The 57,671-nt window shown below is 40.5% G+C and carries 62 protein-coding genes, 1 tRNA gene and 1 riboswitch (1 of these 64 cut by a window edge); of the genes, 33 read left to right on the top strand and 30 right to left on the bottom strand.

Going from position 1 to position 57,671, the window contains the following annotated elements; genetic code table 11:
- Positions 1-97: 97 nt before the first annotated feature.
- From ispG to ASG93_RS25100, 5 genes are all read right to left on the bottom strand, one after another.
- On the bottom strand, positions 98-1,195 hold the full coding sequence (gene ispG / locus ASG93_RS25080; RefSeq protein ID WP_056836385.1) for a flavodoxin-dependent (E)-4-hydroxy-3-methylbut-2-enyl-diphosphate synthase: 1,098 nt from the start codon (positions 1,193-1,195) through the stop codon (positions 98-100).
- 98 nt (positions 1,196-1,293) lie between these two features.
- On the bottom strand, positions 1,294-2,562 hold the full coding sequence (clpX, locus tag ASG93_RS25085; RefSeq protein ID WP_056836387.1) for an ATP-dependent protease ATP-binding subunit ClpX: 1,269 nt from the start codon (positions 2,560-2,562) through the stop codon (positions 1,294-1,296).
- A gap of 12 nt (positions 2,563-2,574) precedes the next feature.
- Entirely contained in the window at positions 2,575-3,165 is a 591-nt protein-coding gene (gene clpP / locus ASG93_RS25090) for an ATP-dependent Clp endopeptidase proteolytic subunit ClpP (RefSeq protein ID WP_056836389.1), read from the bottom strand.
- 199 nt (positions 3,166-3,364) lie between these two features.
- On the bottom strand, positions 3,365-4,666 hold the full coding sequence (gene tig, locus ASG93_RS25095) for a trigger factor (RefSeq protein ID WP_056836391.1): 1,302 nt from the start codon (positions 4,664-4,666) through the stop codon (positions 3,365-3,367).
- Positions 4,667-4,776: 110 nt separating this feature from the next.
- Positions 4,777-5,694 carry a hypothetical protein gene (locus tag ASG93_RS25100; RefSeq protein WP_056836393.1) on the bottom strand — a complete coding sequence of 306 codons (918 nt, stop codon included), beginning with the start codon at positions 5,692-5,694 and terminating at the stop codon, positions 4,777-4,779.
- Between the two features lie 157 nt (positions 5,695-5,851).
- On the opposite strand from ASG93_RS25100, the gene ASG93_RS25105 reads away from it, so the two are divergent.
- A tRNA-Arg gene (locus ASG93_RS25105) sits at positions 5,852-5,925 on the top strand.
- Between the two features lie 397 nt (positions 5,926-6,322).
- Here the strand turns inward: ASG93_RS25105 and ASG93_RS25110 are convergent.
- The 4 genes from ASG93_RS25110 to ASG93_RS25115 form a co-directional block, all read right to left on the bottom strand.
- Positions 6,323-6,691: a (2Fe-2S) ferredoxin domain-containing protein gene (locus ASG93_RS25110; protein WP_056836394.1), complete on the bottom strand. Its 369-nt coding sequence runs from the start codon at positions 6,689-6,691 to the stop codon at positions 6,323-6,325.
- Between the two features lie 31 nt (positions 6,692-6,722).
- Positions 6,723-6,927: riboswitch (cobalamin riboswitch) on the bottom strand.
- Positions 6,928-7,079: 152 nt separating this feature from the next.
- A complete protein-coding gene (locus ASG93_RS35415; RefSeq protein WP_156390195.1) occupies positions 7,080-7,217 on the bottom strand; it encodes a hypothetical protein in 138 nt (45 codons plus the stop codon).
- Positions 7,218-7,383: 166 nt separating this feature from the next.
- A complete protein-coding gene (locus tag ASG93_RS34460; RefSeq protein ID WP_082615079.1) occupies positions 7,384-7,497 on the bottom strand; it encodes a DUF4023 family protein in 114 nt (37 codons plus the stop codon).
- A 46-nt stretch (positions 7,498-7,543) separates the two neighbouring features.
- On the bottom strand, positions 7,544-7,900 hold the full coding sequence (locus tag ASG93_RS25115; RefSeq protein WP_056836396.1) for a hypothetical protein: 357 nt from the start codon (positions 7,898-7,900) through the stop codon (positions 7,544-7,546).
- 178 nt (positions 7,901-8,078) lie between these two features.
- On the opposite strand from ASG93_RS25115, the gene asnB reads away from it, so the two are divergent.
- Entirely contained in the window at positions 8,079-9,923 is a 1,845-nt protein-coding gene (asnB, locus tag ASG93_RS25120) for an asparagine synthase (glutamine-hydrolyzing) (protein ID WP_056836398.1), read from the top strand.
- Between the two features lie 110 nt (positions 9,924-10,033).
- Here the strand turns inward: asnB and ASG93_RS25125 are convergent, their stop codons facing one another.
- Entirely contained in the window at positions 10,034-10,681 is a 648-nt protein-coding gene (locus tag ASG93_RS25125) for an XTP/dITP diphosphatase (RefSeq protein WP_056836400.1), read from the bottom strand.
- Complete coding sequence (gene rph, locus ASG93_RS25130) at positions 10,665-11,423, bottom strand: ribonuclease PH (protein ID WP_056836401.1); 759 nt, start codon at positions 11,421-11,423, stop codon at positions 10,665-10,667. Before rph ends, ASG93_RS25125 begins: the two co-directional genes overlap by 17 nt.
- A gap of 466 nt (positions 11,424-11,889) precedes the next feature.
- Between rph and ASG93_RS25135 the strand changes: the two genes are divergently transcribed.
- The gene (locus ASG93_RS25135) at positions 11,890-13,641 is read left to right on the top strand and encodes an ABC transporter ATP-binding protein (protein WP_056836404.1); all 1,752 of its coding nucleotides are present in this window, start codon (positions 11,890-11,892) and stop codon (positions 13,639-13,641) included.
- A 101-nt stretch (positions 13,642-13,742) separates the two neighbouring features.
- Positions 13,743-14,675, top strand: coding sequence for a DUF1259 domain-containing protein (locus tag ASG93_RS25140; protein WP_056836406.1), 933 nt, complete (start codon positions 13,743-13,745; stop codon positions 14,673-14,675).
- Between the two features lie 111 nt (positions 14,676-14,786).
- On the opposite strand, the gene ASG93_RS36850 is transcribed toward ASG93_RS25140, so the two are convergent.
- From ASG93_RS36850 to ASG93_RS25150, 3 genes are all read right to left on the bottom strand, one after another.
- Positions 14,787-14,909, bottom strand: a complete 123-nt coding sequence (locus ASG93_RS36850; RefSeq protein ID WP_268796054.1) for a hypothetical protein — start codon at positions 14,907-14,909, stop codon at positions 14,787-14,789.
- A gap of 218 nt (positions 14,910-15,127) precedes the next feature.
- Positions 15,128-17,539 (bottom strand): ABC transporter permease, encoded by a 2,412-nt coding sequence (locus ASG93_RS25145; RefSeq protein ID WP_056836408.1) that lies wholly within the window; start codon positions 17,537-17,539, stop codon positions 15,128-15,130.
- Positions 17,536-18,294 (bottom strand): ABC transporter ATP-binding protein, encoded by a 759-nt coding sequence (locus tag ASG93_RS25150; RefSeq protein ID WP_082615080.1) that lies wholly within the window; start codon positions 18,292-18,294, stop codon positions 17,536-17,538. Before ASG93_RS25150 ends, ASG93_RS25145 begins: the two co-directional genes overlap by 4 nt.
- A gap of 157 nt (positions 18,295-18,451) precedes the next feature.
- Between ASG93_RS25150 and ASG93_RS25155 the strand changes: the two genes are divergently transcribed.
- Positions 18,452-19,033 carry a TetR/AcrR family transcriptional regulator gene (locus ASG93_RS25155; RefSeq protein WP_056836410.1) on the top strand — a complete coding sequence of 194 codons (582 nt, stop codon included), beginning with the start codon at positions 18,452-18,454 and terminating at the stop codon, positions 19,031-19,033.
- Between the two features lie 91 nt (positions 19,034-19,124).
- Complete coding sequence (locus ASG93_RS25160) at positions 19,125-19,448, top strand: metal-sensing transcriptional repressor (RefSeq protein WP_056836412.1); 324 nt, start codon at positions 19,125-19,127, stop codon at positions 19,446-19,448.
- Between the two features lie 142 nt (positions 19,449-19,590).
- Here ASG93_RS25160 and ASG93_RS25165 read toward each other — a convergent pair whose 3' ends face one another.
- A complete protein-coding gene (locus ASG93_RS25165) occupies positions 19,591-20,604 on the bottom strand; it encodes a GerMN domain-containing protein (protein WP_056836414.1) in 1,014 nt (337 codons plus the stop codon).
- A gap of 208 nt (positions 20,605-20,812) precedes the next feature.
- On the opposite strand from ASG93_RS25165, the gene ASG93_RS34465 reads away from it, so the two are divergent.
- Complete coding sequence (locus ASG93_RS34465) at positions 20,813-21,775, top strand: phosphatidylglycerophosphatase A (protein ID WP_056836416.1); 963 nt, start codon at positions 20,813-20,815, stop codon at positions 21,773-21,775.
- Positions 21,776-22,222: 447 nt separating this feature from the next.
- On the opposite strand, the gene ASG93_RS25175 is transcribed toward ASG93_RS34465, so the two are convergent.
- The 3 genes from ASG93_RS25175 to ASG93_RS25185 are packed head-to-tail and all read right to left on the bottom strand — an operon-like array spanning position 22,223 to position 24,663.
- Positions 22,223-23,200 (bottom strand): MBL fold metallo-hydrolase, encoded by a 978-nt coding sequence (locus ASG93_RS25175; RefSeq protein ID WP_056836419.1) that lies wholly within the window; start codon positions 23,198-23,200, stop codon positions 22,223-22,225.
- A 10-nt stretch (positions 23,201-23,210) separates the two neighbouring features.
- Entirely contained in the window at positions 23,211-23,942 is a 732-nt protein-coding gene (locus ASG93_RS25180) for a class I SAM-dependent methyltransferase (RefSeq protein WP_056836421.1), read from the bottom strand.
- A 19-nt stretch (positions 23,943-23,961) separates the two neighbouring features.
- Complete coding sequence (locus tag ASG93_RS25185) at positions 23,962-24,663, bottom strand: DUF6483 family protein (protein WP_056836423.1); 702 nt, start codon at positions 24,661-24,663, stop codon at positions 23,962-23,964.
- Positions 24,664-24,857: 194 nt separating this feature from the next.
- Between ASG93_RS25185 and ASG93_RS25190 the strand changes: the two genes are divergently transcribed.
- Positions 24,858-25,052, top strand: coding sequence for a helix-turn-helix domain-containing protein (locus ASG93_RS25190; protein WP_056836424.1), 195 nt, complete (start codon positions 24,858-24,860; stop codon positions 25,050-25,052).
- A gap of 20 nt (positions 25,053-25,072) precedes the next feature.
- Here ASG93_RS25190 and ASG93_RS25195 read toward each other — a convergent pair whose 3' ends face one another.
- Positions 25,073-26,644: a recombinase family protein gene (locus tag ASG93_RS25195; protein WP_056836427.1), complete on the bottom strand. Its 1,572-nt coding sequence runs from the start codon at positions 26,642-26,644 to the stop codon at positions 25,073-25,075.
- Entirely contained in the window at positions 26,641-26,817 is a 177-nt protein-coding gene (locus tag ASG93_RS35420) for a hypothetical protein (RefSeq protein ID WP_156411033.1), read from the bottom strand. Before ASG93_RS35420 ends, ASG93_RS25195 begins: the two co-directional genes overlap by 4 nt.
- Positions 26,818-27,018: 201 nt before the next feature.
- Between ASG93_RS35420 and ASG93_RS25200 the strand changes: the two genes are divergently transcribed.
- The 10 genes from ASG93_RS25200 to ASG93_RS25245 all read left to right on the top strand — a co-directional run bounded on the left by ASG93_RS25200 (position 27,019) and on the right by ASG93_RS25245 (position 34,776).
- A complete protein-coding gene (locus ASG93_RS25200; RefSeq protein ID WP_056836429.1) occupies positions 27,019-27,738 on the top strand; it encodes a hypothetical protein in 720 nt (239 codons plus the stop codon).
- Between the two features lie 184 nt (positions 27,739-27,922).
- On the top strand, positions 27,923-28,351 hold the full coding sequence (locus tag ASG93_RS25205) for an arsenate reductase ArsC (protein ID WP_082615081.1): 429 nt from the start codon (positions 27,923-27,925) through the stop codon (positions 28,349-28,351).
- 13 nt (positions 28,352-28,364) lie between these two features.
- Positions 28,365-28,688, top strand: a complete 324-nt coding sequence (locus tag ASG93_RS25210) for an ArsR/SmtB family transcription factor (protein ID WP_056836434.1) — start codon at positions 28,365-28,367, stop codon at positions 28,686-28,688.
- A gap of 12 nt (positions 28,689-28,700) precedes the next feature.
- Positions 28,701-29,342 (top strand): MIP/aquaporin family protein, encoded by a 642-nt coding sequence (locus ASG93_RS25215; protein WP_056836436.1) that lies wholly within the window; start codon positions 28,701-28,703, stop codon positions 29,340-29,342.
- 14 nt (positions 29,343-29,356) lie between these two features.
- Positions 29,357-29,779 carry an arsenate reductase (thioredoxin) gene (gene arsC / locus ASG93_RS25220; protein ID WP_056836438.1) on the top strand — a complete coding sequence of 141 codons (423 nt, stop codon included), beginning with the start codon at positions 29,357-29,359 and terminating at the stop codon, positions 29,777-29,779.
- 1 nt (position 29,780) lies between these two features.
- A complete protein-coding gene (locus tag ASG93_RS25225) occupies positions 29,781-30,254 on the top strand; it encodes an ArsI/CadI family heavy metal resistance metalloenzyme (protein WP_056836440.1) in 474 nt (157 codons plus the stop codon).
- A gap of 10 nt (positions 30,255-30,264) precedes the next feature.
- The gene (locus ASG93_RS25230; protein WP_056836442.1) at positions 30,265-30,693 is read left to right on the top strand and encodes a dual specificity protein phosphatase family protein; all 429 of its coding nucleotides are present in this window, start codon (positions 30,265-30,267) and stop codon (positions 30,691-30,693) included.
- Positions 30,694-30,902: 209 nt separating this feature from the next.
- On the top strand, positions 30,903-31,952 hold the full coding sequence (locus ASG93_RS25235; protein ID WP_056836444.1) for a DUF4362 domain-containing protein: 1,050 nt from the start codon (positions 30,903-30,905) through the stop codon (positions 31,950-31,952).
- A 190-nt stretch (positions 31,953-32,142) separates the two neighbouring features.
- Positions 32,143-32,463, top strand: a complete 321-nt coding sequence (locus tag ASG93_RS25240) for an ArsR/SmtB family transcription factor (RefSeq protein WP_056836446.1) — start codon at positions 32,143-32,145, stop codon at positions 32,461-32,463.
- Positions 32,464-32,523: 60 nt separating this feature from the next.
- Entirely contained in the window at positions 32,524-34,776 is a 2,253-nt protein-coding gene (locus ASG93_RS25245; protein ID WP_414858885.1) for a heavy metal translocating P-type ATPase, read from the top strand.
- 400 nt (positions 34,777-35,176) lie between these two features.
- Here the strand turns inward: ASG93_RS25245 and ASG93_RS37270 are convergent, their stop codons facing one another.
- Entirely contained in the window at positions 35,177-35,524 is a 348-nt protein-coding gene (locus tag ASG93_RS37270; RefSeq protein WP_082615083.1) for a four-helix bundle copper-binding protein, read from the bottom strand.
- Positions 35,525-35,672: 148 nt separating this feature from the next.
- Here ASG93_RS37270 and ASG93_RS36570 point away from each other — a divergent pair, with 148 nt between their 5' ends.
- From ASG93_RS36570 to ASG93_RS25310, 12 genes are all read left to right on the top strand, one after another.
- Positions 35,673-36,533, top strand: a complete 861-nt coding sequence (locus tag ASG93_RS36570) for a cupredoxin domain-containing protein (protein ID WP_235550962.1) — start codon at positions 35,673-35,675, stop codon at positions 36,531-36,533.
- A gap of 32 nt (positions 36,534-36,565) precedes the next feature.
- A complete protein-coding gene (locus ASG93_RS25260) occupies positions 36,566-38,980 on the top strand; it encodes a heavy metal translocating P-type ATPase (RefSeq protein ID WP_268796055.1) in 2,415 nt (804 codons plus the stop codon).
- Positions 38,981-38,992: 12 nt separating this feature from the next.
- A complete protein-coding gene (locus ASG93_RS25265; protein WP_056836450.1) occupies positions 38,993-39,199 on the top strand; it encodes a DUF2933 domain-containing protein in 207 nt (68 codons plus the stop codon).
- Between the two features lie 83 nt (positions 39,200-39,282).
- Positions 39,283-41,157: a copper resistance protein CopC gene (locus tag ASG93_RS25270; RefSeq protein ID WP_056836452.1), complete on the top strand. Its 1,875-nt coding sequence runs from the start codon at positions 39,283-39,285 to the stop codon at positions 41,155-41,157.
- A gap of 74 nt (positions 41,158-41,231) precedes the next feature.
- Positions 41,232-42,011, top strand: a complete 780-nt coding sequence (lgt, locus tag ASG93_RS25275; RefSeq protein WP_082615084.1) for a prolipoprotein diacylglyceryl transferase — start codon at positions 41,232-41,234, stop codon at positions 42,009-42,011.
- Between the two features lie 14 nt (positions 42,012-42,025).
- Positions 42,026-42,727 carry a response regulator transcription factor gene (locus tag ASG93_RS25280; RefSeq protein WP_056836454.1) on the top strand — a complete coding sequence of 234 codons (702 nt, stop codon included), beginning with the start codon at positions 42,026-42,028 and terminating at the stop codon, positions 42,725-42,727.
- Complete coding sequence (locus tag ASG93_RS25285; RefSeq protein WP_056836455.1) at positions 42,724-44,145, top strand: sensor histidine kinase; 1,422 nt, start codon at positions 42,724-42,726, stop codon at positions 44,143-44,145. Before ASG93_RS25280 ends, ASG93_RS25285 begins: the two co-directional genes overlap by 4 nt.
- Positions 44,132-44,341: a hypothetical protein gene (locus ASG93_RS25290; RefSeq protein WP_056836457.1), complete on the top strand. Its 210-nt coding sequence runs from the start codon at positions 44,132-44,134 to the stop codon at positions 44,339-44,341. The genes ASG93_RS25285 and ASG93_RS25290 overlap by 14 nt, the downstream gene beginning before the upstream one ends.
- Positions 44,338-45,246, top strand: coding sequence for a F510_1955 family glycosylhydrolase (locus ASG93_RS25295; protein WP_056836460.1), 909 nt, complete (start codon positions 44,338-44,340; stop codon positions 45,244-45,246). Before ASG93_RS25290 ends, ASG93_RS25295 begins: the two co-directional genes overlap by 4 nt.
- A 72-nt stretch (positions 45,247-45,318) precedes the next feature.
- Positions 45,319-46,032, top strand: coding sequence for a cytochrome c biogenesis CcdA family protein (locus ASG93_RS25300; protein ID WP_056836462.1), 714 nt, complete (start codon positions 45,319-45,321; stop codon positions 46,030-46,032).
- Between the two features lie 18 nt (positions 46,033-46,050).
- Positions 46,051-46,569, top strand: coding sequence for a redoxin domain-containing protein (locus ASG93_RS25305; protein WP_082615085.1), 519 nt, complete (start codon positions 46,051-46,053; stop codon positions 46,567-46,569).
- Between the two features lie 67 nt (positions 46,570-46,636).
- On the top strand, positions 46,637-48,508 hold the full coding sequence (locus tag ASG93_RS25310; RefSeq protein ID WP_056836464.1) for a copper resistance CopC/CopD family protein: 1,872 nt from the start codon (positions 46,637-46,639) through the stop codon (positions 48,506-48,508).
- 159 nt (positions 48,509-48,667) lie between these two features.
- On the opposite strand, the gene ASG93_RS35425 is transcribed toward ASG93_RS25310, so the two are convergent.
- Positions 48,668-48,970 carry a hypothetical protein gene (locus ASG93_RS35425; RefSeq protein ID WP_156411034.1) on the bottom strand — a complete coding sequence of 101 codons (303 nt, stop codon included), beginning with the start codon at positions 48,968-48,970 and terminating at the stop codon, positions 48,668-48,670.
- A gap of 145 nt (positions 48,971-49,115) precedes the next feature.
- On the opposite strand from ASG93_RS35425, the gene ASG93_RS25320 reads away from it, so the two are divergent.
- A complete protein-coding gene (locus tag ASG93_RS25320) occupies positions 49,116-49,313 on the top strand; it encodes a hypothetical protein (RefSeq protein ID WP_056836468.1) in 198 nt (65 codons plus the stop codon).
- A 288-nt stretch (positions 49,314-49,601) separates the two neighbouring features.
- Here ASG93_RS25320 and ASG93_RS25325 read toward each other — a convergent pair whose 3' ends face one another.
- Positions 49,602-51,188 (bottom strand): DUF5050 domain-containing protein, encoded by a 1,587-nt coding sequence (locus ASG93_RS25325; RefSeq protein ID WP_056836470.1) that lies wholly within the window; start codon positions 51,186-51,188, stop codon positions 49,602-49,604.
- A 240-nt stretch (positions 51,189-51,428) separates the two neighbouring features.
- Between ASG93_RS25325 and ASG93_RS25330 the strand changes: the two genes are divergently transcribed.
- Positions 51,429-51,917, top strand: coding sequence for an arsinothricin resistance N-acetyltransferase ArsN1 family A (locus tag ASG93_RS25330; protein ID WP_056836472.1), 489 nt, complete (start codon positions 51,429-51,431; stop codon positions 51,915-51,917).
- A gap of 55 nt (positions 51,918-51,972) precedes the next feature.
- Here ASG93_RS25330 and ASG93_RS25335 read toward each other — a convergent pair whose 3' ends face one another.
- From ASG93_RS25335 to ASG93_RS37275, 3 genes are all read right to left on the bottom strand, one after another.
- The gene (locus ASG93_RS25335; RefSeq protein ID WP_056836475.1) at positions 51,973-52,551 is read right to left on the bottom strand and encodes a restriction endonuclease; all 579 of its coding nucleotides are present in this window, start codon (positions 52,549-52,551) and stop codon (positions 51,973-51,975) included.
- Positions 52,552-52,630: 79 nt separating this feature from the next.
- Positions 52,631-52,966: a hypothetical protein gene (locus ASG93_RS25340; RefSeq protein ID WP_056836477.1), complete on the bottom strand. Its 336-nt coding sequence runs from the start codon at positions 52,964-52,966 to the stop codon at positions 52,631-52,633.
- Positions 52,967-53,327: 361 nt separating this feature from the next.
- Positions 53,328-53,804, bottom strand: coding sequence for a CBO0543 family protein (locus ASG93_RS37275; protein WP_056836479.1), 477 nt, complete (start codon positions 53,802-53,804; stop codon positions 53,328-53,330).
- Between the two features lie 199 nt (positions 53,805-54,003).
- Here ASG93_RS37275 and ASG93_RS25350 point away from each other — a divergent pair, with 199 nt between their 5' ends.
- On the top strand, positions 54,004-55,284 hold the full coding sequence (locus ASG93_RS25350) for a hemolysin family protein (protein WP_056836481.1): 1,281 nt from the start codon (positions 54,004-54,006) through the stop codon (positions 55,282-55,284).
- Positions 55,285-55,656: 372 nt separating this feature from the next.
- On the opposite strand, the gene ASG93_RS25355 is transcribed toward ASG93_RS25350, so the two are convergent.
- From ASG93_RS25355 to recJ, 4 genes are all read right to left on the bottom strand, one after another.
- Positions 55,657-56,226, bottom strand: coding sequence for a hypothetical protein (locus tag ASG93_RS25355; RefSeq protein WP_056836483.1), 570 nt, complete (start codon positions 56,224-56,226; stop codon positions 55,657-55,659).
- Between the two features lie 21 nt (positions 56,227-56,247).
- Positions 56,248-56,508: a YolD-like family protein gene (locus tag ASG93_RS25360; RefSeq protein ID WP_056836485.1), complete on the bottom strand. Its 261-nt coding sequence runs from the start codon at positions 56,506-56,508 to the stop codon at positions 56,248-56,250.
- Between the two features lie 112 nt (positions 56,509-56,620).
- Complete coding sequence (locus ASG93_RS25365; RefSeq protein WP_082615086.1) at positions 56,621-56,869, bottom strand: ArsR/SmtB family transcription factor; 249 nt, start codon at positions 56,867-56,869, stop codon at positions 56,621-56,623.
- A gap of 197 nt (positions 56,870-57,066) precedes the next feature.
- Positions 57,067-57,671 carry the final stretch of a single-stranded-DNA-specific exonuclease RecJ gene (gene recJ, locus ASG93_RS25370; protein ID WP_056836486.1) on the bottom strand. 1,066 nt of this gene lie beyond the right edge of the window, so 605 of the gene's 1,671 nt are visible here — the last part of the coding sequence; the start codon falls outside the window, past its right edge — the gene reads right to left on this strand; it ends in the stop codon at positions 57,067-57,069.

Consider the following 57,671-nt stretch of genomic DNA (forward strand, 5'->3'; position numbering starts at 1 on the left):
GCCGCAACACGGCATGGAAGTATTATCTACAAAAAAAACCGTTAAAAGCACCTCACCCAAGGCACATTTAACGGCTTATTTTTTAACATAAAGGCAATTAGTGCTTACGTCCTGGAATTACACCCGTTTTTTCATAAGAATCTACGATGATATCAATTTCTTTTTTAAGCTCAGCCAGCAATTCTGCTTCAGGCACTTTACGAATCATTTCTCCATAACGGAAAAGCATACCTTCACCACGAGCACCTGCAATACCGATGTCAGCTTCACGCGCTTCTCCTGGACCATTTACTGCACAGCCAAGTACAGATACCTTAATCGGCACTTTGATCTTTGCAATATAATCCTCGACCTCGTTAGCGATTGAGAACAAATCGATATCCAAGCGGCCGCAAGTAGGGCAGGAAACGAGAGTTGCAGCGTTAGTAATCAATCCGAACGTTTTGAGCAGCTCACGAGCCACTTTAATCTCTTCAACAGGATCCGCGCTAAGCGAGATACGGAGTGTGTTACCGAGTCCCATGTTGAGGAGTGTACCAATTCCTGCCGCACTCTTCACAGCCCCTGTAAAGAGCGTTCCAGCCTCAGTAATCCCGAGGTGAAGTGGGTAGTTGAATGCTTTCGCCGCTTGCGAATAAGCTGCAATCGCCATCGGAACATCGGAAGCTTTGAGTGAAACGATAATATCATGGAAATCAAGCTCTTCCAGAATGTTAATGTGGAATAAAGCACTCTCTACCATAGCTTCAGGCGTTGGGTACCCATACTTTTCGAGAAGATGGCTCTCCAGCGAACCTGCATTGACGCCGATCCGAATCGGTATGCCGCGTTCCTTACAAGCTTTAACAACCGCTTCTACCTTCTCGCGGCGGCCGATATTACCTGGATTGATACGCACTTTATCAATGCCATTCTCAATAGCAGCAAGCGCTAAGCGATGGTCAAAGTGAATATCAGCAACGAGTGGAATATGAATTTGTTTTTTGATCTCTTTAATTGCTTCAGCGGCTTCCTTATTGTTAACCGTGACACGAACAATTTGACAGCCTGCTTCTTCCAAACGAAGAATTTCAGCCACTGTCGCCTTCACATCAGCTGTCTTCGTTGTACACATACTTTGCATGATAACTTCATTGCTGCCACCGATCGTCAAATCGCCTACACGAACGGCCCGCGTATCTTTTCTATGGAACATTATGGTTTCTCTCCCCATGACACCAAACATCCTCCGCTCCAATTCCCATTAGTAGGGAATCGGATTGGAGGCTGTGTGTAATTTTGTGAAATTATGGGTTACGCACTTTCTTCTTTCTTCTTACCAGTCGCCTGCACGCCATCTTTGGTCGTCAAAACAGGAGTGATCTTGTTCTGAACCGTTTCCTTGGATACCACACATGTCGTGACGTCTGTTCTCGAAGGGACTTCGAACATCACATCAAGCATAATGCTTTCAATGATGGCTCTCAGACCGCGCGCGCCAGTATTACGTTTGATCGCTTCCTTCGCAATGGCATCAAGCGCCTCTGCGTCGAATTCGAGGGATACATTATCCATCTCGAGCATCTTCTGGTACTGCTTAACGAGCGCATTCTTAGGCTCGGAAAGAATACGAACAAGTGCTGCTTCATCCAGCGGCTCTAGCGTGGAGATGACTGGCAGACGACCTACGAATTCCGGGATTAATCCGAATCGCAAGAGATCTTCCGGAAGCACCATGGATAAGTACTCGCCTGGTTTCAAATCAACTTTAGCCCCATCCGTGCTAAAACCAATTACTTTTTTACCGATTCTGCGTTTGATAATTTGCTCGAGGCCATCGAAAGCTCCACCGCAAATAAACAGAATGTTGGTTGTATCAATTTGAATGAATTCTTGATGCGGATGCTTACGACCACCTTGCGGAGGAACAGAGGCAACCGTACCTTCAAGAATTTTGAGCAAAGCTTGTTGAACACCTTCGCCGGAAACGTCTCTAGTAATAGACGGGTTCTCGGATTTACGTGCCACTTTATCGATCTCATCAATATAGATAATGCCGCGTTCGGCTTTTTCTACATCATAATCGGCTGCTTGAATCAATTTGAGCAAAATGTTCTCTACGTCTTCGCCCACATAACCAGCTTCTGTCAAAGAAGTGGCATCAGCGATCGCGAAAGGAACATTCAAAATTTTGGCAAGCGTTTGCGCGAGCAGCGTTTTACCGCTTCCTGTTGGTCCTAGAAGGACGATATTACTTTTTTGAAGCTCAACATCTTCTAGCTTGTTTTGCGAATTGATCCGTTTGTAGTGATTATAAACCGCTACAGCCAATGATTTTTTCGCTTGTTCTTGCCCGATAACGTATTGATCCAAGATATTGCGAATTTCTTTTGGTTTAGGAACATCTTTCAGATCTAGCTCTTCTTCATGCCCTAATTCTTCTTCCACAATCTCCGTGCAAAGCTCTATACATTCATCACAAATGTAAACTCCCGGACCTGCAACAAGTTTGCGTACTTGGTCTTGGGATTTTCCACAAAAGGAACATTTGAGTTGGCCTTTTTCATCGTTAAATTTAAACATGGGATCACTCCTTTATTTCAAGTCGTTTCGAGTGATAACCTCGTCGATTAACCCGTATGTCTTCGCTTCTTCAGCGCTCATAAAGTTATCCCGGTCGGTGTCTCTTTCGATCTTTTCAAGCGGCTGTCCCGTACGGTCCACATATATCTGGTTGAGTTTTTGCTTCGTTTTGATAATCCAATCCGCGTGGATTTTGATATCGGTTGCTTGACCTCTTACACCGCCGAGCGGTTGGTGAATCATAACTTCTGCATTCGGCAGCGCGTATCGCTTACCTTTGGCACCTGCTGTTAACAGCAAAGAGCCCATACTTGCAGCCATACCTACACAAATCGTAGATACATCTGGTTTAATAAACTGCATGGTATCGAAGATACCCATTCCAGCTGTTACAGATCCACCTGGTGAATTGATATATAAGTGGATGTCCTTGTCGGGATCCTGAGCTGATAAAAAGAGCAGCTGGGCAATGACCAAATTAGCCACATCGTCATCAATAGCGCTCCCAATGAAGATAATGCGGTCCTTTAATAAACGCGAGTAGATATCGTAAGAACGTTCCCCACGAGCCTCTTGTTCAACAACCATAGGAATAAGACTCATTGTACCAACTCCTTTTGCGGCAATAGCCAAGTTCTCTCAATTGAGATTCAGATACAGTTTAACACGTTTGAACAGCAAAGTCATTTTTTCAGAGAACTGCTATGTATGAGGGTATTTCTTACGGTTTTGGGCAGTTTGGGGGCTAAAATAGGATAAAAGAAAGGCACGTTGCTTACGTACGTGCCTTATCTTACCTTATTTATACTGCTGCGGAAACATGCTTGCTATTTTCGAGCAAGAAGTCAACCGTTTTTCTAATCACAAGATCGTTGCTCAGACCTTCTAGGCTGCCGTTAGAAGCAAACAGTTCACGAAGTTCTGCCGTTGTTTTTTGGTAGGATTGTGCATATTTCTCAAGCTCCGTGTCAACTTCTTCATCGGAAACTGTGATTTTTTCTGCAGCTGCGATGGCTTCAAGAACAAGGTTGTTACGAACACGCTTGTCAGCGTCTTCTCTCATTTGTTCTTTCAGCACGCTCTCGTTTTGACCGGAGAACTGGAAGTAGATTTCAAGCGTCATGCCTTGGGAGCGAAGACGTCTTTCAAATTCCTTCACCATAACATCAAGCTCTGCCTCTACCATAGAAGCTGGAATTTCAACTTCAGCGTTAGTTGCAGCTTTTTCAACAACAGCTGTTTCCAGAGCAGCCTCTGAATCTTTTTCTTTGCGTTCTTGAAGACGTTTTTTCAACTCTTCTTTGTACTCTACAAGTGTATCGTACTCGCTCACGTCTTTAGCAAATTCATCATCAAGCTCTGGCAAGTTTTTGCGTTTAATGTCGTGAATTTTCACTTTAAACACAGCCGCTTTGCCTTTCAAATCTTCAGAGTGGTAGTTTTCAGGGAAGCTAACATTAACTTCTTTCTCTTCGCCTTTACCAAGTCCTACCAGTTGCTCTTCGAAACCTGGAATGAAGGAGTTGGAACCAAGCTCAAGGGAGTATTTCTCCGCTTTGCCGCCTTCAAACGCTTCTCCATCAACGAATCCTTCGAAATCAAGGACTACGACGTCACCATTAGCTGCTTGTCCTTCTTCAAGAACAACCAATTCAGCATGACGCTGTTGCAAACGAGTAAGCTCATCATTTAATTCCTCATCCGTTACAACTGCGCTTGCAGCTTCAACTTCGATACCTTTGTATTCGCCAAGTGTTACTTCAGGCTTAACAGTAACTTTTGCTTTGAACTTCAGCACTTGTCCTTTGCCGAATTGCTCAACGTCTACTTCAGGACGATCAACAGGCTCGATTTTAACCTCTTCAATCGCTTCCACATAAACTTCTGGCAAAATGATATCTAAAGCATCTTGATACAAGCTTTCTACACCAAATTTAGCTTCAAAGATAGAACGAGGCACTTTCCCTTTACGGAATCCTGGAACATTCACTTTCGCTGATACCTTTTTAAATGCTTTATCCAAAGCATCTGCTACGCGCTCTGCGCCAACTTCCACTTCAAGAACGCCTACGTTCTTCTCTATTTTTTCCCAACTTGCTTTCATTTTATGCTTTCCCCTCCAAAAATGTACGATGACATATTTTCACGTTACGCTCATTACAACCATTCTATTATACCATATAAGATTTTCATTTCAAGGCAGCCTTTCTTGCCTTATGATGGGTCCGGATTAAACTGCTTCACAAACGCTTGCAGCACAAGATTAGCTCGTTTCCATTGCAGCTTCATGGAATCGACAATTCCGTAATTGTCTAGTAACTCTTCACGATTCACCGTACCAAACAATTTCTCTTGAAGAATAGCATGAAGGGCAGATGCCCACACATCAACTGCGCCTTCTTCCGCATTCTGTAGATCTGTATAGATCGATGTCCCATAGGCATAGGCTAGAAATTCCTGCCAGGTTTGTTTGGCAAAATAAACAAAATCAGGTTGGCTTATTTCACTAATGTCTCCGACTCTGCGAATCATATCACGAATACGTGATGGAAAATCCTCCGGACACATCGGTGTCTCTTCGATCTCGACAAGGATTTTTTCCCCATTCTTGGGGAATTCGATAAATCCTCGCTCCCCCATCTGTTTAAGCGCCTGCAAAGCTTTGAATTGAATGTGAGGGTGCCGCGGCTTCTCACATAGCCAATCCTTTACACGTTGGCTTACTTCGGATTGATCGATGAACCCCAATTGTTCAAGGGCATTGACTTGCTGCTCCAACGTACCGTCTTTTAGCATATTCAGAAGCTTAAGCGCAAAGGCGCCATCATCGGCTGTCTTTTCTTGTATGTATTGCCGTAATAAATCTGTTTCTTCCTCTAGGTCCTCTTCCATTGGCGGCGTCATGGGGAACATGGATTCCGGATACATGGTATACAGCCAGTTCCGCAGAGCTTCCCATTGTTCGGCTTTGTGAGGGTCTACTGTTGGAAATTGCAGTAGAAAAGTTAGCAGCTGGAGCGCATCACTATACTGCTCTGTTTTTAGAAACCGAGTCAGCTCCTCTTCGTAATATTGCTCTGTTTTCGGAAAAAGAATTAAGTTATTGATGGATGGGTCTGTTATGATGATCACCTCAGAAATCTTGGTCTCGCTGGTGACAGTTTACTTGATTGTCCAAGTGAATGCAAAATTATTTTATAAAATAGGGTTGACTTCACTTTAATCCATATGATAATATAACTCTTGCTTCGCTAAACGGATCACATCCGCAAGGTAAGAAGAGGTCTATGTCTCAGTAGCTCAGCTGGATAGAGCACACGCCTTCTAAGCGTGCGGTCGGGGGTTCGAATCCCTCCTGGGACGTTCATGCACGGTAAAAGGATCGCGAGAAATCGCGGTCTTTTTTTGTTTATCCAAATTTGTTAAAATAAAATGGAAGGATTCCTTCCCGTTGGTTGGGCTATATTTTGGTGGACTCGGCGCCCAAGAATGTGAGTGATTTTACAACATTGTTACAAAAAGTCTTTGTATAATTATCATCAACGACTCTACTATAAAGTTAAAAGGGGCTGTCACAAAGGTAGATAATGATCTACTTGAGGACAGCCCTCTTCTATGATATTGATTCCCTCGTTTCAATAGAGGTTACTTTAATAATGACACGAATGAGCGAAGATACGTTTTGAATAACATGCTAACAGAGGGAGGGAACGTAGAGACGCTATATACGTGAAATATGCTCTATGTATAAAATATATTCTTATTTACTTTGTATGCGACTAATGCCCGTATTCCCTTTTCCGGTTGGCACAAAGCGTTCCTCAAAACTATAAATCATATGTTCCTGAAGTGGATTGCCCTCTAGTAAGTGCTCTCTAACAAGCCTTCTACCAGCCTCTGGTGTCATTTCTTTGTACCAAATCCCTTGCGGATATACAGTGACAACACCTGCGTCCTGACAGCGGCCATTACATCTAGTCCGAGTTGTATGTATTAGATGCTCGGCTCCGTGCTTCGAAATTTCATCTCGAATGGCTAGTGTTGTTTCATCTCCTGAATGTTTCAGGCAAGATCCCCCGTTACAGATAAGTACATGATGTTGGACTGTGGATAGATCCCACGTACTCATAAGAACACCTCCCTATCTCCCGTAGGTATATTACTGTGCTGCTGAAATAGGCAGGTCTCCTGGCTTCAGGATCTTCATCGAACGTCAGCCTTCCCAATCGGTCGATCAGTGGCATAGAGACGTTGACTCCTCTGTTACAGTGGCGGGACCGCGTCGGCTTCTAACCGATCTTCCCTTTTAAGCTTACCCTACGCTTGGATAGCGGAAAGGCAAGCACCTATTTCGGATATGAAATTATGACCGAATTAATCAAAATCTTTTAAACTTAAATCATCATTTAAACTTAAATCTCATCTTACCTCATACTCTATTTACAAACAAGGAAAAAGCCCCAACCAAATGGTAGGGACTTCATCGGAAGCTGTATTTACGAATTCAAATCACTCGTTTAAACGGAAGGACGATTCGGTTGGTGATGCCCTGGCTCTGTTGAATCCAAATTGGACTGTATGCGAGAAGATTGCTTCGAATGATCGATTGTGCTCTGTATCCTCTGATCCATACTTTTACTTTTCTTTTTGCTCATGATGGATTAATCCTCCTGTAAGTTGAAATAATGATCACTTGATTAGTATGGAGAGATATCGCAACAAATATGCTGGTTTAAAATACCCATAAAGGACGAAGGACAAAAGTAAAGCAAAAGCTTGTAAGGAAGATTCCCTACAAGCTCTTGGTGGTGCCATTAGACATTAGTGCTTGTTGTTCGGCATATTACTTTCCGGACGTCCGTCCCCTTGTGTCTTGAAATTCTTCTTGGCTTTTCTCTGCTTTTCGTGCAGTTTGCTAATGAAATGACTATCCATGAGCATTCGCCTCCTGAAGAAAGAATGGCACTACCTCTTTAGAATGTCACACAAGCTCTAAATTTAAACGCATGGCAAGATTAAGAATCGCGCCTCTTGCTTCTGCATCTGTTTTGACTTTTTCGTATAATTCCTCAAAATTAGTGCGATTTTGAATAAATTCCGGTTCTGTTTTGATAGCCGTTTGTGTCCAGTTAATCAAGACATTCTCCGCTTGGGTAAGTTCATTATAAGCACGATGCAAGCCGACACGCTCAATAATTTCTTCCATTTCTGCTTGCCCAACTTCTTTACCTTCTTCTTTTAATTCCGCAATTCGTTTATCCGCTTGGTTGCTGATTTGCAGAAAGTGCTCTCTAGAGGCCAGATAATCAATTTGTGCTTTAGAGTGTTTCTTTTTCATGGTCATCACCTTTGTCATTTAGTAAGAAAGAATTGGGTTTATTGTATCAGGCCTGTCTGTAAAACACAAAATCCGTCCGGTTGACTGCGCCCATCCCATTCTGGACAGACATTATATACCTTGAGTTTGCATACCTTTTATCATCATGCTCTCTTTATAAGGAAAGGAAGGAACGTCTATGTGCGGAATAACGGGTTGGATAGATTGGCGGAAAGACTTGACCGGGTACCCGTCCATTCTAGAAAATATGACGGAAACGCTCCATTTGCGTGGACCTGATGCTTCTGGTACTTGGATTTCACAGCATTGTGCCCTCGGCCATCGACGTCTTAGTGTAATGGATCCGGAAAACGGCGCTCAGCCCATGATACGGAAACAAGGAGACTACACGTATACGATCGTATATAATGGCGAACTCTATAACGCCCCTGAACTCAAAAAGGAGCTAGAACTTCGTGGGCATCATTTCCGCACGACCTGTGATACAGAGGTGCTGCTTGTTGCCTTTATTGAATGGGGGAGAGCTTGTGTAGATCGACTTAATGGCATTTTCGCTTTCGCGGCCTGGAATGATCAGGAACAATCTCTTTATTTGGTCAGAGATCGGCTTGGTGTAAAGCCGCTTTTTTATTCTCATCAAAATAGTGTGCTTCTATTCGGCTCAGAGCCGAAAGCTATACTTGCACACCCCGACTTCCAAGCAGAGGTTGGTGCAGAAGGCTTGGCCGAAATCTTCGCAGTAGGTCCAGCTCGTACACCTGGTCATGGGATTTATCGCAATATGTCAGAGCTCAAACCAGGACAATGCGCTGTTTTTGACCGCAATGGCTTATCCATTCGTACGTATTGGAAGCTCGAAAGCCACCAGCACTCCGACGATATAGCTGCTACGGCATTGCAAGTTGGGCAACTGCTTAGCGATACGTCCCAGCGCCAACTTGTGTCTGATGTCCCCATCTGTACTCTTCTATCGGGTGGTCTTGATTCTAGTGCTCTTACGGCACTTGCCTCTGCTCATTACAAGGAAAGCAAGCAAGGCGCTCTGCATACTTTTTCCGTTGATTACAAAGATAATGACAAGCATTTTAAAGCCAACATCTTTCAGCCAAATTCAGATGCACCTTGGATTAAACGGATGACGGAGCATTTAGGAACCGAGCATCACTATATTGAATTCGACACACCCGAGCTTGTGGAATCACTAAAAACAGCAGTATTTGCCCGCGATACACCAGGAATGGCTGATGTGGATGGGTCTCTTTATTTATTTTGCCGTGAGATCAAAAAAGAAGCGACGGTTGCGATTTCCGGTGAAGCCGCTGACGAAATATTCGGCGGATATCCATGGTTCCACAACGAAGAAGCTTTGGCTGCGGGTACGTTCCCTTGGTCTTTGAAGCTAAACAATCGCGTCGACCTGCTGGCTCCTGATCTTGTGGATTGGATCAAACCCGTCGAGTATGTCAGTAATCGATACCAGCAAGCGCTCAGCGAAGTACCGCGGTTAGCTGGGGAAACACAGCAGCAAAACCGTATGCGAGAAATGTCTTACTTAAACATTACCCGGTTCATGCCGACACTTCTCGATCGAAAGGATCGTATGAGTATGGCCGTCGGACTTGAAGTTCGCGTCCCATTCTGCGATCACCGTCTTGTCGAGTATGTCTGGAACATTCCTTGGGAAATCAAAACATCAGGTGATCGGGAGAAAGGTATTTTGCGCAAAGCGCTCAAAGGTGTTCTTCCTGAGGATGTGCTCACTCGCAAGAAGAGTCCTTATCCAAAAACTCACAACCCTAATTATTTAGCCGCTGTGAGAAAATGGGTGCTGGAAATTCTGGATGATCCCAGCTCACCCTTACTTCCTTTCATTGATGTTAAGAAAATCCGTGCACTTGCCAGCTCGGAGACGAATGACTTCGACCTTCCATGGTTTGGTCAGTTGATGACAGGTCCTCAACTATTCGCCTATTTGGCACAAGTGGATACATGGCTGCGTTCCTATAAAATTTCCATTCGATAACCAAGGATAAACAACTCCGTCGTCCTTCAGGTTCGAGCGCGTTTTTCTTATCTACTGAAAAAAACCTGCTATCCACGCCGATAAAGTGGAAGCAGGTTTTCTTTATGATTTTAGCCGTTCTGATCAGGAAGTCTATCCAAAAACATACGCAAAGCTTTGGCTCGGTGGCTCATCTCATTCTTCTCTTCCATCGTTAATTCTGCCATCGTTCTCCCGAGAGCAGGGATATAAAATAAGGGATCATAGCCGAAGCCGCTTTCGCCACGTTCTTCCCCAATGATGTAACCACGGCAAGAATCCTCCGCTTCAATCACTTCATTCGCTACAGGATCGATAAGCGTAAGCGCGCAAACAAAGGAAGCTTCGCTAAGAAGCTTTGGGTGCTCTTCATCGGCAGGCAATCCGTCTAGAGTATCTATCTCGCTTAATGCTTGCAGCAGCTTAGCATTATTGTCCGCATCCGTAGCATTCTCTCCAGCATACCTGGCTGAATAAACTCCCGGTTCACCGTTCAAGGCCGCTACACACAAACCGGAATCATCGGCAAGAACCGGCACATGGAGATGTGCCGAAATGATCTGCGCTTTAATCCGTGCATTTTCTGCAAACGTCGTTCCGCTCTCCACGATTTCCGGAAGATCCGTATAGTCCGTTAAGCAGCGAACTTTGTAGCCTTTTGCTCCAAAAAGCTTCTCAAACTCTTTGACTTTGCCCTCGTTACGCGTTGCAATGACGACGAAATTACTTTGTAGCAGCATGATGTACACCTCGAATGCGATCAGCGATCGGGCCTAATACGTTAGATTGCTCTTCAATCATCGTATGGATGCCTGTTTCAGCAAGAGCGAGCAGTTCATCCAATTCTTTACGGGAAAAAGGAGCATCCTCGCCTGTTCCTTGGATTTCTACGAATTGACCCTGCCCCGTCATCACGACGTTCATATCTACTTTCGCATGTGAATCTTCTTCATAATTCAGATCCAGCCGCGGTGTTTGGCCGATAACACCAACACTCACAGAAGCCAGAAAATCGTTTATAGGGAATTTAGCTAATTTCTTGTCTGTCGCCAGCTTGTCGATGGCAAATGCCATAGCCACAAACGCACCGGTAATTGACGTAGTACGAGTCCCGCCATCCGCTTGAATAACATCGCAATCTAGAGTGATGGATCTTTCGCCTAATGCTTCCAAATTCACCACGGAACGAAGCGCACGTCCAATAAGCCGCTGAATCTCCATCGTTCGTCCACCAAGCTTACCTTTGGCAGCTTCACGCTGATTTCTAACCTGCGTAGCTCGAGGCAGCATCGAATATTCGGCTGTAACCCATCCTTTCCCTTGACCTTTCATAAAAGGTGGGACGCGTTCTTCAATCGTCGCTGTACAAATCACTTTGGTATCCCCGACCTCAATAAGCACCGAGCCTTCCGCGTGTTTTATATAATGAGGGGTTATTTTCATAGGTCGCAGTTCTTGATTCGTTCTTCCGCCAATTCTCATAAATGTTATTCTCCTCCTGTTGCTTCCATCAGAAGCTTGTTCCTACGCCCATTGTAATGTAGTGTAGTGCTTTTGTAAAAAAAATAGGTTATAAACCCAAAGTTTTAGCATTATCATTCCCATTTTTGGGAAAAACCTGCGTTTTTCAATCCTCATGAGTAAATAAGAATAGTGACCGGCAGTATACTCCATTAAGTCATCACGTTGCATTTTGGAAGTCAAACTGAACAAAATAAAAATTCTACAAAGTACCAGCTTTCCCTTTAAGGACCATCAATTTGCCACAAAATCGCATAAGAAGCTGATAGTACTCCATATATTAATACAATTAATTAGTTTAAACAATCAAATTGAGCCCTCCTATGAAATAAGATATCTTGGCATTTATCCTTCTTTACATAACCCCCATGGGGGGATATCATAAAAGAGATTCTACGCTTGTATGTCTTACATAAGGAGTATCATAATGTCTAGTTTTAAGATCTATTTCAAATTTATCAAACCGTACTGGAAACTTGTTATAATCACTATTCTCATTGGTATGGTGAAATTCGGAATTCCGCTGACCTTGCCTTTAATTTTGAAATATATCGTTGATGATTTATTATTAAGTCCCATTTCTTCCGTTGAGAAGACGCAAAAACTGATTGAGGTGCTTCTAGGTGCTTTTGTCCTGTTTGTTATCATAAGGGCTCCTATTGAATATCTGCGACAATATTTTGCACAACTGACAACCAGTCGTATCCTTTACGATTTGCGTAGCCATCTGTATTCACATATTCAAAAGCTGTCCTTACGCTATTATCAAAATCATAAAACAGGCGAAATTATTTCTCGATTGATTAATGATGCAGAGCAAACGAAAAACATAGTCGAAACAGGATTAATGAATGTGTGGATAGATTTATTTACGCTAACAATCGCCATCGGGTTTATGATTCATATGGACTTTTGGCTGACTATTGTTGCTATTGCTGTATTTCCCTTTTATGCCTTCTCGGTAAAAAAGTTATATAAAAAGCTTAGAACACTAACAAAAGCTCGTTCTCAAGCCCTTGCGGAAATGCAAGGATATTTATATGAACGTGTAAATGGAATGCCGGTTATTAAAAGCTTTACTTTAGAAGCGGTTGAGAAAGTTAGATTTGGAGAAAGAAATAATAAATTTCTTGATCGTGCACTTGCTCTAACGAAATGGAATGCTGTAACGAACTCCATTATTAATACACTAACAGATATTGCCCCATTGCTTGTATTAGCTTATGGTGGCTATCAAGTTATCCAAGGCAACTTAACTGTAGGGGCATTTATAGCCTTCTTTGCCTTTCTGGATCGTTTGTACAATCCGCTTCGACGTTTAATTAATTCTTCAACTGAACTAACTCAGGCAAGCGCATCTTTAGACCGGGTAATTGAACTAATGAATGAGCCTTATGACATTGTTGACTCACCTAGTGCGATACCTCTTCAACGAATAAAAGGGAAAATAGATTTTGAAAATGTTTGTTTTAGATACGATCAAGCATCTGATTGGGTATTAAAAAACATTCAACTTAGTATTCAATCCGGTGAAACAATAGCCTTTGTAGGGATGAGCGGCGGTGGAAAATCATCGCTAATCAGCCTGCTCCCTCGTTTTTACGATATTCAGGAAGGGAGTATTCTGATTGATCATACAGACATTAAGGACATTACAATAAAGAGCCTACGCGATCAAATAGGAATGGTGTTACAGGATAACATTTTGTTTAGCGGAACGGTTCGAGAAAACATATTGTTTGGTAAACCGGATGCTGCGGAAGATGAGATTATACATGCAGCAGAAGCGGCTAACGCACATGATTTTATATTGAACCTGCCTGGCGGGTATGACACAGAGATTGGCGAGCGTGGAGTAAAGTTATCAGGCGGACAGAAGCAGCGCATTGCTATAGCAAGAGTCTTTCTTAAAGATCCGAGCATTTTAGTTCTGGATGAAGCAACATCTGCCCTTGATTTAGAATCGGAACATTTGATTCAAGAATCTCTAGCAAAATTAGCGAAAGACAGAACCACTTTGATTGTTGCGCATCGACTTTCTACCATTACCCATGCGGACCAGATTGTTCTCATTGAGAATGGTCAGATCAAAGAAAAAGGAACGCATGAGCAGCTAATGAAGGAAGGCGGGGCTTATTTCCGATTGTTTAATGTACAAAATTTAAGCGGAGCCGATTAATGTTATCGCAAGCATGGTATAACTATTCCATTCTAAGTAAAGGATATGTTGCTATAGACTATGTGGAATAAAAGCCCATTTGTATATAAGGGAGGTTTTTCATGAAAAGACGGGGTGTGTTTATAAGTATTGCAATCGTTATAATCGTGGTGACTACGTCGCTGACTATCATGAATAAAAAGTCCTCCGGAAAATTCGCAGCAGCAAGCGGTGCAGATGAACATGAATCAAAATCAGCAGATTGGAAGCCTATTGAGCAGATCTTTAATCGAAAAGGCACCTTAGATAACTCTGTGTTTAAGGTTACCTTCCCGAGGGAAGATCTTAAAGTAACCGTCGGAGAAGTTCTTGTTGAACCTGATCTTGCATTAACTTCCTGGATCGCTTTTCAACCAGTCAAAGGACGTACGATGATGATGGGAGATCTTGTTCTGCTGCACCAAGAACTGCCTTCCGTATTATCTCAACTAACAAAAACGAATATAGAAGTGACGGCCATCCACAATCATCTAACAATGGAATCCCCGCCCATCATTTATGTGCATTTTGAGGGTATGGGCAACGCCGCCGATATGGCGGAGCAAATGAAGTCTGTTTTATCCGTTACAAACACTCCGCTTACTACTTCACCACCGGCACAGACAAAATCTCGAGAATGGTCCAAGGTGGAAAATATATTGACTAAAAAAGGAACGGCAAAAGGAAACTTAATTGGATTTTCCATTCCTCGGGAGGAAAACATTCATGAAATGGATACCAATATTCGCCCAGCTATGGGAGTAGCGACCGCAATCAATTTTCAAGCGGTTGGAGATAAAGCAGCGACAACAGGTGATTTTGTCCTAATTGCTGATGAGGTCCCCGCAATACAACGCACCTTAACTGAGAATGGAATAAGGGTGACTGCGATTCATAACCATATGCTTCATGAGTCGCCAAAGTTGATCTTTTTGCATTTTTGGGGCTATGGAGATCCGGAAAAATTGGCAAAAGGCCTCAAAGCAGCAATAGATAAAACGAATGTTAAAAAGTAATAAGATTGAAAGGCTGATATACGTGTAAAAACAGGTCACCGAGTGGTTATTCTACCACCGGCTGACCTGTTCTTTTTATAGGAATTACTACCCTCTAATTAGAAAAAAGAATCAGCCTCCATGCAATCTTTTCAAAATGCCAACAAGGTCGATATTATTACCAGCAACAATTAAACCCACGATAACGGCTATAATTCCAGTGATAATAACTGAGATAATAATTTTTTTACTCATACATATACCTCCACAAATAATTGTAGCTTTCTAAATAAACATGCCATATAGTCGCTAGTCAACAGTATCGACAAAATGTTGATTTTAAGGCTTACGAATGCCAAATGGGTCAAGCGTATGAAGGGTAAAACCTACAGCAGCGATAACAATAATTACAATCAAAGTAATCTTAATCGTTTTTCTCATATACATACTTCCCTTCTAAGATATTAACCAATTTATACGTGAGCGAGTGTTTCCCGGATGGTCAGTCGCGATGCCTGCCAAGCTGGATACGCACTTGCTGAAATGGACCCGAGAACGATAATCGTTAGCCAAATAGCAACGGCCATGGGCGACAAAACCAAAGGTAGCGGTGACTTAAATGCTAAATTTCCGATGAGTTTACCGACGTATAAGGAAAGAGGGAGCGAAAGCACAATAGCGACAGTCCAGCTCATAATACCGATGAAAACCCCTTCGCTTATAACGTTACGTAATACCGTACTCGATTTACCGCCAATGGTACGCATGATGCCGAATTCGCGGGTACGCTCCACTACATTGATGGCCATGGTAGACATGAGGCCAAGACCGCCGACAACGGCCATCAGCACAGCCATGATAATCAATGCGAAGATGAGAATATAAACGTGACCATTAAGGGCTGAGTCCAGTCTCGTCTCAGAGATGTCAACTTTCATACTTACGTTTTCTTTCTCAAATGTACGTTCAATTTCTTTGGTAACGGAACTTATTGTCTTCGTGTCGTGATTATTCGTGACAATACGCAGGGTATTCGTTTGCCCCGATTTGCCAATTATTTTGGCAAATGCATCCGGAGATACGTAGGCTGATGCCGGCGTTATGATTTCTCTCGCAATGCCAACTACATGCAAAATGACAGGACTTCCATTTGCGGTCAAGTTGATGAGATCCCCAACCTTAATAGTGGGAAATAACGCATGCGCCGTATGATTAAGTACCACTGCATCGGTATCGCCCGGTTGAAGCCAGCGTCCGCTTTGTTGTGTTAAATGGACCATTTTGCTATCCGCAGGAACCGAACGAATGTTAAAGCTGCCATGTCCCCCATCAGGATAAGTTCTAACGACTTCCAAACCATCCGAACGATTTGCAGCGGCAGGCACTATATTCCATGTCTCTACTTGTTGAACGCCAGGAACACTTGCGACGATAGCTAAGACTTTCTCTTCTGCTTCTGGACGATTCAGACGAATTTCAAGATCGTAATGGCGATCAGACGCTGCATCGGAAAGATTTTGTTCCCATGCAGTTTTTAGGTTTAAGCTTGTCATGAACATTCCACCGGCGGCAGCTAGTAAGCTAAGCGTGAGCAACAAGCGAGCTCTGCGTCGGAAAGTATTGCGTAAAGCCAATATCAGAGTGCGATCCAATCCGCGTATTTTCCCGAGCCAAGCATCCAACCGACGAGAGCCGAATTTCTTCTTGCTTGTGCCGAAATCGTTGATCGCTTCACGAACAGTGGTCCGTGTGGCTTTGGAGATCGGGATTAGGGCGACGAAGAATGGCACAAGAACCCCAATGAACAACTGTACGATGTAAACCCAGCTAGGAATAGCCTCACTATATAATGTGAAATTCAGCAGTTGAGCCACCACCCTTGCAAAAAAGCGTCCTAAAGCAATACTTAGCGGTAAGCCGATCATAACCGCCACGATACCAACCAGTACAATCAATACAAGATATAGGCTGGCTATTTGGACTGATCGTGCACCAATCGCTTTCATCACGCCGATTTGGCGAACCTGTTGAGCCAATAAACCACCGACCATTGTTGCAGTTAGAATGGCACTTAGAGCGAGTGTCAGTAAGCTAAAGATGAGCATCATGACTAGAATTGAATTCATCTGATTCTGATGCGGATGTTTGCCTGGAGGTGGTATGCGTATCTCTTTAACCGTATTTCCCTGTTGTTTCAACCAACCGGATAGTTCGCTGACTGTTCGTTCGATCGAGGTCACATTGAGCGGCTGATCCTTCACAATGATTTTTAAGATGTTTAATGTACCGCTTTCGCCTAACAAGACCAACGTTGAAGGGGTAATATATCCATACACGGTCTGCTCCTGCCCAGCAGGGGCTAAGCCCGGATCGTGCACAAGTCCGGATATGCTAACTTGACGTTTTGGACCGTTGGGGGTTTGAACTCTCAGTGATTCGCCTACTTTGGCATTTACAAGCGGCAGTGCTTCTCGTTCCAATAAAATGGAACCATCCGGCGGAGGCCAAGCGCCAGATTCAGGTCGGAACGTATTGATACGAATCGCATTGAAGTCTTTCACGACGAACAACAGAAGCGGCATCCACTCGTTTGGTTTGACCTCGATCCTCGCTACAAGCGTAGAACTTGCTTCAGCATCTGCGATTTCGGGACGAAGTCGAACGGCATCGACCAATGAATCACTGACCTTATCCATTTCCAATAAAGCGGAAGCTGGATTCGTATCCAGATAGTTTCGGCTAATTTCACGGGTGAGAATGGTATAAGCACTCAATATGGTTCCAACGCCTAATATACCGACAGCGATTGCGAGAACCATCATCATCATGCGGCCTTTCGCTGTTCGAAGATCGCTCAGCAATTTCTTCCAACGTGGGCTAATCATGAGATACTAACCTCCGTTTTCGCTGGCGTTTCGGTGACAACTGCTCCATCAGCCAGAATGATCGTTCTTGTAAAGTATCGGCTTAAATCGCGCTCATGCGTTACCATTACAACCGTTTTTCCCTCCATCGCTAGATTTGCGAATAATTGCATAACATCATCTGACGTTTGGGAATCAAGATTGCCAGTAGGCTCATCGGCTACAAGAATGGGGGGATCGTTAGCAAGCGCCCGAGCGATCGCTGCACGTTGTTGTTGGCCTCCTGACAAATCAGCAGGAAGTTTATCCGCTTGTTCAATAATACCGACTTTATCTAATAATGAGATAGCTCTTGCACGTCGTTCACGCGCCGGATATGTTTTGCAAAAATCCATGGGCAGCATCACATTTTCCGCAACTGTCAGAGTCGGAAGCAATTGAAAGAATTGAAAGATGACACCGACATTTATTCCTCGCCAAATTGCTAATTGCTCCTGATTCAGAGCGTGTATAGCCTTAGAGGCAACATGTACTTCTCCAGAAGAGGGCGTATCGATACCCGTGATTAAATTGATTAAAGTTGATTTCCCACTGCCTGATTTGCCGACAACAGCAACAAATTCACCTTTCCGAACCTCAAGACACACTTCTCTTAGAGCAATAAAGGAACCAGAGGGCGTATCATACCTTTTGGAGACCCGATTTAGTGAAATTAGCGGGATGCTTTGCGATGTTTTTCCGCTAAATTTTTCTTGGATCATTTTTTGTTGGCTCATATGTCCAACCTCCTAATATATATTTTTATATTTATTGAACACGATGTTCCATTTCGATTATAATGTTCGTAAATTATAAGAAACAACAACCAATATGCTTTGAATTGTTCGTTATGAAACAAAACACTTTAAACTGTCCAAAAAAAGGAGGCCAACAATGATAGCCAAGAAGGAAGACAGGCGGGTGCAGCGCACGCGAAACATGCTGTATGAAGCCTTCATAGATCTCATCATCGAAAAGGGATACGAAGCCATAACGATACAAGACATTATTGATCGGGCAAATGTAGGTAGATCCACTTTTTATTCTCATTTCTATGATAAAGAACAGCTTCTATTGGGTAGTCTCGACCGGCTGCGACAACTCCTTAAGCAGCAAAGCTTCTTGCGTTCCTCGCCTTCAGATTCGAGTGATTATCAATTCGGTTTCAGCTTAGCCATGCTGCAGCATGTACAAAGCCATAGGCATTTATATAGAGCAGTAGCCGGTAAACAAAGCGGGGTTCTTGTTTTGTATCACATTAAACGTATACTTACTGAATTAGCACGCGAAGAAATTACAGCACTTCTGCCAAGCTCCACTACCGATATTCCACAGGACGTTGCGATTGAATTTATTGTAAATACATTATGGTCCATCTTAACCTGGTGGATGGAGCATAATATGCCTCATTCTGCAGCAGAAATGGATCAGATGTTTCACACATTGACGTTTTCAGGCATCAGCAAGCTTCGATGAGTGTATAGAAGCAGATAATGTGTAGACAAAAGAGGTTTTGACACACGAATACTGGGGGAATAAAATTAGTCCTAGAAGAAGGAGGGCATTTATGCAAGATCATGAACATAATCTCAATACGAAACAAGAACATAGTCACGGTCACACACACCCGCATATGCAAAGGAAACAAGTAACCAATCGACTGGCTCGAATTGAAGGCCATGTTCGTTCTATAAAAGAAATGACTGATAATGGTAGAGATTGCCCCGATATCCTCCTTCAGATTGCAGCTGTTAAAAAGGCGTTGGACGGTGTTGCCAAAGTGATATTAAAAGACCATCTGGAACATTGCGTTGTATCATCCGTTCAGGATGAGCATCGAAGCCAGGTGTTATCTGATTTACAAAAAGCTCTAGACAATTACATACGATAATAATAAAGAGGCCCTAGCATTAAATGCTAAGGCCTCAAAATCTATATATGTATACAAATCATTACACTATACCATTCAAGGCCGAGAAAACCCCTATGCAAGCGCCACTTTGCATAGAGGTCGTAAAAAGCGGGAAAGCTTCTTAAAGCTTAGCCGGATTAATATGAGCTGTTTTAGTTACAGCCTTCACAGCGCCATCCACTTTAATTTGTACTTGCTTAAAGCTTGTGTTCTCCGTCAATGAAAGAATAACGGACTGCATAGCCTCGGCGGATGCTTTCTGATCGGCGCCAAGGAATTTATTGGAGAAGTCAACGGTTATAACACCATCCGCTGGCTTAATGCTCTTCACTTCCGTTGTAGCGTTCAGAACAGCAGCTAGACCTTTCTTCTGATCAGGCCCTTTGATCAACTGTTCAACTACCGCTTTCGCAACATCGTCCGTCCTTTTGACGAGCCTTGTAACAGGTACATAATATTTGTAATTTTGATCATTTTGATTCAAGAAATAGAGTGTAACCGGTGTGGATTGGCCAAATTCAGCGTCCTCAGCCTTCTCGATGTTGATCCCCATAGAGCGTGCAAGAGGTGTATCCAGCGGTGTCTTCCCTTTCGGCATCTCCTTCAGATCTTTCCCGTCTACACGCAGCTGTACTTTCTCTACGGTTGGGAAGCTCGTCAGGTTCCAAGTGATAGCTTCCAAAATCTTTCTCTCATTTGCCCCATCGTAATTGAGGAACTCCTTAGAGAAATCAACAATGGCACGCTTGTCTGATGTAACGTTCAAACTTACGACTTTCGTACCTTTAGGCAGCAGAGCCTGGAAGCCAGATGGAAGCAAACTTGCAACAGGTCCTCCGTCCACCATATACTCGAGAGTCGTTTTGGCGACAGACACCGTCTTTGGTAATCCAAGACTAAGCGGAGCTACAAAGCCTTTACCATCTTTCACATAAACCGTCATCTGTGATGAATTATCTTCGATCATATCGATCGTAACGGCTGCTGATGTCGTCTTCGCGTCTGCTTCCGCACCCGTTGTCGGAGGTGCATCGATGTCACTTTTCTTTCCAGTGCCCAGAACCGAACATCCCGTGGTCAGCAAGGCAATTACCCCCGCGATAGCGGCTGAACGAATCCAATGTTGATGTTTCATTAGCTTATTTCCTCCTCCAAGTTTTCGCAGACACCAAAAGCATCTGCCTATATTTTGTTAACATGGCCTGTACACTGCTTTTTCGTATTATTATGTATACGGGGCTTTGTCCGATTTATAACTACTTTTTGTCCCCATTTTTAAAAAATCATGCACCATATGCTATACTCAAAAAAATAAACCATTGACCTAATTTGGAGGCGCTGCGATGAGAACATTCCTTAAAGAAAAAGCAAGCATTTTCAATGAATTCCGTGAAGAGGTCTTCAGTCACTATTCCCAAGCTGTGATCGAAGAAGCCGTTGCCCGCCTACTCGTCGAGATCAAAGGAATTAAGAAAATTCCCTATGAAACAATCACAACGACCTTGCTAGGGGTATTAAGCAAAACAGAAACCTATAACGTGATGTCCACGCTCATGGAGCTGCAAAAGAAGGTCAAGCATGATTCCGAGCTGTTAGCTAGTATGAAAGACCCTGCTTATAATGTTCATCGCACTATTGCTATGTCTATCTGTGGACTATATGGCAGCGGCGCGATTTCTCTTTTTGGATTTATGGATTGTAAATTCCGCTTCTTCTTTCCGGCCAAACGTCCTAAAACTTTCATTTCCAAAGGAATCTGTGCCATCGTTGCATCAACGGCCAGTTCAATCATTTCTGAAAATGTGAAAGAGGATTATACCGAACGTAACCTGGCATTGTTCGCATCGAGAGGTGTGGCGTTGGAGGATATGGTGGATATTCTGGATCAGCTTCAACGGCCCTACAATCCGGATATGGAGCGCAGCCTTTGTGAAGAGAATGTGCTTGCCGTATTACGAAAACAACAAACATTCCATGCCCTCCAATTGGCGATCAAAATTGATACAGCCGTCGAAACAGGAGAATTTAATCCCCAGTATAATCATATTGTTGGACAAGACGAAGGGCTTTTCGGGGTTGATGAAAGCATCGCAACAGCCGTTCCACTCATGTATGGGACCATTGCGCTCACGAATTTCGGATACCTAGATAAGGAGAAAATCGGGATTATTAAAGACCTCGATAGCGATCATTCCGAAGGAAAATGCAATACGTTTATCGATGATATGGTATGCGGCATCGTAGCTGCCGCTTGTGGCCGTTTGGCGCATAATAATATCCCTACTTATAGTAAGCCTTTGAAGTGAGGCTGGTTGTCATTCTAGTGCGTGCGACATGACGTGGAGAGAATTGGGTGTTGTGTTGTAGAGCGAAGTGCTATGGGAGTATTGCTTGTTGTGCTGTGAGTGGAGTGCTGTGGGAGAATTGCGTTGCGTTGCGTGTTGTGCTGTTGGGAGGATCAAAGTATGGGACAAATGTTCGTCAAACAATCATTAACGGAACGTGAGGACCTTATTTCACTAAATTAACCCCTTTTCATGAGCATGAGGGAACTAGGAGTCGTTATTTCACTGTTTTTCTTCCAGTGAGCCTTATTTTCTTGAAATAGCGACTTCTAGTTCCGTTAGAATAGAAATACGTTCGTTTTTCCAAAAATAGCGGATTCTGGTTCCCTAAATGCACTGAACGTATACTTCTCTCAGAATAAAAAGAGCCTCCAACCACTAATCCTATGGTTGGAGGCTTTTCGGCTTCTACTTCGAGATCGCTATATATTGAATGAGCTCCGCGGCGGGGTCAACCTGTTGGATGCGGCCTTCGGCTTCCAGCAGGATGAGGTGAGCGATCGTCTCCGACAGCGCGAACCTCATCTGATGTATGCTCAACCGGTCGCCGAACGTCGCGCGGCATACGTCATAAGCGCTAAGCGGCGCGTTTAGCTGCCCCTCCATGAGCGCAAGCCGCTCATGATGATGGCGCACAAGCTCCTCTGCGCGTGCGCCAAAGCTGGACCATGGCTCCCGGTGCCCCGGGTAAGCCATCTTCACAGGCAGCCTGCCGATCTCCTGCAGGCTGCTGAGGTACGCGCCGAGCGGGTTTTCTTCCACCTGCGGGAGGAAGGAAACGTTCGGCGATATTTGCGGCAGGACATGGTCGCCGCAAAAGATCACCTCCGCCGCGGCGTCGTAGAAGATGAGATGACCCGCGGCATGGCCGGGGGTCTCGATGGCTTCGTACACGCGGTCCCCGAGGCGCACAGGCCCTTCTCGCAGCACCGTCACCTGAGGCTGCGGCGAAACCATCTGGACGAAGCTCACCATGTGCTTCGTCATCTCCATCAGCCCGGCTTCCGGGAAGCCGTGCCGGGCGAAGAGCGTAAGGAGCAGCGCCGACATCGGCTGCTCCGGGCCCCACAGGAGCTGCACTTGCGCTAGGCCGGTCTCCGAAAGGAGAACCGGCGCGCCCGTGCGCCCCTGGAACCAACCGGCCATCCCGTAGTGGTCGGGATGGTGGTGGGTGAGCACGATCTGCTCCACGTGCTCAAAACCGATCCCGCGCTCCTGCAGCACCTGCTGCCAGAGCGCTTCCGCATCCGGGGTGTGGAGCCCCGGATCAATCACAGTATACCCGCCACTGCCGCGTACAAGGTAAGCATTCACCCAACGCAGAGGAAAGGGCAGCGGAACTTTCACCTGTGTGATCTCATCCGTATGTTCAGTCACGATGTTCATTTCCGATTACTCATCCTTCCTTATGCCCTACAAAAATCAACCGACTTGATACCTCAGCATCATAAGCCTGTCCATCATATTCGCCGTATACATGATCAATATGTAAACCCGCTTTTAACAGCATAGCTTCAAACGCTGTTCGATCATACAACTTAACCTGCTCCAGATAATGCCGATCAGCCGTACCCTTTTGCGAAATAACAATCCGTTTACGCACACAGCCATCTTCGATGGCTCTTTCTTCACGAATCAATAGATCTTGTTCCGTACGTTCCGATTGAGGAACGAGATTCATCTGAACATAAACCGGATTCAAGAAATCGATGATGAAACGGCCTCCCTCTTTTAGAAGCCGATGAATTTCATGAAGCACCTTCTCATTCTGTTGATCCTCATCAAAATAACCAAACGAAGTAAATAAATTCACGACAGCATCGTATTGCCGATCGAGCGGTACTTCACGCATATCACCGCGCAGCCAGGTTACACACTTTCCATCGTCAAGCTTAACGGCCTCATTCAAAAGCACTTCGGATAAATCCACACCCGTTACATCGTAACCGAACTCAGCCAGCGCCATGGAATGGCGGCCCATACCGCAGCATAAATCAAGCACTTCGGCCCCTTGCTCGAGATCCAGCCAATCAATCATCTTTTTCACTTCGTGGTAAGCACCTTGCAAATCTCTGTGTTTATAAACCATTAAATAATCATTCCCAAAACTTTTCTGATACCAAGCCATTTCTTTACACCTTCAATTTCTACGATTTATAAATGTTAGGACTATCCAATGATTGCAACTTTTGCTTTACAATACGCAAACCATCAAACGCTTCTTCTTTGCTAAAATTGCCTGCTTGCAGGAGTTCTTCTTCCATACCTATTAATTTTTCGTAAAAAATTACTCCTTGTTCGAGAATTACGGATCTGTCCGGATGATCTTCCATATAATGGAACAAGACATCCTCTACTTTGGCGTAATTGCCCTGTTTCTCATAATGCGCGAAAAGAAGCCTTTTGATCTCCTCCGGAATGATCCATCCTTGAAGCCGTTCCAAGCTTTGGTTCAATCGGGACTTGATCTCTTCGTTCACTTCATCCAGAGGTTCAACTTCAGGTGAGAGCGAAAGGTGAAGCAGCAAATCAACGGATTTCAGATAAGCGTGATAAGCCTCGTCCGTCTGGTCATGCCGCTGAAGCAGGTCACCTTGGCCTACAAACATATCGCTAAGCACCAGTGCTTTGGCGGTATCCACGCTGCCATGATAGGACAATAAATCAAGAATATCCTTACTCGATAATGCCTGCAAAGAACGAATATTCAGCCCCAATAGATGGCGGCTTGCTTCATCCAGCTGCTGCTGGGCATCTTCTAAAGGGATGTGTTCCTTATTAAAAAGTATGCGATGCAGAACCACGGTCATTTGCTCAATCTGCCGCATAAAATAATCACGTCTGAACATTATTGAGCCTCCTTTGTTCAAAAGAAATGCTTCATTTCAGCTTACCACGCCTCGGAAAGAAACTCAAAAGCGGATATCGCCTATTTTTATGCATATACCGCACCATTGACATCAGCCCTTCATAAACTAATTTTGACTGTATCCCTAAACCTTGTAATTCCCAATACCCGAGCAAGGAGGGGTGACACACATCCATGGGCAGCGACCACAAAAACAAATTTCTACTTACTAACCGCGAAAGAGAAGTATTCGAACTCTTGGTACAAGACAAAACCACGAAAGATATCGCGCAGCAGCTTTTCATAAGCGAAAAGACTGTGAGAAATCACATTTCGAATGTAATGTGTTTTGAAACACACAATAATAAAAAGCAGATGATCGTCAAATAGCGCATCCATTGGGTAGTAAGTTATGATTCCAATTGTCCTAATGGGGTGTAGATCTCAACCTCTCCATCCACGCTTAGCACCAATTTTTGAACAAGCTTTGTCAATACAAGCCTCATTTCATCCACATGGTCAAACTCTAAATCCACAAGATTATCCAGTGCCAATCTGATCTCTTCATAAATCTTCTCCAAATTGATTTGCTCATCCACGTTATCTGAGGATTTCATTAGTTTGGATTGCAAGGACGCAATCTCTTGTTCATACTGCTCTTTTTCAAATTGATACTGTGCTTCATCGATTTCACCAAGCATCATCTGCTTTCTTAACTCAAATAGCAGCTTACGATTCATTTCAATGGACTTCTCTGTTTTCTTTATTTCTTTACCAATATCTAAGGAGGTCTTCTTTTTAGTTATTCTCCCTTTACGATCATTGGTCTCAGACTCGCTATCAATAACTTGTTTCAGCTTTTTACTTACTTCTGCAATGATGGTATCTCTAAACTGATAATAAGGAATCCAAATACTATTCTCGCAGCCGCGATCTCCTTGCCTTCTCCTGGTTGAACAAATCAAATATCGATGTTCTTTCCCTTCTTTTCTTGATTTTGACATCGTGCAAACCATAGAACCTCCACAATGCTTACAAACCGTCATTCCAGCAAATACATTCACTTTATTCCTGACACCACCACGTTTTCCACCGCCACGCTTTAATCTAATCTCTTGGGCTAGTTGAAACGTTTCTTCATCAATAATTGCAATGTGTGTTTGTTCAGCGCTTCGCTCCCATTTAGCTTCATCACGTTGAACTTGTTTTCTGCTCCTATCGGACATGTTGTTAATGTCATTGTAAACTTTCTTTACTTCATATTTGCCAAACACATTTTGTCCTGTATATGCCTCATTCATTAGAATACGCTGAATTGTTGTAATCCCCCAGGCTCCTCCTTTTGGAGAAGGAACTTCTGTTTCTTTATTCAGATACTGGACTATCGCTTTTTCACCCATCTTACGTCTAATGTACAAATCATAAATCAACTCAACGATGAGCTTATTATCATCAGGAACAAGTGTCTTCTTGTCTCCCACGATTTCTTTTCTATATCCATAAGGAGCGATGCTTCCTGTGAAATTCCCTTTAAGTGCTGACTGTCTAATCCCACGTTTCGATGAAAGACTGATCTGTTCGCTCAACTTCTGGTTCACAGCTGAGATGATCTGGAATTTCAGCTCATCATTATCTTTATAGGAATCAAAGCCTTCTTCAATAGAAATCAAACGAATCCCCAGGGCATCCACTAAGATCCTCTTTAAGTTAAGCGAATCCAAGGTATCCCTTGAAAAGCGAGATAATGAAGCAAAAACGATGGTGCCAAAGTATTTAGATTTGGCATCTCGTATTAATTTTTGAATTTCTTCACGTGCAACAATGGATGTACCTGTGTCTCGATCTTCGTATGTATATTGCACATCCAAATCAAGAGCTCTTGCTTTTTCTTCACAGAGTCCTTTTTGATGTTCAGGACTATCTTTTTGCGAATCTTTTGTTGTGGACACCCTCACATAAATAGCTGTCCCATTTGGTCTCATCGGTTTGGATCACCCAATTCATCATGGTAGTTAGTCTTAGTTGTCTCATAATTATAGCTTGTTCCAGGGTGTTTGGTGAGCACCTTCTTGATGGTATCATTAACCAACTCATCAATGATTTGTTCCAATGATTTTTCCATTTCGATGGACTTAAATACAATCTTGAGTTGCATAGGTATCACCTCATGGTTATGCCTATTACGAACAAAGATTGTCCTATTACATTGTCTTTTTAACTTCATGAATAGATGTGATAATGCTTTAACTTGACCCATATAATCTTATAACGAGCCATTCAACATGGATAAAAAGGTTAACTCAGTTAACCCGATTTACAGGGTAAACCTACGTTTACAAGAAGGAGGGTTTCTATCGTGGCAGCAGACAACACCACCTATGGTGTGAAGGTGAGCGCCGAGACTAAAGATAAGATAACTTCAATGATCGAAGTTTCTGGTTTATCAAGTAAAGTATGGTTTGAACGCCTCCTTGCTTTATATGAGCTACAAGTGTACAAGCAACATGAAGGCTCCATGAAATATTTAAGTGACATTGAAACCCTCCAAGACCATACAAAGCGTATTGACGAAATATTTACTTCTCTCATTAAAAAGGTTATTGAAGATAACAAGCTATACACTGCTGAGATTGAAAAAGTGAATCTTGAAATGAGTCAAGTGGTTCATCGTTTAGAATTAGAATCCAAACAACAGCAAGCTGAATTATCTGAAGTAATGCATAAGCTTTCAGAGTCTACTAAAGAAGTGCAACAGCTAAAAGAAATGCATAGAGTTCAAGAGGAAAACATTCAATATTTACGTGAGGATAATGCCAGATTAATTAACATCAATGCATCTTTTGATCTAAACGAAATTGAGCAACTTTATTCTCAACTTGCAGATGTTAAGAAAGATCTTGAGTTATCTCAGCTTCGCCATGAGAAAGAGATCCTTGTATTAAAAGATCAACACAACCAAGAGATCATTAAACTGATGAGTAAGAAATCCTCCCCTTCGGACAAGAAACTTGAACGACTTTCAAAGAAAGCAGATCTAGAATCTTCCCCTACACAAATTGATGCTTCACTAGAATAAATGGAGATCGATGATGCTCTTCTAACTGAAAGCTAGTTACATACCACAACAAACCAGCCTGAATAGGGCTGGTTATTTTTTCGATTTTTCTTAATAAGATATGTGCACTACATTTACAATTTCTTTACTTTACTAATATAAGTATTTGCTTATATAATAATTTACAGATGGAAGGAGCTGAATTATGATGAGTAAGAAACCCGTTCGGATTTACTTTTTATGCATTCAAAACCGTTGCAGAAGTCAAATTGCTGAAGCATTTGCCAAACATTATGGGAAAGATAATGTTATCGCTGAAAGTGCTGGGTTAGAAGCAAGTGACATACATCCTCTTACTATTGCGGTTATGAAAGAAATCGGCATTGATATCTCAAATCATGCTTCGAAGAAAATTGATATGAAGACCTTCTTGGCTTCCAATGTCATTGTTAAGTTGTGTGAGAGTTTAGTTGAACGTTGTCCTGTCGTTCCTTTTGGAATTACAAATGTACAGTGGAATATACTTGATCCTTTAGAGCACAGTGAAGGAAACATCGAAGCGCTCCGCAAAACCAGGGATGAAATTGAGAATAAAGTCATTGATCTGCTGAAAGGCATGAATGTACCCGTATAAAGGAGATTAACTGATGATTGAAATTGAAAAAATGGTTGAGACGTTAAAACTTCTAAGTGATAAGACGAGATTAACTATTCTTCTGTTGTTAGAAGAAAAAGAGCTCTGCGTTTGTGAGCTTGTTGAAATTCTTCAAACGAGCCAGCCGAATGTTAGTCAACATATTCGCAAATTGAAGGATGGCGGGCTCGTGAAAGAAGCCAAAAAGGGTCAATGGGTCTACTATTCTCTTGCTATCGACGACAAACCTTTCTTAACTGACTTATTTAAACACCTTCCTTCCCAAAAAGAAAAAGTGGAGAAGTTAGTTTTTGAAGAATCAAACTGCTGTGATTAAGGGGATAATTGAATGTTAAAAAAGAAGTTGATTGCTGAGTTTATTGGTACATATTTTTTAGTTTTTGCAGGTCCAGGAGCGATGGTTATTGACGATATCACGAAAAGCATCTCCCATGTTGGCGTCGCAATTACATTTGGACTTGTTGTTATGGCTTTGATTTATACGTTTGGACATATTTCAGGCGCTCATTTTAATCCTGCTGTCACGATTGGCTTTTTGGTTAGAGGGGATATCTCCTTGCGAGACAGCATCTCTTATATTGTTGCACAATTTGCAGGGGCGCTTTTTGCGAGTTTTACTACGTTACTTCTTTTTGGCAATGTCGCCAATTTAGGGGCTACTCTTCCCAGCTTTTCAGAAGGGCAATCCTTCACTTTGGAATTCATTTTAACCTTTGTTCTAATGATGGTTATTTTGGGTTCTGCTGTACATGGCAAAGCGATTAAAGAATTTGCTGGTGTTGCTATTGGAGGTACCGTTGGTCTAATGGCTATGTTTGCAGGTCCGATTTGTGGGGCTTCCATGAACCCAGCACGTTCCCTTGGACCCGCTATTGTATCAGGTGCAACACAACATTTATGGTTATACCTAGTTGCAACAGTTCTTGGAGCTGTCTTTGCTTCGCTAGTTTATAAAACAATACAGGAATAAGGAGATGTTCGAATATGGACAAAAAATTAGTATATTTTCTTTGCACAGGTAACTCTTGCCGTAGCCAAATCGCAGACGGATTTTTAAAATCACTAGGTAGTGACAAATACGAAGTTAATAGTGCAGGACTAGAAGCACACGGTTTGAATCCTCGTGCTGTTGCAACAATGAAAGAAGCAGGAATCGATATTTCTAACCATACATCTAATGTCATTGATCCCGAGATTTTGAACCGCGCTGATTACGTCATTACGCTCTGCGGACACGCTGATGAGCATTGCCCCGTTATCTCCAATAAGAACGTTGTAAAGTGGCACTGGGGCTTCGAAGATCCTGCAAAGGCAACGGGTACTGAAGAAGAAATTACCGCGAAATTCAGTGAAGTACGTGACTCCATTAAAGATCGCATTGAGCTATTTGTGAAAGAAGGAAAGTAATATGATAAAGCGGATGCATGTAGCGGTAAATTGTTCTGATCTACAAAAGTCCTTGGATTTTTATCGTGCTTTCTTTGGAACAGAACCAACTAAAATTAAAGATAACTATGCGAAGTTTGAGCTTGATGAACCTTTGCTTCATTTCTCTCTCAATGTTCGACCTTTCGAGAAAAACGGTGTATTAAATCATTTAGGTTTTCAAGTGAATGACACCGAAGAAGTTTTGGCTATGGGCGAACGTCTTCGTCAAAACAACCTGCTCACCATAGACGAAATAAACACAACTTGCTGCTATGCAGTCCAAGACAAAGTTTGGGTCTATGATCCAGACGGAAACGCTTGGGAGATCTTCTATACGAAAGAGGACTCCGAGTTCGAATCAGCTGGAGATGCACGAGATATGTCTTTGTGCTGTGCGCCTCCTTCCGCTCCAACAAACATTGAATTTACTTCATTCAAAAAGAAGTTATTATAAGGAGCTTAATATGCCAAAAAATTATCAAAGCTTACACGAAGATAAAATCTTCTTTGGTGGCGCGGCTGACGTTGAAGATATGGTGAAGAATGAAGGCATTGAAGTCGTCGTTGACTTACGTGGAGAAGCTACTGAATGTGCTTACCCTAGTGCAGACGTTGAATGGATTCAAGTACCGCTTGGAGATAATGCTGAGGGACCACAGGACGTACTATTCCAGCAAGCCATTAATCATATTATAGAGGCTTACAGAAGCGGTAAAAAGGTAGGATTCCATTGCGGTGGTGGTAGCGGTAGAACGGGTGCTGTTGCTGTTGGAACATTGATTACACTTGGCAAGAGTCAGACGATTGATGAAGCTGAAGCTTTGGCAAAAAGCATTCGCCCCAAAGTGAATATTAAAGCTCCGCAACGCGAAGCACTTGAAAAGCTTTTTTGAACTAAAATCAAAAGACATCCGTTTAGGATGTCTTTTGTATTTTGAGCTTAGATAATCTCTTCCAGACATCTGCTATTTATAGTGGCTGGTCTCCAAATTTAGATCTTGCATTAGTGTCATTGGTTAAAGATGGATTCTTAGTGCATTGTATGGAACAAAATGTAAGTTTAACTCGTCAATAATGTATAAGATTATAGGGAGGTTTTAAAGTGCTCAAAAAGTTAATGTTATTTGCCTGTATAATGAGCCTTATGTCAGGCTGTCTAAATATAAAAGCTATCGACCAACCCAAAGGAACACTAAAAAACAAAGCTGACGTGGTTGATATCCACGGAAGAGTAACTAACCTCTACAAAATGGACGACTTTGTGAAAAAAGTAAATGAAAAAGAAAACGTCTCTATTAGTATTTCTCATTACACGATTGAAGGCGACCCTATTTATCACAACATCAATTACCGCGATGGAAAATTCGAGCTTCAATATGATACTACGCAAGATAAATTTGGGGCAGGCAAAGTTACAACATACTCCTGTGAAAACTTTGACAAAACTGAAACGGATACAGAAATGAAATATACCTTAAAAGGTTGTTCTGGTGAAGCGAAAAGCATTGATGTTTTATACCTTTCATATGACGTATCGAAACAAGATTTGTTCCAATTTCAACTTAAATATGGGGATAATCAAGCAAATGAGATTAATACGATAGATATGAAATTGGTGAAAGACCTAAAAAATGGTCAAATGCTAGGTGTGAGTGATTTTCAGCTAAATAATGAAGAACGACAAAAAATATATAAAAAAATGGTGTTATCCAATTTTTTAAGTGAAAAGAAATTTGCAACATGCACTGAGAAGCCAGGTTTCTATTTGAAAGTTAAAATCAATGGAGCGGTTCGTGAATATAACTGGTCAGATTGCTCAAATAATGAAGACAATAAAATAATGACTGATTTAGCTAATACAATTATTGAGATTGTCAATGCAAATCAATTCTATGGTACGTCCAATACGAAAATGATGACCAAAGAACAGGCATTGGAATTGGGAAAAAAGTTAGATCTAAATAGTGCTAATAAAGCCACATGGAGTGTAAAGTTATTTGAAAACAAAGAATATGAAATCAACAACCAAAAGGAACAACATACCGTTTGGGTGGTTGAAGCGGTCTATCCGTTAGGGAATAAAATGGTTGTTGATTTTGATGCTTATTCAGGTGAACAAATTGTTTTAGCAGATATTGAGGCAAATAATTAGGTTAAGAATTTATTAAAGCACAGCTTTAACATTGTGTAATAAAATGCCCTGATTCAATTGATGAATCAAGGCATTTTGTTTTTGAATTTACGATACCATTTTGATTGTTGATTGACACTAATATTAGCGAATGCTAATATGATACCATTATACATATTAGTTATTTCTAATATGAATTGGAGGATCAAAAATGACAGTAAAAGATCTAGATACAAAGGCAAAATTCATTCGGGGATTTAGTGATAAAACCAGATTGCAAATATTGGAATCCATTAAAGAAAACGAAAAAACAGTTTCACAAATTGTCGATGAGTTAAGAGGAAACCAGTCCAACATATCCCAACATTTAGCTTGTTTAAAGGGTTGTGGGCTTATTGTGGGACGACAGGAAGGTAAATATGTGTATTACAGTTTGAGGAATGAGCAAATAAGCGAAATGCTTACAATGATTGATTTGGTCTTTTCTCAGGTCGAGAAAGAAATCGATAAATGTGACTCTCATTTGTATTAAGGCGGTGAAATTATGAGTGCCAACGACAGCAAGCCAAAATTTAAACGTGAGCTTACCCTCATGACCTTGAAAGAAATTCCGAATTCAGAATCAGCATGCGAGGATTCCTGCTGTTCCGATAAAATAGATCCCTTGCAAGTAGAATCTAAATGTGAAGACTCTTTTTGCATAACAAATAACGAATCAGCGAATCCAGAACCCATTCAGATCCAAATGGGTCAAGCGGGTAAAACGTACCACATTGAGGGTATGGATTGCAGTTCATGTGCTTTGACTATTGAAAACCACTTAAAAAAGATTCCATCCGTTAAATCAGTCAGCGTTAACTTTTCTTCGGGAAAAGCGCATGTTGAACACGAAAATGACGTAGAAGAAATAATTAAAGAAGTTTCCAAAGCTGGGTATAAAGCAACCTTAATATCAGGACGAAGAACAAAAATTGAGGTATCAAAAGATACAAGTAATCAGAATCTCATTATTTTCTCTGGGGTGCTATTGCTTGCCGCGTATGCTGGCTCATTCACAACAATGCCTGCGTTTATGGTGACGATCCTTTATGCTCTATCTGCATTTGTCGGAGGCTACAAACCAGCCAGAAGTGCCTTCTATGCCATAAAAAGTGGTTCCTTAGATATGAATGTACTCATGACCGCGGCTGTCATAGGAGCCGCTGCCATTGGGGAATGGCTTGAAGGTGCTACTGTTGTGTGGTTGTTTGCTTTAGGAAATCTATTACAGACCAAATCCATTGAAAAGACCAGAAGTTCTATTCGGAATTTAATGGACTTAGCACCTCCTGAAGCATGGCTTAAAAATGGAACAAATATAGTTCGAAAACCTGTTGAGGACGTAATGATTGGAGAAATCATTATCGTAAAACCAGGTGAAAGAATCCCTTTGGACGGAAAGATTACTCAAGGTGTATCTAGTGTGAATCAAGCACCAATCACTGGGGAATCCATTCCAGTTGATAAACACCTTGGCGATACTGTATTTGCGGGAACGATAAATGAACAGGGTTCCTTAGAAATTAAAGTGACTAAGTTGGTTGTAGATACAGCAATATCTAAAATCATTCATTTAGTTGAAGAAGCCCAAGAACAGAAAGCACCAACACAAACTTTTGTTGATAAATTTGCAAGAGTTTATACACCTATCGTATTTGGTCTTGCATTAGTTGTAATGCTTCTCCCTCCCCTTCTGGGCTTTGGAACTTGGGGAGATTGGTTTTATAAGGGTCTTGAATTGTTAGTTGTTGCATGTCCTTGCGCATTGGTCATATCGACTCCAGTTGCTATCGTGTCTGCAATTGGAAATGCCGCTAAGAATGGCGTCTTAATTAAATGTGGAGCCTTTCTTGAAATAGCTGGGAAGATTAATGTAATTGCTTTCGATAAAACAGGAACATTAACTGAAGGAAAACCAAAAGTATCACATGCGATTGCTCCAAAGGAAGTCCTTGCGATTGTTCGAACATTGGAAGAGTATTCCACTCATCCTATTGCGAAATCCATTGTTCAATATACGATTGAAAATGGCATTGAATCATTACACGGTGAAAATTTCAGAAATATTGTTGGGAAAGGTATTCAAGCAACCATTGAAGGCATTGAATATTTTGCTGGAAATCCAAAGTTGTTTGCAGATCTAAATGTCCCATTAAACAATTTCGAACAGCAAATTGAGTCATTGCAAAGGGAAGGCAATACAATTGTTATTGTAGGTAGAAATAATGAGATTATGGGAATAATCGCTGTTGCAGACACGGTTAGAAAAACAACTGTGAAAGCACTTGAAAGTTTGAAGCAAATTGGAATCAACCAAGTGATTATGCTAACTGGTGATAATGAAGGAACGGCAAAAAAAGTCGCTTCTGAAACAGGTGTTACTCGATATTTTGCGGAATTACTTCCTGAAGACAAGGTGAAGACCATTCTACAACTACAATCCGAAGGTTTTAGAGTAGCAATGGTTGGTGACGGTATCAATGACGCTCCTGCCCTTGCAATGGCGAATCTAGGGATTGCGATGGGTGGAGCTGGGACCGATACGGCTATGGAAACAGCTGACATTGTACTTATGGCTGATAATTTAGAGAAGCTTCCGCATACCATTAAACTAAGTCGAACTGCGTTGAAAATCATTAAGCAGAACATCTGGTTTTCTCTTAGTATTAAGCTCCTTGCATTGGCGTTGATTTTCCCTAATTTACTTACTTTATGGATTGCGGTGTTAAGCGATACAGGAGCAGCATTGATTGTAATTCTAAATAGTATGAGATTGCTCAGCAAATCTAGACTTGATGAGGAATAGTTTGAAAGTTACTGCGACATTTACTGTAATTCCACTTATTCAATTTACAAGCGATAAAATAAAAATGGGCGAATTCGCAAATCCATTGCGGTTCAAAATTTTAGCATGGTTTGTTCCGATTGTGTTTGCGAGTCTTAATGCGTACTTGCTTGTTCAAACCAGTTTCGGATAAACAACAAAAAGACAGTATACTTCTACTGTCTTTTTTTGTTTTTTGAGAGCGATTGAAAGATTACTTGTTTAAACTAACGCTTTTCAATAGCTCTAATAAATCTCCAAATCAAATAAAAAGAGCCAGCTAATATGGAAAATCCTATCGAAAGACCGATTCCAATACATAAGCCCATAAGTGCAATCATTGTAGCACTTATTTGTCCAGCCATTTGCATCATACACATTTTTATGCTGCCATTTTACGGCATTCATTAGCGCATTTACGACAAAATTCAGCACATTGTTGACAGTGTGTATCTTGAAATTTCGAACATTCGGAAGCACACGCATCACAAATGGTTGCACATAGGTTGCAGCTTTGTTTTTCATACAAACTTCCACGTGACATTAGTTGGGACGACAAGACACAGATATCAATACAATCACGCAAAAGTGAAATACAATGGGTTCTAGCTTGAACGTCAGGTTCTTTTAGACAAGAGTTCAAACATTCTTCACAAGCCTGTACACATTTTACGCAAGCATCTATGCAAGTTTGACTTTTCTGAACCGAGGAATCTACAGCATTAACCAATTCACAAACCTCCTTATGTAATGAAATCTAATTGTATTTTCTCCATATCCATAATTTATTATTTCAAAAGTGATCTTTTCTTCACAAATCCAACAAATTTATTGTGTAAGATAAAGTCCAATGAAACAAGTTCTTTTATAGGAGGATTATGATGGTAGCGATTTTAAGTGTAGCTTTGGTTTTGCTTTTCACTGGATACAATGTTTTTTACACCTACAAGCAAGGAGAGAAACTGACGTGTATGGCTGGTATGATGATTGCAATGACCGTTGGTATGATGTCTAGCCTTGCACTCGGTGTTGTATTAGGTGTTGCTCTCCAGCACGATTTAACTCTCTCTACAATCATCGCCATTCTGTTCGGTATGGGAGTTGGATACTTAACAGGAAAGCCAGTCAGTTTAATGGCAGCTTTAGATGGTATGATGGCAGGAATAATGGGCGGAATGATGGGCGCTATGCTTGGGGTAATGCTTGTTGTATCAGATTCGATCGTATTATTTATCGATGTCATTTTTATTTTCGTAATGAGCGTTCTTATTCAATTAATTGATGAAGAATCGGGGAAATCAAAAGCGACAAATGATAGTAACAGCAAACCGTTTTTGGGAAGTGCAATAACGCTTTTTGTAGGAATTGTAATCGTAGGTGTGATGCTCCTTTTTCAATATCAAGGTAATGTATCATCAGCCAGTCAATCACAAAGCGTACAACCTGAATCGCAAACCACTTCTAAAGAAAACGATGGGTATCAAATTGCTACTGTAGATGTAAAATCGAATGGTTATGGTCCTAATAATATTGAAGTAAAAGCTGGAGTTCCTACGAAAATCGATTTTAAAACAACATCTGGTATTAGTTGTACAAAACACGTTGTTTCTAATGAATTAGGAATAGATGTGGATCTTAAGAAGGGAGATAATTTTATTGCCCTAAAAGACTTGAAACCTGGAACTTACAAATATCACTGTGGAATGTACATGTATGGTGGAACTATCACCGTTAAATAATATCATCAGTTACTCAGAAGGAAGGAATTGCCGTGGAAGGACAAGTAAAAGAACAGCTTATTGAGCGAATTAATCTCCCAATTGAGGGGATGACTTGCGCCGCTTGTGTGAATCGCATAGAAAAAACACTTAACAAAATAGATGGGGTTCAAGAAGCCAACGTAAATATCGCGAACGAAAAAGCCAGTGTAGCATTTGATAGATCAAAAACCGATTCCCAAGCTATTGTACAAAAAATTGAATCACTTGGTTACAAGGTTCCCACTTCAAAGATGGAACTTGCCATCGAGGGGATGACATGCTCAGCTTGCGTAAATCGAATTGAGAAAAGAGTAAGCAAAATCAATGGAATCAATGAAGTCAGTGTGAATCTGGCGAACGAAAGAGCGACCATAAAGTTTCAATCTAACGTAGAGCAATCAGAAATCATTCAAGCAATTGAACAGTTGGGGTATAAAACACACGAATTTACGGAGACACATAATCCGACATCCGAACAAGAAGAACGTAGAGATAAGCTTGTTCAAAAGAAAATTAGAACCTTGGTCTTCTCAATTATTTTTACGGTTCCATTCGTTGTTTATATGTTTGGAATGATGGGAGTTATTCCCGAATATCCCGAATTTCTTTACAATCCTTGGTTTCAACTCATCATAGCAACACCTGTTCAATTTATTGCTGGAGCTAGTTTTTATATTGGAGCCTATAAAAATCTAAAAAATAAATCTGCAAATATGGATGTATTGGTCGTATTGGGGACCAGCGCCGCTTACTTTTATAGTGTCGTACTTACCCTTCAAGGGATGCATCACGTTTATTTTGAAGCCAGCTCTATTGTCATTACCCTGATTTTGTTAGGCAAGACTATGGAGTACATCGCAAGAGGTAAAACCTCAGAAGCGATTAAGAAACTGCTTGGAATGCAAGCAAAAACAGCAAGGGTTATTCGCAATGGATTAGAAAATGACATCCCTATTGAATCCGTAGTAGTTGGAGATGTTATTGTTGTTCGTCCTGGTGAAAAGATTCCTGTAGATGGCGTGATTGTCGAAGGTAATTCAACCGTGGATGAATCGATGCTTACTGGGGAAAGCATCCCTGTTGAAAAGAAAGTTGAAGATCAAATTATAGGTGCTACGATCAATAAACACGGAAGCTTTAAATTTAAGGCAACTCGTGTAGGTAAAGATACGGCTTTGGCGCAAATTGTTAAAGTAGTGGAAGAAGCACAAGGTTCAAAAGCACCTATCCAAAGGCTTGCTGATGTGATTTCAGGATATTTTGCTTTTATTGTGATGGCAATAGCGGCAGGCACATTCCTTGTATGGTATTTCTTAATTGCACCTGGGGAGTTTACACCTGCACTCACTAGCTTTGTATCCATATTGGTTATAGCCTGTCCTTGTGCATTAGGATTGGCAACTCCTACTTCTCTTATGGTCGGCACTGGAAAAGGAGCTGAAAATGGGATTCTGTTTAAATCAGGGGAGTTTCTTGAGAAAACACATAAGCTTACTGCAATTGTATTGGACAAAACGGGCACAATTACAAAGGGTTCCCCTGAATTAACGGATATTATTCCGATGCAGAATCGTAACAATCAAGAATTGCTCCATATTGCTGCGATTGCTGAGAAAAATTCCGAACATCCGTTAGGTGAGGCTATCGTTACTTATGCCAAAGAACAAAATGATGAGCTTCCCGAACCAGAGTCTTTTCATGCGATTCCTGGTTTTGGTGTCGAGGCGGTTATCAGCGGCGCAACCGTGATTATCGGAACTCGGCGGCTAATGGCAAATAAGGGTGTTGATATTTCGCATTCTGAAACGGATGTAAGAAAACTTGAACTTCAAGGGAAGACAGCAATGTTTGTTTCAATCGAGGGTGAATTTGCTGGAATTATTGCCGTTGCCGATACGGTGAAAGAGCATTCCAAAGAAGCTATTCAACAACTGAAGCAATTAGGGTTAGAAGTCATTATGCTTACGGGAGATAACAAACGAACAGCAGAAGCCATCGGAAAAGAAGTAGGCGTGTCACGTATCATTGCAGAAGTTTTGCCTGAATGGAAAGCGCAAGAAATTAAGAAGTTGCAAGAGGCTGGGTATGTAGTTGCAATGGTCGGTGATGGTATTAACGATGCGCCAGCTCTTGCTACTGCGGATATTGGTATGGCTATGGGTACGGGCTCCGATATTGCGATTGAAACAGGCGATATCACTTTAATGAGAGGTGATTTAAGGGCAATTGTAACAGCTATTACATTGTCCAAAGTCACAATGAGAAATATTAAGCAGAATTTGTTTTGGGCATTTATTTATAATGGAATCGGAATACCTATTGCCGCTGCAGGACTATTGACCCCTTGGATTGCTGGCGCTGCTATGGCATTTAGTTCCTTATCCGTAGTGAGTAATGCGCTCAGACTTAAACGATTCAAAATTTGAGGAGGGTACAAAATGCAAACATTCCTTAACATTCTACCTTTACTCGCTTGTCCTTTAATGATGTTGCTTTGTATGGGAGGATTATTCAGAGGTAAAAAGGATTGTCATCCAAAGGGAGATCAAAACAATTTATCTGCGAAGGTTGATTTACTTGTAAAACAAAACCAGGAGTTACAAAGAGAGTTAATCGAACTGAAAAATCACAAGAATGCTGGTTAGAAAATTGATAAATGACATTTAGAAATGTCACCCTTAACTTTAAGGGTGGTTTTTCTTTGAATAAATAGCTAGGGGATGTTCTTATGTTTAAGAAATGGCTTTTTGCATTTGTATTAGTTCTTTGTTTTCTGACATCAACCACTACTGCGTTTGCTCATACGGCAATTACTAAAAGATTTCCACAAGCAGATGCATCTTTGGAAACCCCTCCTAAAACGGTAGATGTTTACTTCTTAGACCAAGTAGATGTTCATTCCAATTCGATAATTGTTCGTAACGAACAGAAAATAGAAGTACAAGAAGGTAAAGCAAAAATAGATCCGAATGACATTACTCATGTCTCAGTGAATTTAAAACAGAATTTGTCTCCAGGAAAATACGATATAACTATCGATGTGGTTGCTCTTGATGGTCATCCTGTTCGGGAGGAGTATCAATTTGAAATTAAAAAATCTCCTGAAGAAGAAATGTTTGAGAGATTAAAGCTGGATCGGACCGTTCCTGAAGATGGAAGTATCCTTCCTACCTCTCCTAAAAAAATAGAACTTTGGTATACCGAGCCAGCAAAATTGTCTGTGTTTGCGTTATTAGATGACAAACAACAAATGCTTTCAATAAAAAATCCAATCGTTGATCCAAATGACCCCAAACATTATTTTTTGGACTTGGATACTGAATTATCAGAAGGAACCTATGCTATCCATTCTCTTGTTCAAATCGGGGATAAACAAAAGTATGAAATCAAATACTTTGCGGTTAAGAAATTTTCTTCGTTTACGGGTACTGCTGCTACAACGAATGACTCACTTTTTAATCATATTGGTTTTCTCCAAATTTCCCGTTGGCTTGCTTTTATCAGTCTTCTTACTTTATTCGGAATCACTATATTTCAACAATTTGTAGATAAGGGAAAAGGGAATCAACAACCACGGAAACAATATTCCAAGTATTTCTTCGGAATAAGTATCCTTACCTTATTATTAGAGTTAGTATTGAACAAATTTAGATATTCAGAAATTATTTTAAAAGATTACGTCGTTTTCAATTTCTTCTGGATACCCGTCTTGCAAACTCTATTTGTTGGGATAAGTTGGATATTTAAGGGCAAGTTAAGAATTATATTTCTTTTCCCTTCCGTTTTGTGTTTCGCACTTACTGGTCATTCAATTGTGCCTGGTTACGGTGGTGGCTGGGGTGTTGTAATTACGCTCATCCATCTTCTGGGTGTTGCATATTGGATTGGAGGCTTGTTGGCTTTCTTAATATGGACACCGCAAGAGAACTCGACGATCTGGTTAAGGGAAACAGGAACAAGATTTTCCAAAGGTGCCGTCGTAAGTGTTATTCTTATTGGAGTTTCAGGTATCTGGATGGTTATTAAATATGTACCCTCATTTAGCTTCGATAGTTTGATCTCAAGTTACTGGGGGCAAATGTTGTTTGTTAAAACCTTCTTATATGTTTGCCTTGTATTCATAGGCTACTGGCAAAGAAAATTCTTATTTAAAATGGCTCAATCTATCGCAACCCAGTTCTTGAAATTCGTTAAAGTGGAACTTGTACTATTGGCAATTATCTTGTTCGCCACTGGAGTCCTCGTTGATTTGTCACCAAAAGAAGCTGAGCGAGGTATTTACCCAAAAAATCAGGTTCAACAAGGTATTGAAGTTAAAATGGATATCACGCCATTAAAAGCAGGTGCTAACGATGTTGTACTTCAATTTAACAATGCAACCGAATTTCAAAAAGTTAGTGTGAAATATTTTGCTTCTACGGATTATGTTAATGAAAATACAGCTTTCTCGCTCGGAAACGGGCTTTATAAGATTACGGGCAACGTCTTTCACGGAGCTGGAACTACGAATGTGGTTGTAGAAGCGTTAAAAGCAAATGGCGAGAAATTAGAGTTCCCGTTTAAAATTCAAGTTCCAGGTGTAATGCCAACGAATAATTCCTGATAACTTCACAGATTCAACAAAAATTGATGATAAAATGTTCACTAGATGCTTCTTTGGATAGGGAAGGTGCGTAATTGAGAGTTGTATTATTTTATATTGGAGCTTTCCCTGTTAGATCGTATGGTCTCATGATGGCAATTGCTATTTTACTTGGATTGGGAGTCGCATATTATCTGGCGAACGGTACGAAGTATAAAGAGCATCTTGGAAACTTAATTTTTTATGCTGTAATTGGTGCCCTCTTCGGTGCTCGATTTTGGCAAGTTTTCTTTTTTGATTGGGCTTACTACGCTCAACATTTAAGTAAAATCATTGCCGTTTGGGAAGGTGGGCTTTCGATCCAAGGTGGCTTAGTTGGTGGGTTTGTAGGTGGAGCCATATACTCAAAGTTAAAGAAACTTGATTTTTGGGAAATAGCTGATATCGTAGCCCCTGCGATTGTATTTGGACAAGGCGTAGGAAGAATAGCTTGTTTGCTGAATGGGGATGCTTTCGGTTCGCCTACGGGGTCAAATTTTGGTCTTGTGTACCCTCCAGGCACGATTGCTTATGACACCTATGGTTCTCAACCCTTGTTTCCAGCAGAGGTTTGGGAAGGGCAATGGGATTTCGTTGTATTCGGGTTGCTATTAATTTCTAAAAACCGAAAGTGGTTTAGGGGATTTACTTTCTTAGCCTATAATATTCTGTACTCATTAGGAAGATTTATGCTTGAATTTCTTCGGGGTGATTCACCACGGTATTTATTTCATTGGACGGCAGCGCAATGGACCAGTATGACCATCATTGGTGTATCTATACTGCTTATCGGTTACTTCTACGTAAAGTCTAAAACACAGTTGAAAATTGAATAACAGTTGGAGGATATATGGCTCACGTTCTAGTGGTTGATGATGAAAAGAATATGCGTAACCTCCTTCGCATTTATCTTTCCAATGAGGGATTTGAGGTGACGGAGGCAGAGAATGGTTATGAAGCACTCGAACTTCAGAAACTAAACACTTTTGACCTTATTATTTTAGACATAATGATGCCAGGCATCGATGGTCTAGATGTGTGTCGACACATCCGTGAATCAAAACAAACCCCGATACTGATGCTTACAGCTCGTTCGGAAACAAAGGATAAAGTACAAGGATTAAAATTGGGTGCAGATGATTATTTAGTAAAACCGTTTGAACCCGAAGAACTCGCTGCACGTGTAAGTGCGCTATTAAGAAGAGCCAACTTAACGGTTCCATCTACAGAGCTAAATAATGTGATCCGTTTATTTGAAATGGTTATTCATCCCGAACGGCGTGAAGTTTTTGTCGGTGAGCAGCTATTGGATTTGACTCCCAAAGAATTTGACTTATTGTTTTATGTAGCCAGTCATCCAAAGACGGTATTAACCAGAGAAATCTTATTGGACCAAATTTGGGCTCAAGATTATCTGGGGGATATTCGCACCGTAGATACTCACGTCAAAACTATTCGAGAAAAGTTCCGAAAAGCTGACTTTACCCATAATCCCATCCAAACAGTTTGGGGTGTTGGCTATAAATTTCAAGGAATTGATGAGAAAAAATGAAATGGAACCGAGTGGTCGTTAAATTAGGCAGCACCATAACCATACTTTTCCTTGTTGTACTTCTTCCAATGGGTTTTGTAATCAATCAGATTTTAACTGGCTTTTATCAAAAGAACACGCAAGAAAACATTAAGCTATTATCCACACGCTACGCCAAAGCATTATCAGACGGTGTTTCAACAGTTGAAGGAATCACGACCATTGCAGATTTTTCTGATGTAAAGTTTTTTATTATCGATAACAAGGGGAAGATTATTGCCAACTCTGGACTTCTTGTTTCTGCACAGGACGCATCTTTCCCCTATAAAGACATTGCACCTCTCTTTGAGGGGAAATCGTTATCGATGAATTATGAGGAACCAACGACAAACAACCGCTATATGGTCTATGGGAACCCTATTACTCGTGAGAATTCAGTAATTGGTGGAATATTTGTTCTTTCATCCATTGAGGGAATGCATCAGTCTATGCAAAATGTACAACGTTTATTGATTCTTTCAGGATTTGGGGCATTCTTTTTGGCACTTGGTTTTACTTTTGTGTTATCTAAGAAGTTATCCATCCCGCTCGTTCAAATGGAGCAAGCAACACGGAGAATTGCTAAAGGGGATTTGGAAACACGCGTTCGAATTAAATCCAATGACGAAATCGGTTCGTTAGCACAAGCAGTAAATGAACTAGCTGTTGATTTAAAAACATATCGTGATTCAAGAAATGAATTTTTTGCAAATATTTCTCACGAACTCCGAACTCCCATTACCTATGTAGATGGATATGCTAAGGTTTTGAAGAACAAGCTTTATCAAAACGATGTAGAGCAAGAATATTACTTAGATTTAATTGCTGGTGAGTCCAAAAGGCTTACATTGTTGATTGAAGATTTGTTCGAGCTTTCCAAAATGGAGGAAGGAAAAGTATCACTTGTTTTAGAGTGGATTGATCTGACTGAAGTTTTGGAGAATGTCATTCAGAAATGTAGGTTAAAAGCAAACGAAAAAGGACTCCAATTGCAACATCATTTTGATGAAAATTTACCTCTCGTTTTTGGGGATGGGTTACGCATGGAGCAAGTTTTTACGAACTTGTTGGAGAATGCCATTCGTTACACGAATAAGGGGCATATTGAGATTGTAGTGTTTAAGGAAGAAAATAGTGTCATTATTCGAATTGAGGATACAGGCATTGGAATCTCCGAAGAAGAACTACCTTATATCTTTAATCGTTTTTATCGAGTAGAAAAATCGAGGTCGCGAGAATATGGTGGCACGGGTTTAGGGTTAGCTATTGTAAAGAAGCTTGTTGAGTTACAAGGCGGAGAAGTTCGAGTCGTCAGTGAAGTAAATAAAGGTACTCGCTTTGATGTTATATTTGGAATTCCAGCCTCTTATATCGGGGGGATTGAAAATGAAGTTACTTGATTGGCTCATTGCTTTAGTATTGATTCTCATGGGCGTTGGTTGTTTAACCATGTCAGCATCGTGGATGATGGAACAAGGCTCCCTCCTTCATTACTTAAATAATTTTTTTAGCGTTTGTATGTGGATTGGAATTCCATTGATTATCACTGCAATTGTCTATCTCATTATCAAATCAAAAAAAGGAGAAAGAAAATGAATAAGAAATGTAAACTGTTATTAGTTTCTTCAATGGTTGTAACTGCTCTATTTCTATCCGCATGCTCCAATTCCACGTCTAAAGTAACTATGGAACATGTTCACGGATTGGGTTACTCCAGTGACGGAAAACAAATACTGATTCCTGCACATACAGGCTTGGTCTCCTTTTCAGACGGTAAATGGCAGAATGTCGACGCTCCGAAAAACGATTATATGGGTTTTATCGCAGTTGATAATGGCTTTTATAGTAGCGGTCATCCTGGGGCAGGTTCTGACCTTAAAAACCCCATTGGAATCGTGAAAAGCAGCGATATGGGAAAAACATTAACTAAACTCGATTTGGAAGGCATCAGCGACTTCCACGCAATGACGGTGGGTTATAAAACACACACCATATATGTATTCAACGAACAGCCGAATCCAAAAATGAAATCGGCTGGATTGTATTATACCAAAGATGACACAAAGACCTGGAATAAAGCCGAGATGAATAGCTTTTCTGGAGAACCCTTAACTATGGCAACTCATCCATCCGACGATAAGGTTATTGCACTCGGAACCAAGGAAGGTCTTTATCTTTCTAAAGATGCAGGAATTCACTTTGAAAAGCTGTTGTCCCAGTTAGTTGTAACATCTTTAGCATTTAGCAATAATGGTGATTTGATTGTAGCTACGGCAAACTCACAGTCGATGTTGCAACTCAATTTAAGTAGCAAAGACAAGAAAGATATCAAACTACCAACTTTAGATAAGGATGATGCCTTATCGTATATTGCTCAAAGTCCAAAAGATTCTAATGAGATAGCCATTGCTTCATTCAAGAAAGATGTATTTATAAGCAAAGATTCTGGATCAAGCTGGTCAAAAATTGCTGATAAGGGAATTGGAATAACACAGAAGTAAAGGTTGGATTGGCTTCGGCAAATGATTTTTGTCGAAGCTCTTTTATGAATTTTGTTCTTGGAGTTGAATAACTTGAATGTTGCCGATTTAACTGTGTGGCTGGCTTTCGGTGCTGGCTTTCTTTCTTTTGTCTCCCCCTGCTGTCTGCCGCTGTATCCTTCGTTTCTTTCTTACATAACGGGAGTATCTATTCAAGATGTTAAGCAAGGTAAGGGGTTAATAAAACGAAATGCACTCATGCATACGTTGTTTTTTATGTTAGGTTTTTCCACCATTTTTATTGCACTTGGATTATCGGCAAGTTGGTTGGGAAGATTGTTTTCTTCCAACCAACAGTTCATTAGCCAAATTGGTGGTGTACTTATTTTTCTTATGGGACTAGTGATGGTAGGCATATTTAAGCCACAACTCTTAATGAGAGAGAAGAAATTTCAGCTTCAAAATAAACCTGCTGGTTATCTGGGTTCTTTTGTCGTTGGGATTACTTACGCAGCTGGCTGGACTCCTTGTGTTGGACCCATCTTATCGGCTGTGATTACGTTAGGGGTTGCTGAACCTAATAAGGCAATCTTATATGTTTTTTCTTATACATTAGGATTTATCATTCCCTTTTTTGTTCTTGCTTTTTTCATTAGCAAAATGAAATGGCTTCAGACCTATTCGACTTTATTTATGAAAATAGGTGGGGGCATTATGATATTGACGGGAATTTTGCTTTATACTGGACAACTTACTCAAATCACCCTAGTTTTTATTCGTCTATACGGAGGCTTTACGGGTTTTTGATAGAAAGGAGAGTCTTACTTGAACCATCGAATTCTTCAGTGGCTGATGGTCATTGTTATCTTAGGTTTAGCTGGATTTACGTGGATTTCTCATAAATCAAATTCGGGGGATTCCCTCCATCAAGGAAGTCCTGCAATTGATTTTAAACTTAAAGCACTAGATGGAATCGATTTATCACTCGCGGACTATAAAGGAAAGGGCATTATATTAAATTTCTGGGGAACCTTTTGTAAGCCTTGCCGTGAAGAAATGCCCGCTTTAGAAAGCCAATTTCAAAAATACAAAGATAAAGGTATTGTTGTGATTGGAATTGATGCCAGCGAACCACAGAATACGGTTTCGGCATATGTGAAAGCATTAGGAGTCCATTTCCCCATTGTCTTAGACCCTGGACTTGAAGTTGCAAATGCTTACCAAGCAAATGAACTACCATATTCTGTTTTTATAACTCCTGATGGTCATATCTCACACATCAATATTGGGCAAATGGATGAACAAATCATTGAGAAATACCTAAAAACTGTGCTCCCAAAATGACAAAAAAGTGCGCCGCCATATCTTCATTGGAAGAATTATTATCCATAGACATTAGAGAGGTTTATTTATGAAGAATCGAATTATTTCAATTGTTGCAGGACTGCTATTTGGGTTTTTCTTTAACATAGATCTCACTTACGCTCATTCTCCGATTGAACAAATGTCACCACAAGCAGGGGAAGTATTAGAAACGACACCCAAGCAAATCGAACTTTGGTTTGAAGATCCTGTAGAAGTATTCCAAGGTTCAGTTAGTGTATCCAGTGAGAAAAATGAGAATATTCCACTTGAAAAACCTCAACTTGACCAAAATGACAAACGACATGTAACAGCGGCGCTTCCATTCGCTCTTTCACCTGGGAATTACTCAGTGAAAATTGATGCGATTAGTTATGATGGACATCAAGTAAAGGAGAATTATCAGTTTGAAGTTAAGAAGCCAGTTCGGTCACAAGAAGAGATGCTTCGAAGTTTTAAATTAGAGAGGTCGAATCCAGATGATGGAACCATCTTATCCGCATCTCCTGAACAAGTCGATCTTTGGTTTACAGATAAGACCCAAGTAACGGCATTTGGTTTGTTTGATGATCAAGATAAAGTGATTCCAACTAGTGAGCCAGTTCAAGACACTTTAAATCCAAATCGCTTTACCGTAAAAATAAGTAATCGACTTCACAAGGGAACCTACTCTGTCCATTGGTATGCGACTGTAGGTAAGTTTGAAAAGAATGGCGTTTATTATTTTGCAGTGCAAGAATATACGTCATTAAAAGGGTCTAATGGTATCTCAAAAGACTCATTATTTAGTCATATAGGTTTTTTGCAGTTTGCTCATTGGCTTGCTTTTGTGGGATTACTGTCGCTAACAGGTGGAATGTTCTTAGAATTATTCGTGACTAAGGGGCAAGGTAATGTTCCCCGCTGGAGAAAAGCTTCAATATTATTTTATGGAATAGCAACATTCGGCTTTATTGTTGAGTTCATTATAAACAGAATTAATTATAAGCAAGTACAGTTAAATGAATTCTTTACGTTTTCATTTGTTTGGGTCCCAATCATTCAGATCATCCTCCTGACAATTGGATTTTGGTTTTCCAAAGGGGGCTTTCGAGTAACACTACTCGCAATTACCGTGTTGCTGTGGGCTTTTACTGGACATTCTTCTACTCAAAGCTATGGTGGAATATTAGGTGTTGTTTTGGATGGGGCTCACTTGTTAGCTGTATCTGTATGGATGGGTGGTTTAATATGTATTTTGTTAATGCTACCCAAAGAAAACGCAATGGACTGGCTTAAAGTCGTTGGAAAAGCGTACTCAAAATGGGCATTCGGAAGTATCCTTGTTATTGCGATAACGGGGTTATGGATGTCAAACAACTATGTAACCTCATATAGTATTGAAACTTTTCTTGCCAGCAATTGGGGTAAACTCATTGTTACAAAAATAGTTTTATTTATTGAAATATTAATCATTGGCTATTTGCAAATGAGATATTTAAAGAAGTTTTCTACTATGTCCTTACGCTTATTAAGGCAATTGAAAATTGAGGTTTATATCGCAGGTGTTATTCTAATCGTCGCCGCTGTATTGATTGATCTCTCTCCAAAAGAAGCCGAGCAAGGCGTTTATCCCAAAACAGTAATTATTAAAGATGTGAAGGCTACTGTAGGAATTACACCTCTGAAAATGGGGACTAATGAAATCTCTATTTGGTTTGATAAACAACAAGACTTTGAACAAGTTCGTGTTAAATTTATAATGCCTCCCAATTGGATTGTTGAAGACAATGCTTTCTCGTTAGGTAACGGTGAATATCGTCTGACAGGAGACTTTTTACACGCAGCTGGCGTCATTCAAATGGAAGTTAATGCATTCACAAACCAAGGTGAGAAAATCACTTTCCCGTTTGAGCTTCGTGTACCTGGAGTAAAGTATTGAAGTTAAGGTAAATCCCCACTAATTATTTCGTGGGGTTTTCTATTTATTATGCCATTACAAAAAAGATGCGCCTTTATTTTTTCGTGGAGTGGTTTCATTAATTTCAAGTTTAATTCATAGTCGGTCGAGTCAATGTGCTTAACTATTTTTCTGTTGCGATCACTTCCAACAATCCGCAGTAGCAGATCCGAGATCATGCCAAACTCCTTTTCTATACTGAAATCGATCCAGCACCTCCAAAGAGATGATATTTACAGTCATACCTTCAACTGGATCAGGCACTTCATCCCAACTCTCATAATAGTTTTTTTCTTTGTAATAAGCATAGGCAAAAAAGTGATACCAAACAATCCTGTGCCATGGATATTTTCGTAATAAATCATCAGGACATATTTCCAATCCAAAACAATCATTTAAATATCGTGAAACATACGTAGCAGTTAATTTCTGTGTTGAGTCCAAGTTTGCTTCACCACCACACGGGAACATTGGTTCTTATATTATATGGAGTGATTTCAATATTATCAACACAATACAAAAACGTCTGTAAATAGCACCCTATATATGTAATAATAGTGCATATCATTTTTCTTTAGAGGAGTGCAACATGGCAAAACAACGGCAACTCATCGAACACTCGGATTTTGAACGGATGCGCGTATTCCATCAACCCATTTCAGTCTTTTTAAATGGAGAACTGATGGGAAGCAATATTCTCATACAATCTCACGATAATGAAATCGTAACTGACAGTAATGATGAGAAATATTCGAAGGAAACTTGTCAATTCCTAAGAACGAGGTAAGTAATACCTTCTACGAACAAATAACACCAAAAAGCAATGGACAACCTCTATGGGCTGCCTATTGCTTTTTTAGTTAACGAGTTAAAATCAAATACACCAGTCAACAGCAGCAACAAATCGTTTGCAGTTTTTTACTATTGGTTATGTTTAATGTTGTTTTTTACCCAAAAAGAAAACCTCCCTTTGAAAAGGCGGTTAATTTAACTATCGTTAGCAGAACTCGCGACCGCTTAGAATCGTCACTAATTAGCGAATTAAATAGGCATGTATATAAAAATATAATTTCGTTCAACGAATAAATTTGAATGAGGAATCCCTAGAGGATTGGATTAAAATCCCATTGTCGGATGTGAGTATTCGCGAGATAGGGTCCGCTACTTCAAGCACCAAGCTGCCTGAACCGCCTAGCAGTACAAGTCCGTAGTCATCGTTTTCGCTAAGCTTGCATACGAGCCGCTCATTCAACACTTGTACGCCGACGATAGGCGTTGTCCATACGAGTGGATCTTCCCCGTTCGAATCCGCTTTATAAAGCTCGTATAAGTTATCTTCCTTCTTGGTTGTGTAAAATACGTTGCCGTTGATGCTGTCAAACCATGACACAGCATGGTCGGACAGTTTCACTTCGCCCGTCCCGTCCAACTTAGACGAATATAATGCTTTGTCCTTGTCTTTTACATAGTATAGCTTGTTATTGATAATTCGGAACCAGTTGACACTTGTGTCGACGATCATAGTGTTTTTATTCGTTTTCAGGTTGATTTTGTAAATTTTATTTACGTCGGATTGGACGTGTGATGCTAGCACGTAAACATCGTCTCCGATTACGGATGTCGAGAAAGCATTTGCAACGTCTTCAACATCGCCGTTATACGTGACATGACTGCCGTATAACACGCCTGAATCTCCTACACGCTTTCTGTTCGTTTCATCCTGTCCTGGAGGCAATAAATACAAGTTGCCTCTTTCGTATGCCGCAGCGCCGTGAAGGACGATCAACGTGCCGTCAGGCGTGTCGCGGAAGTCCAAATATCCTGAGAGCATCAACTCAGCTTTCCCGTCATCACTGATTTTCACGAACTTGTCGCTACCCGTAACACCTTCCCCGAGGTGGTAGGTAAACCACAGCGTGTTGTCACGGATTTGAAAGGATATTACCCTTGGCATCCTATCTGTGGTGCCGAAGTTATAAGAATATATCTCCTCCTTGAGGGACGACTGCTGCACGGGAGCACGATATACATGGTTCGTAGTACCCGTCGTCTCGACGAAATAGTAATATCCCTTGAAAAGGGTAACATCGTTCTTACCAGCATATGCAGGAAGGTCGACCGTTTGAATCTGCGGGTTATTGGACGTGATGCTAAGTCCGCTGTTATTGTCCCAATTATAATCCCATCCGAAATCGTCATGTGCGAAGCGCCATGTCATAGGGAAATATGTGATGTCTCGGAAGCTTAACAATGGATACTTTTCTTTTGTGTTGTCAATTTCCTTGCCGTTAATCGTAACAGTCGATGTGGGGACCTCGGCTGAGTAGGTAGCCGCATTACGATGATCTGAATTATACGGCACATATGAGGAAGTCACCTGGTTTTGCTTAATGTTCAAACCCTCATCTGGTGACCAATTCGCTTCCAAGCCAAGCAGTCTAGTATCATACCAGGTCATCGGAAAGTAAGTGATATCGCGATAAACCAAGAGCGGGTATTCACAGAACTTATTTTCAACCTTATGACCGTTCAAGTTTACCTCAAAGTCTGGCAGCGTAACCCTCACGCTAACATCTGCGGCTAGAGAGCTCCCCGCAGGCATCAATAAACTCATGAATAATGAAAAAATACCCGAATATCCAAATATTTTTTTTCTTATCATTGCTTCATCTCCTCTCACACATAACTAGACGCGAGCAAATTGTAAAAAGTTTCTATTAATTTGAAATTAGATACAAAATTAAGTGATTTCGCCTAATCCATGGGGAGTCTTTTATACACGTGAAGATTCAGAATTCGAAGCAGCAGAAGATCACGTAATCCCTGTTTCTTCTGTATGTTGCACAACACCTGAACCGACAACAACAAGCATTAAATTAACTGATTTCAGAGCTAAAAATACATGTTGTTAATTCGAAGAGCTACCAAAGCTGATATCTCAAACATTCTTCAGATTTATAATCAAGGGGTCGAAGACCGCATCGCTACGTTAGAATCGGAAACAAAAGATGAAATCTACATGCAAGAGTGGTTCGAGAAGCATCAAGGGCAATTTAGTGTTCTCGTAGCCGAAGATAATGGAAATGTTGTCGGTTGGGCTTCAATTAACCCATATAGCAACAGATGTGCCTATGATGGCGTTGGTGACTTATCGATTTATATCAATCGGGATCACCGCGGCAAAGGAATTGGTGGTCAGCTGCTTCGTGAAATCGAAACAGTGGGAAAAGAAAATAAGTTCTACAAAATTGTTCTATTCACGTTTCCGTTTAATCATCTGGGGCAAAGTTTGTATCGAAAAGCAGGGTACCGCGAAGTGGGTGTATTTCAGAATCAAGGAATCCTAGATGGGGAATTTATTGATGTTATGGCAATGGAAAAGCTTTTATAGCGCATGCTGCTAATTAAAAGGGAGTCCGCTCTTGCATAGCGGACTCCCTTTTAATTCAAGCAGTAGAAGGATTGAAAATAAATTTTGATGAAGCATTTTTATGCTCCAAACTTCTAACCCACAAATCAATTAATTCTCGCCCTTCAATTAGTCTTATATTTAATCCCTCTGCATAAGCCCTTGCATTTGGGGTAAAAGTGCTCGTGGTAATTACATAACCACCTTTAGCATTTTGTTTTATCATTTGCGAGTGAATAATCGCAATCGGATCAAAAGAGACTGGGTTATAGTCGGCATAACATTTTATTTGCCCAAGATACAACCCATCACCACGTTTTTCTTCAATATCAACTCCGAAATCACCCGATCCACTAGTTACAAATGCTTCACTTTGATTTACATCAGACATAATCTTAGCAACGAATCGTTCAAAGTCTAATGGGTTTTCTTTTTCTGGATCATCACTTTTCTTATAACGCTGATACAAACCGACAAGGAGCGTTTTTTTCATCTCTTCGTTGACTGATATAAAATCAATAGCTGATCGTCTTATCGAATCTAGTTCCTGTTTCGTCTTTAAAAGGTAAAATCCCATAAAACCAGCGACTATTAACACAACAATTACATATGACATTGTAACAATCTCCCCTTAACAAATTTTCATTATCATTATTGACTTTTGGGGAGTGAACTAGACACAAAATTTAAGATAATTAATACGTCCAATAGCAGTTTTCAGGGTCTTTATCAAACAAAAACCCTTTAAATATGGTCGTTCGAAGCTGATGTTGATCGGTTCGCTCTAAATATTGAATCTGACAACAAAGCATTGGTTCAATCCAATATGTTTTCTTATCAATTCTAGTTTGTATCTGCTTTGCTATTTCTAAAAATGCCCGCTTGTCATCGACCCTAAAACCAAATTCAACAATACCGACAGGCTTATACCTAACTGTTTTAAAGTGCAGTCCTAATACCAAACCAAACTGTGGTTCGGTTCGATAACCTAAAATAATTGCGTCGATCGTTTTGAAATTCTTAATTTTCAACCAATCTTTCGTTTCTACACCTAAGACATACTTAGAGTCTTTTCTTTTCGAAAGTATCTATATAAAAACCATGTACATAAAATATTATACTTATCCTTTTCATTATAAACCTAGCATATTTGAAATAATTTTAATATGTACATATTTAACCTATGTACAAAAATAGTCGTTATTTCTGTACAATTCCAATAGTACACTGATGCGGTGGCATCTCATAGAAAATCTGAATACTCGGGTATTGAATCTTTATTTTGTATTGGGTAGACTACTTATTTTCAAGAGCATTTAAACAAATGTTGAGTCAACAAATCAGATGAGGCTTAAGTGTGCATAAAATAAAAAAGTGAGGGAGTTAATCCCCTCACTTTTTGCTATTAAAGTTAATACCCTGTCTTTTTCCGAGGACGTAGTACCCGTATACTATTATTTCAGCGATGAAATAGGACACAAAAGTCCAACCAAGATTCCAGCCGTTACTATATTGAACTTTGTGGATTAAGACACCAATGAATTCAATCCCAGTTAATAGTGCACAGAAAATGAGTAAGCTCATAATCGGTTTATGATTCTTAGAATGAATCCAATAAATCATAAAGCTGGTTGTCACAGGGTACAGTCCAATATCAAATGGTAGTGCAGAAATGGTTTCATCATTCTGAATCAATGGGGTGAAATCCCAAAACTCTAGGTGATATCCAACAGCGTTAATAACTGAAGAGATGATTGAGGAAATCGGACTTATAAGTATCACAATATTTGAAGCTTTTTTATATAAAAACAATCCGAATATCCATGGAATAATAAAACCCAAAATGATATTTACAAGAATACTTACCACTCTCCTTTGAGGAAGTTAGTTAGTATCAAGTATGACCATCAAATCATGAGTTATACTGCTCGATTTGCTTTGAAGGATAGAAGTACGAACCCATGTAACATTGATAAGTTTTTCCAAACAAGATAAAATTAGTTCACGTAAACTTAGTTTAAAAACTACTCATGAAGGAACTAAACATTGAAGCTGAAAGAAGGTCAATATGCTTATCAATCTGTTGTTAATTGCAATACTTATTCTACTTACTGCTTTTTTTGTTGCAACTGAATTCGCTGTTATTCGAATTCGTCCTAGTCGCGTAGATCAAATGGTTTTGCAAGGCAAGAAAAACTCCCTTGCAGTTCAGACAGTTACTTCAAATTTAGATGGTTACTTATCAGCATGTCAGCTTGGTATCACGATTACAGCCTTGGGACTTGGTTGGCTAGGTGAACCGACGGTCGAAAAGCTTCTCAATCCCCTGTTCCAATTGATTGGGGTAGGAGAAAACTTATCACATATTTTATCATTTGGCATCGCATTTTTATCCATTACTTATCTTCATGTCGTACTTGGTGAATTAGCACCCAAAACGTTAGCCATTCAAAAAGCAGAAGCAATTTCTATCGTAACAGCTCCATTAATTATTTATTTTTATAAAATCATGTATCCTTTTATTTGGATGTTAAATGGTTCAGCTAACCAGCTTGTAAAAGTTTTTGGAATTAAGCCTGCAAGCGAGCATGAAGAAGCCCATTCAGAAGAGGAAATTCGTATTATTTTATCAGATAGCTACATGAGCGGGAAAATCAATAAGACGGAGTACGGTTATGTAAATCGTATTTTTTCATTTGATGAGCTGTTGGCGCGTGAGATTATGGTACCGCGTACTGACATGATCTGCCTTTATGCAGATAAATCGCTAGAAGATAACATGGCTATTATTACGAAAGAACAATATACTCGTTTTCCCGTTGCTAAAGAAAACAAGGACGACATTATAGGATTCGTCAATACCAAACAATTTTTCTTGAGCTATCTCAGTAGCCCAGATTTTAATTTTAAATCATTGCTTCAACCGATGATGACCATTCCTGAAGTCATGCCTGTGAAAGCCTTGCTCAAGAAGATGCAGCGAGAAAATGTGCATATAGCTCTGGTTTTTGATGAATATGGCGGGACCTCAGGTTTAATAACGATTGAAGATATTCTAGAGGAAATTGTCGGTGAAATTCGTGACGAGTTTGATAAAGATGAAAAGAAAGAAATAGAGATCTTAGGAGAAAATCATTATTTAGTAGAAGGTATCGCCTTAATAGATGAGATCAATTATATATTAAGAACTGACATTGACCACGAGAATGTTGACTCAATCGGCGGATGGTTATATGGTAAGCAGCCTGAGTTGAACGTTGGTGAAGAATGGAAATATGGTTCATTGACATTCATTGTGCGTGAAAGAGATAACAATCGAATACGTAAAATCGAAATTGTCAAAAGTTAAAATAAATGTGAGAATATAAGACGGGACTGCTCTGGTAGTTCCTCTGTTTTATTTGTTACATCATAATCACAAATCATTGCAAGTTGTCTTTTGCTATTTCGATCCCAGTCAACCCAAATGGAATCAGCTTTAAATTTGTATTTAATTTTTCTTTAAAATTCAATAAGTTCATTAGACATTACTATTCCCCCACTTCGACAATAATAAATTATTTATAACATTATTTAACAATAAACTAATATAATTGTACAGTAATTCGACATTTTTATTATTAAGATCTCTATTTATGCTATAAGTAGATTGAATATAAGTGTACAATCATGAATTTTGTCCATATAAAAAAGAATGCCTATTTTACGGGCATTCTTAACATTATTTATGTACAACATAGTATAAGTCCAATATTATATAGATACTCGCAACAATACCTTCCATATCATGTTCAATGCTCCAAGAGCTTAAATCCTTACCTCGCCCTTCAATAAATGCGGTTGGAGTAATAATGTCTGTGCTACCTATAATCTCATTCAGTCGACTTTTACGGGTCGTAAGTGGTTCCTTCATGTGCTCATAAGAAGTAAGTAAAACATCAAAAGCAACAAAAGTAGCAGGATGAGTTCTAAGTGCTGCTTTAATTTTTGCTGAATCAGAAATACGACCACGATAGGAAAAATCATCGAACACGGATCTGCCGTCTCGAATACATACACCTTCACAATCCAATATTGCTGTATCTGCTTTTATTGAAGAAACAGCTTCCTTCAATTCAGGAAATTTACTCGTTACAACATTACCATTTCGGGTATACGCTTCTAAACGTGTACCTTGTTTGTGTAAGAGAATTCTCCAACCGTCCCATTTGGGTTCAAAAATAAATTCATTATCATCAAAGGCTTCTTTACCGATGGAAACAATCATTGGCTTTATAGGAGAAAACAGCATACAATTACACCTTTTTTAACCTCATTGTAGAATTATATCCATTATGTCCTCGATCCCTATCCAAGCATACTCCTTATCATTTTCTACCTGTATTTGTTTGGTCACAGGAGAGACCTTGGGGATCTTGCCAATCATTTTTTGTAACCCATAATCGGACCAAATGGAAACCTCAACTAATAGTTCATTAAATATGGCAACACCCATCGTTCGAATGATTTCTTCATACTTTGTTTCATTTAAACTCGGTCTATCCAACTTTGACTTTTCGATTTGGGAAACCATACCATCACCTCACACTAGAACATTTGTTCCTATATTGTATCTAATTTAAAACTCAGTTGCAATTCAATTTGCTGAAAACAAAAAGAGCACCCAAATGAAACAGGTACTCTTATTATTGGGATGATTCCAATGCAAGCATCATCATTTGCTTCAATCGATCGTTTTTAATCGTATACATAACCGTCTTACCTACATTTCTATCGTTTGTGAAGCCTAACCGTTTTAACTGACGAAGATGATGGGAGGCAGATGAGATGGAACATTCGACTACATTGGAAATGTCACTAACACACATTTCATCTTCTAGACAAAGAACATAAAGGACTTTCATTCTTGTTTGATCAGCCAACGCTTTAAACATTTCTACAATTCCACTTAAACTTTGTGTATGTATGGTTTCACGAGCTCTTTCTAATTTCTCTTGCGATAATGACGCGGAAACATTAACAACTATCGTATAACCCTCCCCGCAAATAACATTCAAATGTCCATTTGAATGTTATTATTGCCTACTTCATTCATTTTAAACATTCATCAGAATTAATATTGCTTACCTAATTAATCTGACCCTTTGGAACTCTTCGTTCGAATATCCAGTAAATTAAATTGAAATTTCCTTCCCCCAAAAGTATATAAACCTTCCGCGAAACCTGAAGCGATCTCTTCCAATGAGCTTGACTTACCAAATGCAATAACTTGTTTTTTATCAATACTGAACTTCAAATGATCAGAAGCTTTGCCAAATGATGCAATCTGATAAGCATTTGATAGCGATGCTAGGAATATTGGTTTAGGGTTTCCTAGTCCGTATGGCTCTAAAGCAATGAAATCATTAATGGTGGATCTATCCCATCCTTCAATCGGATATTCAGCAAGAAAATGGGTAACAGGTTCATTCGCTTCCTCTAGTTCGGCAGAAGACTGTAAAGCTAAAATAAAAGCTTTTAAATGTGCTGAATCCGTTGAAATTGTTAATCCCGCAGCTGCCTTATGCCCACCAAACTTCTGCAAATAATTTGAAACACGGGTCAGCGTATTTATCATCGAAAAATTTGTCCCTTGTACGCTCCGAGCCGAACCAGTTCCATCATTTGCAATAACAATTGCTGGTTTCTTAAATTCTTCTGTAACCCTGGCAGCAAGTATTCCTGCAATTCCTTTAT

The sequence above is a fragment of the Paenibacillus sp. Soil787 genome (assembly GCF_001429545.1).
Classification (GTDB): domain Bacteria; phylum Bacillota; class Bacilli; order Paenibacillales; family NBRC-103111; genus Paenibacillus_E.

Bases quoted from the DNA above. Each gene is read 5' to 3' on its own strand.
- ispG (WP_056836385.1), bottom strand. From the start codon at position 1,195: ATGTTCCATAGAAAAGATACGCGGGCCGTTCGTGTAGGCGATTTGACG.
- clpX (WP_056836387.1), bottom strand. From the start codon at position 2,562: ATGTTTAAATTTAACGATGAAAAAGGCCAACTCAAATGTTCCTTTTGT.
- clpP (WP_056836389.1), bottom strand. From the start codon at position 3,165: ATGAGTCTTATTCCTATGGTTGTTGAACAAGAGGCTCGTGGGGAACGT.
- tig (WP_056836391.1), bottom strand. From the start codon at position 4,666: ATGAAAGCAAGTTGGGAAAAAATAGAGAAGAACGTAGGCGTTCTTGAA.
- ASG93_RS25110 (WP_056836394.1), bottom strand. From the start codon at position 6,691: ATGAGTACGTGGGATCTATCCACAGTCCAACATCATGTACTTATCTGT.
- ASG93_RS35415 (WP_156390195.1), bottom strand. From the start codon at position 7,217: ATGAGCAAAAAGAAAAGTAAAAGTATGGATCAGAGGATACAGAGCACA.
- ASG93_RS34460 (WP_082615079.1), bottom strand. From the start codon at position 7,497: ATGGATAGTCATTTCATTAGCAAACTGCACGAAAAGCAGAGAAAAGCC.
- ASG93_RS25115 (WP_056836396.1), bottom strand. From the start codon at position 7,900: ATGAAAAAGAAACACTCTAAAGCACAAATTGATTATCTGGCCTCTAGA.
- asnB (WP_056836398.1), top strand. From the start codon at position 8,079: ATGTGCGGAATAACGGGTTGGATAGATTGGCGGAAAGACTTGACCGGG.
- ASG93_RS25125 (WP_056836400.1), bottom strand. From the start codon at position 10,681: ATGCTGCTACAAAGTAATTTCGTCGTCATTGCAACGCGTAACGAGGGC.
- rph (WP_056836401.1), bottom strand. From the start codon at position 11,423: ATGAGAATTGGCGGAAGAACGAATCAAGAACTGCGACCTATGAAAATA.
- ASG93_RS25135 (WP_056836404.1), top strand. From the start codon at position 11,890: ATGTCTAGTTTTAAGATCTATTTCAAATTTATCAAACCGTACTGGAAA.
- ASG93_RS25140 (WP_056836406.1), top strand. From the start codon at position 13,743: ATGAAAAGACGGGGTGTGTTTATAAGTATTGCAATCGTTATAATCGTG.
- ASG93_RS36850 (WP_268796054.1), bottom strand. From the start codon at position 14,909: ATGAGTAAAAAAATTATTATCTCAGTTATTATCACTGGAATTATAGCC.
- ASG93_RS25145 (WP_056836408.1), bottom strand. From the start codon at position 17,539: ATGATTAGCCCACGTTGGAAGAAATTGCTGAGCGATCTTCGAACAGCG.
- ASG93_RS25150 (WP_082615080.1), bottom strand. From the start codon at position 18,294: ATGAGCCAACAAAAAATGATCCAAGAAAAATTTAGCGGAAAAACATCG.
- ASG93_RS25155 (WP_056836410.1), top strand. From the start codon at position 18,452: ATGATAGCCAAGAAGGAAGACAGGCGGGTGCAGCGCACGCGAAACATG.
- ASG93_RS25160 (WP_056836412.1), top strand. From the start codon at position 19,125: ATGCAAGATCATGAACATAATCTCAATACGAAACAAGAACATAGTCAC.
- ASG93_RS25165 (WP_056836414.1), bottom strand. From the start codon at position 20,604: ATGAAACATCAACATTGGATTCGTTCAGCCGCTATCGCGGGGGTAATT.
- ASG93_RS34465 (WP_056836416.1), top strand. From the start codon at position 20,813: ATGAGAACATTCCTTAAAGAAAAAGCAAGCATTTTCAATGAATTCCGT.
- ASG93_RS25175 (WP_056836419.1), bottom strand. From the start codon at position 23,200: ATGAACATCGTGACTGAACATACGGATGAGATCACACAGGTGAAAGTT.
- ASG93_RS25180 (WP_056836421.1), bottom strand. From the start codon at position 23,942: ATGGCTTGGTATCAGAAAAGTTTTGGGAATGATTATTTAATGGTTTAT.
- ASG93_RS25185 (WP_056836423.1), bottom strand. From the start codon at position 24,663: ATGTTCAGACGTGATTATTTTATGCGGCAGATTGAGCAAATGACCGTG.
- ASG93_RS25190 (WP_056836424.1), top strand. From the start codon at position 24,858: ATGGGCAGCGACCACAAAAACAAATTTCTACTTACTAACCGCGAAAGA.
- ASG93_RS25195 (WP_056836427.1), bottom strand. From the start codon at position 26,644: ATGAGACCAAATGGGACAGCTATTTATGTGAGGGTGTCCACAACAAAA.
- ASG93_RS35420 (WP_156411033.1), bottom strand. From the start codon at position 26,817: ATGCAACTCAAGATTGTATTTAAGTCCATCGAAATGGAAAAATCATTG.
- ASG93_RS25205 (WP_082615081.1), top strand. From the start codon at position 27,923: ATGATGAGTAAGAAACCCGTTCGGATTTACTTTTTATGCATTCAAAAC.
- ASG93_RS25210 (WP_056836434.1), top strand. From the start codon at position 28,365: ATGATTGAAATTGAAAAAATGGTTGAGACGTTAAAACTTCTAAGTGAT.
- ASG93_RS25215 (WP_056836436.1), top strand. From the start codon at position 28,701: ATGTTAAAAAAGAAGTTGATTGCTGAGTTTATTGGTACATATTTTTTA.
- arsC (WP_056836438.1), top strand. From the start codon at position 29,357: ATGGACAAAAAATTAGTATATTTTCTTTGCACAGGTAACTCTTGCCGT.
- ASG93_RS25225 (WP_056836440.1), top strand. From the start codon at position 29,781: ATGATAAAGCGGATGCATGTAGCGGTAAATTGTTCTGATCTACAAAAG.
- ASG93_RS25230 (WP_056836442.1), top strand. From the start codon at position 30,265: ATGCCAAAAAATTATCAAAGCTTACACGAAGATAAAATCTTCTTTGGT.
- ASG93_RS25240 (WP_056836446.1), top strand. From the start codon at position 32,143: ATGACAGTAAAAGATCTAGATACAAAGGCAAAATTCATTCGGGGATTT.
- ASG93_RS25245 (WP_414858885.1), top strand. From the start codon at position 32,524: ATGACCTTGAAAGAAATTCCGAATTCAGAATCAGCATGCGAGGATTCC.
- ASG93_RS36570 (WP_235550962.1), top strand. From the start codon at position 35,673: ATGATGGTAGCGATTTTAAGTGTAGCTTTGGTTTTGCTTTTCACTGGA.
- ASG93_RS25265 (WP_056836450.1), top strand. From the start codon at position 38,993: ATGCAAACATTCCTTAACATTCTACCTTTACTCGCTTGTCCTTTAATG.
- ASG93_RS25270 (WP_056836452.1), top strand. From the start codon at position 39,283: ATGTTTAAGAAATGGCTTTTTGCATTTGTATTAGTTCTTTGTTTTCTG.
- ASG93_RS25280 (WP_056836454.1), top strand. From the start codon at position 42,026: ATGGCTCACGTTCTAGTGGTTGATGATGAAAAGAATATGCGTAACCTC.
- ASG93_RS25285 (WP_056836455.1), top strand. From the start codon at position 42,724: ATGAAATGGAACCGAGTGGTCGTTAAATTAGGCAGCACCATAACCATA.
- ASG93_RS25290 (WP_056836457.1), top strand. From the start codon at position 44,132: ATGAAGTTACTTGATTGGCTCATTGCTTTAGTATTGATTCTCATGGGC.
- ASG93_RS25295 (WP_056836460.1), top strand. From the start codon at position 44,338: ATGAATAAGAAATGTAAACTGTTATTAGTTTCTTCAATGGTTGTAACT.
- ASG93_RS25310 (WP_056836464.1), top strand. From the start codon at position 46,637: ATGAAGAATCGAATTATTTCAATTGTTGCAGGACTGCTATTTGGGTTT.
- ASG93_RS25320 (WP_056836468.1), top strand. From the start codon at position 49,116: ATGGCAAAACAACGGCAACTCATCGAACACTCGGATTTTGAACGGATG.
- ASG93_RS25325 (WP_056836470.1), bottom strand. From the start codon at position 51,188: ATGATAAGAAAAAAAATATTTGGATATTCGGGTATTTTTTCATTATTC.
- ASG93_RS25330 (WP_056836472.1), top strand. From the start codon at position 51,429: ATGTTGTTAATTCGAAGAGCTACCAAAGCTGATATCTCAAACATTCTT.
- ASG93_RS25335 (WP_056836475.1), bottom strand. From the start codon at position 52,551: ATGTCATATGTAATTGTTGTGTTAATAGTCGCTGGTTTTATGGGATTT.
- ASG93_RS25350 (WP_056836481.1), top strand. From the start codon at position 54,004: ATGCTTATCAATCTGTTGTTAATTGCAATACTTATTCTACTTACTGCT.
- ASG93_RS25355 (WP_056836483.1), bottom strand. From the start codon at position 56,226: ATGCTGTTTTCTCCTATAAAGCCAATGATTGTTTCCATCGGTAAAGAA.
- ASG93_RS25360 (WP_056836485.1), bottom strand. From the start codon at position 56,508: ATGGTTTCCCAAATCGAAAAGTCAAAGTTGGATAGACCGAGTTTAAAT.
- ASG93_RS25365 (WP_082615086.1), bottom strand. From the start codon at position 56,869: ATGTTTAAAGCGTTGGCTGATCAAACAAGAATGAAAGTCCTTTATGTT.